This is a genomic window from Photobacterium sp. 53610 (assembly GCF_036409375.1).
Classification (GTDB): domain Bacteria; phylum Pseudomonadota; class Gammaproteobacteria; order Enterobacterales; family Vibrionaceae; genus Photobacterium.
On the sequence record NZ_JAXOFS010000001.1, the window covers coordinates 1379594 to 1436643 of the forward strand.

Consider the following 57050-nt stretch of genomic DNA (forward strand, 5'->3'; position numbering starts at 1 on the left):
GATATAGTCCAATGGCACCAGTCTGTTGGCTTCCGGGTAATACGCAGCTACCGATCCGGCAGCAATTTGATATTCGATGGCAGTCAGCCCCTGATAAACCATCGGTTCACCCTGTGTGATGGTTGCAAGATCGACAGTATCACCATGTGACAGCCCGCGACTGGCCAGATCGTCCGGGTGCATGAAGAGCACATCGCAGCGGCCGAATACCCCACGGTACCGGTCATCCAGCGAGTAAATTGTGGTGTTGTACTGATCATGACTTCGGATGGTGATGAGCCGCAGGACATCGCTTGTTTTGACCTGTTTGTCTTCCAGCAATCCCGCAAAAACATAAAACTCTGCTTTGCCTGACGCTGTGTTCCAGATGCGCTCGGTCGGCGGCAATGGCAGCCTGAAACCGCCCGGTTGACGGATTCGTTCATTGAAGTTCTCAAACCCCGGCACGGTTTGTTCAATGAGATCACGGATCTGGTTATAGTCCGCAGTCAGCGACTGCCACGGGACTTTGCTGTCCGGCAACGTTGCCTGAGCCATCCCCGCAACAATCGCGATTTCAGAGCGAAGCTGTTCCGAGGCTGGCTTCAGCTTGCCCGCAGATGCATGAACCATCGACATCGAATCTTCCACCGTGACAGACTGCGGGCCGCTTTCCTGTTCATCCAGCTCAGTCCGGCCCAGACAGGGAAACAGAAAAGTTTCTTTCCCCACCAGCAAGTGGGTCCGGTTCAGTTTGGTCCCGATATACACACAGAGTTCCATGTTGCCCATGGCGGGAAAACATTGCGCCGGATCCGGTAAGGCAACGATCAGGTTTCCTCCCAGACAAATCAAAGCTTTCGAAGATTGCGCCACGATAGCCTGCATGGCCTGTACTGCGTCATGACCCTGTGCCGTTGGCGGCTTAAATCCAAAGGTGTGTTCAAGGCGTTGTAAGAATTCAGCAGAAGGCTTTTCCGTAATCCCCACCGTCCGGTTCCCCTGCACATTGGAGTGTCCGCGCAGCGGGCAAATCCCAGCGCCCGGTTTGCCAAAATTGCCCCGAAGCATCAGCAGATCACAAATCAGCCGGACATTGGCAGTCCCCGTATTATGTTGTGTCACTCCCATGCCGTAACTGACAATGGTCGCATTGGATTTGGCGTAAGTCGCTGCAACCATTTCTAAATCGTCACGGGCAAGTCCGCTGATCGTTTCTATTTCTGTCCATGCTGTCGTCTTCAGATCCTCAGCCAGCGCATCAAACCCATTGGTGTGCTGCTGAATAAAGTCTTTATCCAGCACATCCCCAGAATCGGCTTCCATCTCCAGCAAGGCTTTCATGATACCTTTCAGCGCAGCCGCATCGCCTCCGGCCCGCACCTGAAAGTAAGACGATGCAATCCGCGTTGAACGGTACGTTGCCATTTCCACCATATTCTGGGGGTCGGCAAAACGCTCCAGCGCCCGTTCTCTGAGCGGGTTGAAAACAATGATCGGTACCCCCCGGCGCGAAGCCTCATGCAGGGTTCCCATCATTCTCGGGTGATTGGTCCCGGGATTATGTCCGATGGCAATAATCAGCTCACAATCATCGAAATCAGCCAGTGACACCGTGCCCTTCCCGATACCGATAGAGCGCGGCAGACCGACACTCGTCGGTTCATGGCACATATTGGAACAGTCCGGGAAATTATTGGTCCCGTATTCCCGGGCAAACAGCTGATAGAGATAAGCTGCCTCATTCGAGGCCCGGCCAGAGGTGTAAAACTCAACTTGCTGTGGCGACAGTTGGCGCAAAATCTCACCGATGCGTTCAAAAGCGGTTTCCCATGCCACCGGCTGATACGTATCCGTCGAGGGATCATAAGCAAGCGGATGGGTCAGCCGTCCCAGATCTTCCAGTTCAAAATCGCTGTAGGTCAGTAAGGTCGACACCGTATGACTGGCGAAATACTCTGGGGTGACCCGTTTGTTGGTGGCTTCCCAGGTCACGGCTTTGGCGCCGTTTTCACAAAACTGAAAGGTGGATTTGTGTTCCTTATCCGGCCATGCGCATCCCGGACAGTCAAAGCCATCCGGCTGATTCGTGCGCAGCAGCGTGATGGGCGCTTTCACGGTATCCATCTGCTGTCTCACTGCTATCGCCGTGGCTTTCAGTGCCCCCCATCCGCCAGCCGGTGCTTTATAGTTTTTCACACCCGGGACTTTCCGTTGTTTGACCATGTCTTCTCCTTAACCCGCCAGCAAATACTTCAAAAAACGACGGGTGAATAAGAAACCGGCTCGCCAGAAGACGAACCTCACGATGAAGATGTTTATTGGGTATAGGTACGGTGCTGCCTGACGTCAAGGCTGTGCGCCCGGCCGGACATACACTCTAACGCAGAAATCAAGCAGACACGGCTGGGCCAGATGGGTGAGTCCGGCATAGGTAAATAAAAAAGGGTGAATAAAAAAGGGTGAATAAAAAAAGGGCGAATGAAAAAAGGGAGAACGAAAAAAATCGGCGCCTGTCAGTTCAGACAAGGCGCCGGGAAAATGATATGCGTATTTTCCAAAAAGTGAGAGAGCGGAAGGTAACTGAGTCAGTTTCTTTTTCAGTGCGATTCGCTGGCCGATGTCCAGCGTGCGGCGGCCTGATGATCACTGTCGCGGGCATCAACCCAGCGATCGCCAGCCGCTGTCGATTCCCGTTTCCAGAAAGGAGCCCGGGTTTTCAGATAATCCATGATGAATTCTGCAGCGGCAAAGGCGTTCCCGCGATGCGCACTGCTTACACCAACCAGGACGATGTTTTCGCCTGCGCCGAGCTTTCCAATGCGATGGGCGATAGTGATACGGTTCAGTGCCCAACGCTGCCGGGCTTGCCCGGCAATCTGCTGCAATGCTTTTTCCGTCATGCCGGGGTAATGTTCCAGCGTCAGCGCACTGACTGAATCGCCCAGATTCAGATGTCGGACTTTGCCAAGGAAAGTGACAACGGCACCATCCTGATCATCAGCGGCCAGCCAGTCATGTTCTGTCCGGATATCAAAAGCTTCCGGACAGACCCGAATTCGGTTTAACATCTCAGCCTCCGGTCACCGGCGGAAATAAAGCCACTTCATCCCCGGATTTCAGCGGATGATCGAACGGTACCATCGTCTGGTTTACTGCCGCCAGCAGCTTGCCTTTCTCCAGCGCCAGCGCCCAGCGGTCGCCCCGTTCAGCAAGCGCAGCCCTCAGTTGTTCGACGCTGTCGTAGTGAGCATCCAACTGCAGCGCATCACATCCGGTCAGTTCCCGGACCTGCGCAAAAAATAAAACGTGAATCATCATCTCTCCAAATCACACAATGGCCTGAAGGGTATCCGTGGTTTCATCATTCCACCGGCTTCAGATGCGGGACAAACTGGCAGGGACGCGTCCGGGCATCCAATTGCGGGGCAATCAGCTCTTCCCATGCCAGACGACAGGCACCGGTTGAGCCCGGCACGGCAAAAATCAGTGTCCCGTTCGCCATGCCAGCCAGCGCGCGGGACTGTAACGTACTGGTACCGATGTCGTCCCAGGACAGGCGACGAAACGCTTCCCCGAACCCCGCAATGTCCCGGTCAAACAATGGTTGCAGCGCTTCCGGCGTCGAATTTTTTGCGTTGAATCCTGTGCCGCCATTCACCAGCACCACCTGCACCGAATTGCCTGCGATCCAACGCGACACGATCTCACGAATCGCATATTTGTTATCCGGGACGATGTGCGATTCAGCCACCTGATGTCCGGCTTCATGACTGGCCTGCCGGAAATAATCGCCGGACGTGTCATTGCGGGCATCCCGGTGATCGGACACCGTCAGTACAGCCACACTGACCGGCATGAATGAAGAATCAGTTTTGCCCATGGTTGCCTCCTGTCAGCCACCGATAAACGATAAGTTCTGCGTGATCCCTGTATTCCCCTGATGTAAAAAGTGCGTTTGTTTTTTCTGTCCGAGACTATCGGCGATACGTGCCTGTAACTCAGGCAACTGATCATCAGACGCCAGTAAATCGCGAAGCGGGACGCCGTGATCGCCAAACAGACACAAGTGCAGCTGACCAACGGCCGAAACCCGAAGACGGTTGCAGTTGGCGCAAAAATTAGTGTCATAAGGCATGATCAGGCCGATCTCTCCGGCATAATCCGGATGTGAGAAAACCTGTGCCGGGCCATCGCTGCGGCCACGCGGCTGCAACTGCCATCCCATCTCGGTGAGCTGGCGGCGAATGACGTCCCCGGAAATATGGTGCCTGCGAAACAGATCGCCGCCATTCCCGGTTTCCATCAGCTCAATAAAACGTAACTGAATCGGACGGGGACGAATCCACTCTAAAAATGTCTTCAGCTGATGGTGATTGATATCCCGCATCAGCACAGTATTCACTTTGACCTTTTCAAACCCGGCCTCAAAGGCTGCATCAATTCCGGCCATGACCTGATGAAATTTGTCCTGTCCGGTGATCGCATAAAACTGGCGTGCGTCGAGACTATCGAGGCTGACGTTGACCGATGTCAGACCCGCTTTTCGCCAGGCCGCAACATCCCGGGCCATCCGGTAACCATTGGTGGTCATCGCCAGTTGCCGGACAGATTCGTTTTCACGGACCGCGGCGATAATGTCGATAAAATCGCGGCGCAACGACGGTTCGCCGCCGGTCAGACGAACTTTATCTGTCCCGGCCATGGCAAACGCCCGGGTCACCCGGCGGATTTCATCCAGTGTCAGAAAGCTTTTATTCTTGACGTGACCGGGCCGGTAACCCTCCGGCAAACAATAAGTGCACCGAAAATTACACACATCCGTCACGGACAAGCGCAGATAATAAAATTGGCGCTGCCATGTATCTTCAAACTGTGCCACCGGCACGATTTGATCCAGTGTCTGAAATAAATGAGGCGCAGTCACGGCCCCCTCCTTTTCCCTTTTCTGTAATGCTGAAAAGAGTGAACAGGCGGAATGGAAGAAATCAAGATATGGATAATATCCTTTCCATCGAAAACACTATCGATATCCTGATTCCGGCGGGTTGCAAATCAGGGCTGAATTCAGCACAGAGTCATCAATGCATTTTCATGCCGGCAGCCATCATGAATATCCGGATCAAACTGGCAATTAAGGCCAGCGCCAGCACACTGCCCGCCCACAGGTAAGCCATCCAGAACCAGCGTTTCCAGCCATGTTCTGTTGAATGGGGGGTATTTTTTATCTCTTCAGAATGTTCGGTATGAACCACTGATAGTTTCATCTCAGTTACTCCTTTCATCAAAAACTGATGAAATATTGATTGAAAACAAGATCAGATATTATCGATTTATTTATCATTTTAGAGACCCGGATTATCGCGTCAAATCACTGTTATAGATGGGTTCATAGACCGCATTGATGAAGCAATGAATATCCCTGAATTCATTTCTGTTTCTTCGGTGAACAGCAGCCATTGCCCAGAAAATTATTTCCAGAGAAATGATTTTGCGCCTCCTCCCCGCTTGCAGGTAATCCTCACCGAAGCTCAAACCCCGAACGCTACACTCCGAGCCCAACGCCCCGAACCCGACTTCCCAAACCAAGCCGCCAGTTTTGCCTGAAATTGATTTTCTGCGCTCAACACCGGGCAGATGAAATCAGTTGCGAAAAAGCCCCCGGAACCCGTAGCCCCTTGAGAAAAAAAGGCTTAAATTATCTGCTCTACACTCAAAAGACGTGCTTGTCTGTGACGCCGCTGAATCATCGGGCAAGCATAGCTTTCGACTCGTACACTGAATTGCTGACACCGCTGCTGTTCAAGGAAAAAACATGACGGAATACCTTATCTATGCCTTTATTTATCTGATTGCTGCCGTCATTGCTGTGCCGCTTGCACAGCGTTTTGGGTTAGGTTCTGTGCTCGGCTATCTGATCGCCGGCATCGTGATTGGCCCCGTGGTTGGTCTTGTCGGCGAAGAAACCACAACCATTCAGCATTTTGCCGAGTTCGGGGTCGTGATCATGCTGTTTCTGGTCGGTCTGGAGCTGGAGCCCAGATCGCTCTGGGCCATGCGCCACCGATTAGTCGGACTCGGCGGATTGCAAATCGGTCTGACTGCCCTCGCCTTTACCAGCTTTGGTATCCTGATTCACCTGCCCTGGACACTGGCGCTGGCGATCGGGCTGATCCTTGCGATGTCATCCACCGCTATCGTCCTGCAAACCTTCAATGAAAAAGGGCTCGGTAAAACGGAAGGCGGTAAAAATGCCTTTTCTGTCCTGCTGTTCCAGGATATTGCCGTCATCCCGCTACTGGCGCTGCTGCCCTTACTGGCATTGCCGGAACTAATTGAACAGGCGCAGGCTGCAACCGCTGCCGCCGCAGAGCATCATGAAGAACTGAGTCTTGTCGCGGGCTTGCCCGGCTGGGCTTATGGTCTGGTGATTACCGCTTCTATCGCCTTTGTGGTGATCGGCGGTCATTATCTCAGCAGACCCTTGTTCCGGTTTGTGGCAAGTTCAGGCTTACGTGAGATTTTCACGGCCACGGCTCTGATGCTGGTTTTAGGTGTCGCAATTTTGATGAGTCTTGTGGGACTCTCTCCGGCACTGGGCACCTTTCTGGCGGGCGTGGTCCTGGCCAACAGTGAATTCCGGCATGAGCTCGAATCCAATATTGACCCGTTCAAAGGTCTGCTGCTGGGTTTGTTTTTCATTACAGTCGGCGCCGGGATCAACTTTGACATCCTGTTCAGTAAATTCTTCACAGTCATTGGACTGACGCTGGGGGTTATCGCTTTAAAAGCCTTTGTGCTGTATATGCTGGCTTTCATCTTCCGCATCCGGAACAGCAACCGCTGGCTGTTTACCCTGAGTCTGGCGCAGGCCGGTGAATTCGGCTTTGTGCTGATCAGTTTTACCGTGCAGAACCATGTACTGCCCCCCGGACTGGCTCAGATTCTGTCGCTGGTAGTCGCCCTGTCAATGATGCTGACACCGGGACTGTTTATTCTGTTCGACAAAGTGATTCTGCCCCGCTTTGAACAGTCCTCGAATGAACGGGAAGCGGACAACATCGATGAACAAGGCACCGTCATCATCGCAGGGATTGGCCGTTTCGGCCAAATTATCAACCGCCTGCTGATTGCCAATGGGGTCAAAACTGTGGTGCTGGATCACCAGTCATCCATTATCGACACCATGCGAAGAATCAATACCAAAGCCTATTTCGGCGATGCCACCCGTCACGACCTGCTTCACACCGCCGGGATCGAGCAGGCCGCCATGGTAGTCATTGCGATGGACAATCCGGAAAGCAGCATCAATCTGGTGAAATACATCAAACACAGTTACCCCAGAGTCAAAGTGCTGGCCCGGGCCTATGACCGGGGACACATGTATCGTCTCCGTCAGGCCGGTGCCGATGTGATTGAAGCCGAAACGTATCATTCCGCACTGGAAATCGGCGGTGCAGCCCTGAGGGAACTGGGTTATCCGCCCCGGCTGGCACAACAACAGAAGCTGGCTTATAAACGGGTAACGGAAGAGCTGTCTGCCAGCCTGTATGAAGCATGGCTGGGCGAATCGGGCGGCGGTGAGCGGTTCGACAATAACTACCTCAAACTCTTCCTGCAATTTGAAGATCGAATCAAAGAAGAGATGGCGTTTGAGCGTTCGAATCATGAATCAAATCATGAGTCTTAATTACACTGATGCTTATTTTGGCCTGAATAATCCATTTTAAAACCAAACTTCTGCATATCCAGTATATGCAGAAGTTACCCTTTCATGTTGAATCAGTCGGCTATGTTTCGGTTTAAAAAACTAGAAATTTCATGTGACCAAGCTGATGGATTTTCAAGCTGAACCGCATGACCACTCTCTACTTCACCGTATTCACAATCTTTAATTCGGCTCACAACATCCTGAACCATATTTGCAGGAATCAGCGTATCGTGAGACATCCCCATCACCAGCGTTCTTGCATGAATATTTTCCAGATAATGACGAATATCAATATTCATTCCCAGTTCAATTCTGAGATTGGTATTCATGGCACTTTCACGATGACATATCTTCTCAATCATCTCTTTCCCCAGTTGGGAAAGAAATGCCGGGCTCAGGACATGGCTCAGCGCAAAAGACATCGACAACCTGGTGTTGGATTCCTCTAACGCCTTCCACGTACCAAAAATCAGCTGATGCCGGGGATCATCTGAATCACACCATGGTGAGCTGAGAATCAGTCGGTTCACATATGCCGGGTGTCGGCCAGCGAGTGCCGCTGCAACCACCGCACCCAGAGAGTGCCCAACGAGATCAACCTGACTGACGCCGTAATCATCTAAAATCGCAACGACCTGATCGACTAACGTTTCTACCGTGATGCCATCACAAGGAAGTGTGGAATCACCACAGCCAGCATAATCCGGAATAATGACTTTCCGGTTCAGACTGAACCGGGGATGAATCTGGCCAAAGCTGGACTCACCATCGCTGTTTGTGCCATGCAAGAAAACCAGCGGGGTCAGCACATCTTTTTTCTTTTCCTCAGGCAAATAGACTGTATACGAAACTCTTGAATGAGATAACTTGACTGTTCTTTTCATGAACCTTCCTGATCATACTTTGTCATTTGCCTGTCTCCACTGGTTCAATATGAGCATTCATTTCAGTCATTCACGCGATTTACCGCATCCAATCAACAGTGGTGATTGAAAAGAAACACATGGATAAGCCATGAATTTCCATTGGATTCAAAATTATCGGCTACATCGCTGAATGGAATAACCTGATTGAATTGGCCAGCACTATAGAAACATTCCTTCTCGCAATCAACCTTTTAAAAACAATAGGTTAAATATCAATAACAGATTTCTTGTTGCACGGAAAACATTCCGCCTGTAAGTGCATCCCCTATTTCAAACCAAGCATTTTTCTGTCCGTTTACCCGGTTCAAATAAACGGGCATAGTCTGACATTCATGCATCATTAATCTGAAAGAAGGGTCCATGACACTACCGCCACGCTCAATCCTGGATTTAGCGCCTGTTGTTGAAGGCGCCGATTTCTCAACAACTTATGCGCGTTCCGTCTCTTTAGCGCAGCATGCCGAAAAGTGGGGTTACAAACGGTTCTGGCTGGCTGAACATCACAACATGCCAGACATCGCCAGTGCTGCAACATCGGTGTTGATCAGCCATATTGGTGCCAAAACTTCGTCAATTCGGCTGGGTTCCGGTGGGATCATGTTGCCCAACCATGCGCCACTGGTGATTGCCGAACAATTCGGCACGCTGGAAGCCCTGTATCCGGGCCGGATTGATCTGGGGCTGGGCCGTGCGCCGGGTACTGACTATCCCACCATGCATGCTCTGAGACGTGACCCGGAACACATGGATCCGAACTTTGATGAACTGTTAGAAGAACTGCAATTTTTCATGGGTCCGGTCTCGCCCAACCAACCGGTGAAAGCCTGTCCCGGCTCCAATGCCGAAGTACCGATCTGGCTGCTGGGCTCCAGCACTTACAGCGCCCGTCTGGCCGGCATCAAAGGGCTGCCATTTGCTTTCGCCTCACACTTTGCGCCGGATGCAATGATGAGCGCGATCCAAATCTATCGCGATCATTTCCAGCCCTCCGAACAGCTGTCGCAACCTTATGTGATGATTGGGGTGAACGTGATTGTGGCAGACACCGATGAGGAAGCACAGTATCTGGGGACCACCGAGAAGAAAAAATTCCTCAATATGATCCGCGGCGTTCAGGGCAAGATCCCGCCGCCGGTCTGGAGCATGGAATCCCTGTGGCTGCCCCATGAAAAACTGCAGATTGAAAACCAGTTGCGGGAGTCGATCCACGGTGATCCCGAAACCGTTCGCAGTCGTCTGATGGATCTGGTCGAGCGCACACAAGCTGATGAGATTATGGCGAATGCCCTGATCTTTGATCAGGAGAAAAAGCTGCGATCGTATGAGTTGCTGGCGGAGCTTTGAATTGTCCCCCCACCTGATCCAGTGCTCCCGCAATCGCGGGAGCACTTGTTGAAAGAAATGAAGACAGAAACGATCGGACTCAGGCCACGCGAGCGGCTTTCCGGAACGTCAGCAGCCTTGGCAGCAGCAGGCCAAGAATCACGACGGCAATCCCGATCAGTTGCAGTGGTGTCACCGGCTGACCCATCAGAAAAGCTGTAAAGACCGCAAAGACAGGCACAAAGTTGAAGAACAGCGCTGCCGTTGGGGAACCCAGGACCCGGACACCATTCAGCCACAACAAATATCCGGCCACTGTACCGAAGACACCAATATAAACGACTTCCGTCATACCTACAGAAGTACTGCTGAAAAACTCTGCAAACGGACGGACTTCCGGGGTCGCCAGACACATCAGCCCAATCACAGTGGCACCACTGATCATGCCGACGAATGTGTAGGGGATGACAGGCATCCAGCGACTGATTCCCTGACTGCAGTAGGTGTAAAAACTCCACGCAAACATGCCGCAGAAAATCATCTTATCGCCCTGATTGAATTGCATATTGAACAGCGCATCCAGATGACCATTGGTGATCACCACCAAGACGCCGGACAAACTCACCACAAGGCTGAGACATTGCAGAAGAGTCGGCAACGTGCGCATCGCCACACAGGCAATGAGTGCCGTCATCAACGGGCTCAGCGCCATAATCAGCGAACCGTTGGTTGCCGCCGTATGTTCAAGACCGGTAAACAGGCCGAGATTCAGCCCCCCCACCCCGACTGCACTCACGGCAATCACCCAGACCCATTGTTTTGCGGTTAATTTAAACCGTTCAGAACCCATGACCAGAATATAAAGCGCCAGACAGGCCGCTGCGATGGTGAATCGCCAGAAAACCAGGGTCAGCGCATGCACTTCATTCAGAGCGTGTTTACCAATCGGAAAGCAGCTGCCCCAAAAAAAGCTGCAGATAATGAGCAGGACAACCGCTTTCATTGTTGAAGATGAGTTCATCGTTTCTCCAGATGACTTGTCAGAAGATAATCGATAGTCTATTAGTTTCAGTATATGGATAAACAGGCAAAATTAAGACAGTAAATCTCAAAAATGAAATCTAACTACTCTCTCGACGATCTGCGCTGTTTTTGTTCAGTTGCCAGACTGGGCAGTTTCAAACTGGCCGCAGAAAACCTCGGCATGCCGTTGTCCACCCTCAGCCGGCGTATCCGTCAGCTGGAGACCGATCTTCAGTTACGGCTGTTGAACCGAGATGCCCACCGTGTCTCACTGACCCACACCGGCCAGCAGTATTTTGAACGCTCAAGCACCTTATTTGATGAGCTGAGTGATATCGGGGAAGATCTGCACCGGGATAAGCATGAACCCAAAGGGAAAATTCGCATCAGTGCTCCCATTAATGCCGGGTCACAGTTTCTGCGCGACATCTTTTTAGAATTTTTACAGCAGTATCCGGAGATCCAGCTTGATCTGCAGTTTTCAAATACCCTGATCGACATTGAAGCGCAGGCCATGGACGTTGTGTTCCGGGTTGGCACCCCAGTGGTCGAAAACTGGATTGCCCGGCCTCTGAAAGATATCCATTTTATTGTCTGTGCGCACCCGAATTATCCGGTACAGGCCATCACGCACCCTGACATGCTCGGCGAACATCCTTCCATTCTCTGCCATCCGATGAACATCTGGCAGTTGGCGCACCTGAAAAACGGGCAGACGTTTGACCACCAGCCTGCCAAAGCCATTCGTATGGAAGTTGATGAAATTCGGATGCTGACCCACGCCATTCAGGCGGGTCTGGGGATTGGCTACATTCCCGATTATTACGCCCTGCCCATGATTGAACAGGGCGAACTCAGTCGTGTACTGCCCGACTGGCGCAGCAAACCCCGGACTTTATTTATGCTGTACCGAGACCGGGATCATCTGCCGATGCGGGTGCGGTTATTTGTCGCTTTTGTGATGGCACGGTTCGGGCAAACGGGCAAGGCGCATCAGCCGGATAAGCAGGCCATACACGAGTGAACCCAATCAGCTCGGATGCATTGTCCTGTGCAACTTCCACCCATTCCGGATTCAGCACAAGACGATGCTTCGTGCATTTTTCCTCCGTATCCCCTTTATGGAGGCAATCACCACGCATGGCCCGTGCCTTTCTGCTGCGTGTCTTTCTGAAGCGTACCTTCCTGCAGAATAGTCGTCAGTCCTTCGCGGAAAGTCGTGACCTGAAACTCAGGAAAACGAGCCTTGAATTTGTCTGAAATAAAGATGTTGTCCTCGCCATAGCGGGGCAAAAGCTCGGCCGCATCCCGCACGGTACGGTTGAACAATCCCGCCAGCCTGAGCTGCCAGTGTTTCACCACGTTGTAACGTCCTTCCACACCCATGATGTCCGCAGCAAGCGCAATGAACTGACGGTAAGTCAGACGGTTGTCGTCACAGGGTAAGTGCCAGGTCTGCTGGAAAGCATCCGGCGTATTGCCGAGCAGCGCCATTGCACGACTGGCATCTGGCGTGTAAATCAGGCTTCGCAGCGTATCGTCGCGCAGGAACACCCGGGCCTTTTGCCCCTGCATCAGCGGACTGAGGATTGTCGAATTGGTAATGCTCTGCGTCTTACCCGGACCGTAAAATTCAGGCGCCCTGCAAATCATGGCTTCCACCCGACCTTGCACAATGGCGTCATTCAGTTCCGTGGCAATTAATGCCCGCACCTGACCTTTCGGGCCATCCGGCTGAAATACGGTCGCTTCTGTTTGCGGTGCACTGCTCTGCGGGTACATATAGGTATTATCAAAAAATACCAGTTTCGCTCCCTGTTGCGCACACGCCTCAATGACGTTCCGCATCAGAACCGGCCATTGCGTGATCCAGCGCTGTGTATCCATTGGCAGCCCGGCAGTCAGATACACAATGTCTGAACCTTCAACCGCCCGTTGTGCAGCTTTCGGATCAAGCAAGTCAGCACTCAGCAACTGATCGGTCTGATTCACCGGTTGCGGGTTCCGGCTGACCAGCCGGATATCCGGGGTAAAATCCTGCTTCAGACTCACTGCCAGTTCTCGGCCGATCTGGCCGTTTGCCCCTAATATCGTTTGCATACCTTCGTACTCCTTCAACTGTCGATGTCTGCAATGAAGGAATCCTAAGGTTAAAGTTAACTTGAATGTCAATGGTTATGCTGAACCCTTTTCGGCGCAGCACACAACCGGATGAAAGACTTGACCTTCAAGTGACCTTTAACCTTAAGCTGCAAATATCCCGATACTCAGCAAGTGATGATGCCTTTCATCAATGTTAACCCGCCAGAACAGGAGCATCAGAGATGGCCCTGCGAATTCTTCACGTGGTCACCAACACCACACACTATGCAGACCCATCAACGCCAACCGGCCTCTGGCTGTCAGAACTCACCCACGCATGGCAGGTTTTTGCAGAATATGGATTCGAACAGGCCATTGTGAGCCCCATGGGCGGGCACGCACCACTGGACCCTCGTTCCCTCAAGTGGCCGAATCTGGACGCGACAGCCAAAGCCTGGCTGGCCGATCATCATCGGATGGCACTGCTTGAAAACACCGCCACACCCGAAGACATCGATCCGGTGCTTTTTGATGCCATCTATTTTACGGGCGGTCATGGCGTCATGTGGGACTTTCCAAATCACGCCGGATTGCAGAAGATCACGCGTGACATTTATGACCATGGCGGTATTGTTGCCTCCGTCTGTCATGGGTACTGCGGGCTGCTCAATACAAAGCTGTCGGACGGTACGCGGTTGGTCGAAGGGCGACGCATCACAGGCTTTTCCTGGCGGGAAGAGATTCTCGCGGGCGTTGCGAAAAAAATGCCCTACAACGCAGAATCTGAAATGAAGCAGCGCGGTGCACGCTTCCGGAAAAACTGGCTGCCATTGACAGCCCGTGTGGAGGTCGATGGCCGGCTGATCACCGGTCAGAATCCGCAATCGGCTCAGGCAACCGCGAAGCAGGTGGCTGTGCTGCTGACGACCGGCGCGCATTTATCAAAGATGGAATCAACAAACTGAAAAAGCGGAGGGTTCTCTGACATTCATGCTGAAAAACAACATGTTTGACAGCGGGTTAGCCTTTATCCTCTTTCGTTACCGGTTCACTCAGACCAAGTTGCGACAATACCCGCCCGGCATTCGTCGCACAATCCATATCATCGGGTTTGGCTTCTATCTCCGCCAACACCTGAACTAAATGCGCTTTGCTTTCTGTCAGTTGTTGCTGCAAGACTTCAATGTCCCGAATTTTTTCACGGAGAGTATTGACCAGCGAGTCGTGGTCCCACCGGGTTAAATCTGATGGCAATAACATGCGCAGCTCATCCAGACTGAATCCTGCTTTCTGAGCCATCAAAATCAGATGGAGTACCTGGACGGCTTCCGGCGGATACGTCCGGTAACCATTTGCCTTGCGCTGCACCACCTTCAGCAAACCAATACTCTCGTAAAAACGAATGCGGGATGGGGCAACACCTGTGCGTTTCGCCAATTCCCCAATTTTCATCGTGTCCGCCTTTTTCATCTGTCTGACCTGAACCTTCAACCAAAGGTTACCACTCTCAAGCCGGGATGACACAGATACCTCGTCATGCCTTTTGTCTCCTTTTCCGGATCAAGTGCACTCAGACGCACAATCAATCCCCAGTCAATGCTTCTGTACAGCAGGCGTAAAAAATCAGGCCGCTCCCCGCCACAATGATTCAGCGGATTGCGACCTGATATGCGGTGCGTCAGAACACGAGATTGACTGCACCGGTTGCTTCATTGGAAGATCTCAGACAGTGCGCTGCTTTTACACCCGCACTTTCGGAATCAATCCCTCCGGTGCCAACCGGTAGCCCTGGGGGCTGCCATAATAACGGCTGGACCGTCTTCTCCGGCCTTTCCGAAACCGACAGCTGCGCTAATGCCTCGGCATCGAAGATCTGTGTCCAGGCACCATCATCCTGCTGTTGCACCCCCGGAGCAGCCTCAGCAAGCTGAAACTGCCGCTCGGGAGACAGCGCACACTGAAGCACCGTCGTCAGACTGACCACACAGTACACCAGGATGCCGAGGAGTGGTTCCTGCCAGTCATTCATCCTATGGCCTCTTGGAGCTCTGATGTGGCTGACGTTTTTGCTTCACCGGACTGTTTCTGCCCCCGCTTCGCCAGCAGGTAATAAAACAGCGGGGTCAGCAAGAGTCCGAACACGGTGACACCAATCATGCCTGAGAAAACCGCAACTCCCATGGCCTGACGCATCTCGGCGCCTGCGCCGGTCGAATACACCAGAGGCGCCACACCCATGATAAAGGCAATGGAAGTCATCAGAATCGGTCGTAACCGCAACCGGCTGGCTTCCAGAATCGCTTCTTTGACCGAGTACCCCTGATCCTGCAACTCTTTCGCAAATTCGACGATCAGGATGGCATTCTTGGTGGCCAGCCCGACCAGCACGATAAAGCCAATTTGCGTCAGGATGTTGTTATCACCGCCGTAGAGCACCACCCCGCTGAGCGCAGAAAGCAGGGTCAGCGGAATAATCAGAATAATCGCCATCGGCAAGCGGACACTTTCATACTGAGCGGCCAGCACCATGAACACCAGCAGGATCACCAGTGGATACACATAGAGGTTGCTGTCTCCGGTGATCATTTGCTGATAGGTCAGTTCCGTCCATTCATAGCTCATGCCTCTGGGCAGGGTTTCAGCCAAAATTTTCTCGATGGCTGCCTGAGCTTCCCCGGAGCTGTAACCCGGTGCCGGGCCGCCATTGATCTCTGCGGTCATAAAGCCGTTGTAATGCATCACGCGGTCCGGTCCGGCGGTATCCTTCACATGGATGAAAGAATCAATCGGCACCATGTCGCCCTGCGCATTCCGGACTTTGATCTGCCCGACCTGCGCCGCATCCTGACGATACGCCTGATCGGCCTGCATATTGACCTGATACGTCCGGCCAAACAGATTCAAATCATTGACATAAGTTGAACTCAGATAGCCCTGAAGCGTCTGGAAAAGCATATCCAGATTCACGCCCTGCTGCATCGCTTTGGTTCTGTCGACTTCAATATCCAGCTGCGGCACGTTGACCTGATACCCGGAGAAAACCCCGGCCAGTTCTGGCGTCGCTGCCGCCTTTTGCATCACCGTCATGGTTGCCTGATGCAACGCCTCAAAACCCAGCCCGTTCCGGTCTTCAATCTGCAGCCGGAATCCGCCAATCGTGCCCAGGCCCATCACCGGCGGTGGCGGGAAGACCGCGACAAAGGCTTCTTCAATCCCGGCATATTGCTGATTCAGCCGGGCAGCAATCGCATAGGCGCTGGCTGCCGGATCCTGACGCTGGTCAAAATCATCCAGCATCACAAATACAATGCCGCTGTTGGAGGCATTGGTGAATCCGTTGATACTCAATCCGGGAAAGCCCAGTGTATTCGTAACCCCTGCCTGCGCCTGCGCCAGATCAGACATCTTTTTCAGCACCGCATCGGTGCGATCCAGCGAGGCTGCATTCGGCAACTGTGCGAAAGCAATCAGATACTGCTTGTCCTGCGCCGGAATATAGCCGGTCGGTGTGGTGGCAAACTGATAGCCCGTCAAACCGAGTAAGGCCACATAAGCCACAGCGGCGATTGCACCGGCACGAATCACTTTACGCACTACCACGCCGTAGCCATCTGACAAGGCGCTGAAGAACCGGTTAAACGGGTTGAACAGCCAGCGGCCAAACAGACGGTCCATGCTGCGGGTCAGCCAGTCTTTCGGCGCATCATGCCCTTTCAGCAACAGCGCTGATAATGCAGGGCTCAGCGTCAGCGAGTTGATCGCGGAAATAAAGGTTGAAATGGTAATCGTCAGCGCAAATTGCTTGTAAAACTGGCCGGTCAGTCCGGTCATAAATGCCGTCGGAATAAACACCGCAGCCAGCACCAGCGTGGTCGCGACAATCGGCCCGGTGACCTCACGCATGGCTTTTACCGTGGCATCAACCGGGGACAAGCCCTCGCTGATATTCCGCTCGACGTTTTCCACCACCACGATGGCATCGTCCACCACGATGCCGATTGCCAGCACCAGACCAAAAAGTGACAGTGCATTGAGGGAGAATCCCATCAGCAGCATAAAGGCGAATGTACCGATCAGCGACACAGGCACCGCCACCAGCGGAATAATCGACGCCCGCCAGGTTTGCAGGAACAACACCACCACAGCAACGACCAGCAGCACCGCTTCCAGCAGCGTCTGAATCACGGCTTCAATCGAGCCCCGCACGAACACCGTCGGGTCATAGGCGATTTCGTAAGACACGCCTTCCGGGAAGTCTTCCGCCAGACGCGCCATCGTCTCGCGAACATCATTGGAGATCTGAATCGCATTCGAACCGGCGGCCTGGAAAATACCGATAGCTGCGGCATCCTGATTGTCCAGCGTAGAGCGCAGCGCGTAGGAATCCGCGCCCAGCTCAATCCGGGCCACATCTTTCAGGCGGCTGATTTCACCGTGCTCACCCACGCGGATAATGATGTTTTCAAACTCTTCAACGGTCGACAACCGCCCTTTCACATTGATCAGTAACTGATAATCCGAGTGGGTTGCCGGTTGCGTGCCCAGGCTGCCCGCCACGGCCTGCTGGTTCTGCTGACGGATCGCTTCCGCGATATCCGCCGGGGTCAGATGCAACGCAGCGACCTGATTCGGATCCAGCCAGACCCGCATACTGAAGTTGCCCGCACCAAACGACCGGACAGAGCCGACACCGCTGACTTTCGCCAGCTCATCTTTCACTTTGAGATTGGCAAAATTGGATAAATACAGCATGTCGTAACGGTCATCCGGCGAGAACAGATGCACCACCATGGTCAGGTTGGGCGATGACTTTTCCGTCACCACACCCAATCGCTGCACTTGCTGCGGTAAGCGCGGCAACGCCCGGTCGACCCGGCTTTGCACCTGAGACACCGCCAGATCCACATCGGTGCCGATGGCAAAGGTCAGGGTCAGCGTCATCATGCCGTCTGCGGTGGACTGCGAAGACATATACAACATGTTCTCCACGCCATTGATTTCCTGCTCCAGCGGCGAGGCCACGGTCTGGGCAATCACGTCGGGATTCGCGCCGGGATATTTTGCGCTCACGACCACGGTCGGCGGCACGACTTCCGGGTATTCAGTGACCGGCAACTGCCAGACCGCAATACTGCCGATAATGACAAACAGCAGTGACAGCACCGAGGCAAAGACAGGTCTGCGAATAAAATATTGTGAAAACATAGAAGCGTCCTGATTACTGTGCGTCGGTCGGTTGGCGGGCGGTCAGCACATGGCTTCCCTCACCACTGCTGTTTTCTGCATAGCTTTCTTCGGTGCCCCATTGCTGAAGACGGTGGATATCCGCCAGTTGTTCTGTGGTCGCCATGTCAACGATTTTCGGTGACACCTGCATACTTGGCCGGATCTTTTGCAGACCGCTGACCACGATTCTGTCGGCTGCTGTTAAACCGGACTGCACCACCCGCAATCCGGCAACTTTCTCACCCAGGGTCACGGGCTGATAAGTCACCACATTGGCGTCATCCAGTTTGAGGACATACTTCCGGTTGAGATCAGTGCCCACCGCTTTTTCATCAATCAGAATGGCGTCATAGGGTTTGCTGGCCACCAGACGTAAACGTGCAAACAGACCGGGCATCAGCACCTGTGCTTCATTCTCAAACGTCGCACGCATCCGGATTGAACCGGTCTGCTGATTCACGGTGTTATTCACAAAATCGATATGACCCTGATATGAAAATCCGGCATCACCAGACAAAGCCATCATCACCGGGCTGGATTCAGTGGTGTCAGACACACGCAACAGGTGATTCCGGACATAATTCAGGTAGGTTTGTTCATCGACGTCAAAATAGGCGTACATCTGCTCGGTCGACACAATGGTCGTCAGTTCACTCTGACCACTGGTGACATAATTTCCCTGCGTCACCTGTGCATGGGACACACGGCCATCGATTGGGGACACCACTTCGGTAAATGAGAGCTGCAGACGGGCATGTTTGAGCGATGCTTTAAGCGCATCCAGCTCTGCTCTGGCCTGCTGTAACCCTGCCTGACGATTATCAAAGACATCGGCGGAAATGGCTTTGGTTGCATTCAGCCGCTTCGCCCGGACGAACTCGCTTTCAGCCAGCTTCAGCTGACTCTGCAGACTGACCTGCTGGGCTTCCAGCCGCTCGACTTCCGCACGGAACAGGCGATCATCAATTCTGAACAGCACATCGCCCTGATGAACCATGTCGCCTTCCCGGTAAGCCACTTCGGTCACATAACCAGACACACGGGGCATAAGGACGACATTCACAGGCGCCTGCAAACGGCCTGTATATTCGTCCCACTCCGTGATTCGCTCGCTGATCACGGGGGCCACACTGATTTGCGGAAGCGGAGGCGATGCCGGAGATTCATTGCCAAATGCTGCCCCGGAGGCGGACAGCAGAATCACAGAAATGCCGCCCCGCAGGCGGTTTCCAAATCGGTTGAAAGTCATCATCAGGCAATCCTCTCTGACGTTGATAGGCTGAATTCGAAAAATGCAATGTCGTGACCGAACCACCTCTCAGGGTTCAGATGTCACCTTGACATTCTATGTCTCATTCAGCTTATTGATATTGTCGAAACCTCGGGAATGATTGCCTATTTCTACAAAGCAGGATTTTCACCCATAGAATCAACACACTTTCGACAGACCGATCAAAGACACTAAACACTGCTCAAACCCCCTGATAACAGGCTTCCTTGCCTGTTCCTACACAATCCTTGCCTATTCCTCCGAACGCTGTCATTCCATAAAACGGTAGCCCCAGGCTTGCCTTATACTCTATAGTCGCATGTGGACAGAAAAAGACGAGTGACGGAATGACGGCGACCCAACAAGAATTAATTAATCTGGTGAATCGGCATATTGATGGGCCGGGACTGACCGAAACGGTGCTGCCAGAATTAAAGCTGATGCACAGCACGGAAAATTCCTCCTGTTCACCGACCATTTACAGCCCGATGCTGTGTTTACTGGTGCAGGGTGAAAAGCGCATTACGGCCGGCGCACGCGAACTGTTACTGAAAGGCGGAGATTTTTTACTGGTACCCGTCATGATGCCTGTGGTCGGCGAAATTCTTCGGGCTTCAGAAGAACAGCCTTACATCGGCATCAGCATTGCGCTGGATCTCAAAGAACTGACCGATTTGCTGATCGCCATGAAAGAGCCGCCCGAAGCCATCACCAAATGTCCTTACTGCATCAGAACCGTGTCTTCTGATGAAGAGATGCTGTCGGTCTTCAAACGCTTCCTGACGTTACTCGACCATCCGGAAGATATTGCCGTCATGCTGCCGCTGCTCAGACGGGAACTCATGTACAGGCTGCTCAAAAGCCCGGCGGGTGTGCAGCTTCGCCAGTTCCTGCTTCGGGACACGCAGGCCAACCGCATCAGCAAAGTGGTTGAGATGATTCAGCAGCGATACCGGGAACCGATCCGGGTTCAGGAACTGGCCGATATGGTCCACATGAGCCAGTCTTCCCTGTTCAATGCCTTCAAAGCCGTGACGTCCATGACGCCGCTGCAGTTTCAGAAACAGCTCCGGCTCAATGAAGCACGCCGGATCATGCTGCAGGACGGTCTTGACGCTTCCGCCGCCAGCTATCGGGTCGGCTATGAAAGCCCGTCCCACTTCAACCGCGAATACAGCCGGCTGTTTGGCATCCCGCCCATGACAGATATCAGCCGCCTGCGAGGCCACAAACCAACGATGGAAGACCGGATATAGTCGTAGCCCCTGAACGGGGCTACACAACAATCTTATTTTTCCAGTGGAAACCATCCCGTCGTCTGTTCAATTACCTGCCAGAGTTTATCCGGAATTGTGAGATCAGGTTTCGCATCCCGCGGCAGCGTTTCCCGCATAAAAGCCGGCACTCTGCCTTGCGCCATCTCGACCCACTCAGGATTGATCACCAGACTGCGGCCAATCGCGACCATGTCCACGCCGAGTTGCAACGCCTGCTCGGCCTGCTCCGGGCGATTGATCTGACCTGCGGCAATGACAGGGACTCGCTGTTTTACATGCGCAGCCACCAGCGAAGCGGTCGGGAGACCATCCTGATCATCGATGGGTTTATCGGTCAGCAAATCCTTGAGCGACACATGAAGATAACTGATCCCCTGCTCTATCAATCGGTTGATCAAAGCGAAGCTATCGCCTATCCGCAGCCCGCCCGATTCCGCTTCTTCCAGAGAAATCCGGTAGCCGACCAGAAACGGGCGTTGCGCGTACTGCTTTACCACGCGCTGAACTTCGTCCACCAACGCAAGCGGGAAACGCATGCGATTTTCCAGGGAACCGCCCCATGCGTCGGTCCGTTGATTGTAATGAGGCGAAAAGAAATTCTGAATCAGGAAACCATGCGCACCATGCAGCTCAATACCATCGAATCCGGCCTCAATAGCCCGACGGGTCGCCTCACCAAAAGCCTGAATCACGTCATGAATCTCTTCATCGGTTAAGGCGCGGCTGGCTTGCTGCCCGGTATTGAATGGACCGGGTGCGGCAGCCAGTTCACTCGCACTGACAATTTCACCCTTGGGTGTCAGTTCAGGCACCGCTTTGTTGCCGGCATGAAACAGCTGAAGCACGGCAGGTGCGCCACCACTTTTGGTCGCAGCTGCCAACCGGGTCAGGCTTGGCAGAAAATAATCATCCCAGGCCGCAAACTCATCGGTAAATCCAATTCCATTGGCCATGACATGAGAACAACCCGTGATGGCCAGACCGACGCCATTCACGCGACGGCGATAATATGCCAGTTCCTGTTCGGAAATCGTGCCATCGACATTCGACGACCAGGTGGTCATCGGGGCTAAGGCGACACGGTTTCTCAGGATGAAATGCTTTTGAAAATCAAACGCAGAAAATAAGGACTTTGTTTGCTCAGACACTTGGGACCTCTCTTGACCTGACATCATGCTTTGAAAACGTAACAAGACATCTGAAGAGCGTACCGAATTGTCTCTGTTAAGATTTGCCGGTTTTGACGTTGATCTTGCCTGATCCGACGAATGCGCCATGCCGAACAACAGACTAGCTGTTATGTCTCAGCCTGCGGATATCCTTCTGAGGAGGAGCGCCAAACAAGCGACTGTATTCCCTGCTGAACTGGGAAGCGCTTTCATAACCGACCATTGCGCTGGCGCGGCTGGCATCCATCTGTTGATTCAGCATCAGTTCCCGGGCCTCCTGCAACCGGAGCTGCTTTTGGTATTGCAGCGGACTGGTGCCGGTCATTGCCCTGAAATGCTGCCGGAATGTGGAAGCACTCATATGCGCCCGGTTCGCCAGCTCATCCATGCTGAATGAATGGACAAAATTTTGTTTCAGCCAGGTCACCGCTCTGGAGATATGCTCACTGGGTGAGCCTTCACTAACCAGATGCCGCAGGTGCAATCCATGTGGCCCGGTGAGCAGCCGAATCACGATCTCTTTCTGAATCAGTGGCGCAAGATGCGGTTGCATCTCGGGTTGCATGGGTAACTGAAGCAAACGAATAAAAGCATCGCAAAGCTGAGCGTCAGCCTGTTCAATCGACACCGACTGAAACATATCCCCTTTATGGGGGCGTGATAAATCCAGCTCAGTATTCACAGCCAGAATCTGAGCAATATCCAGCTGAAGCAAAATGCCCAGATAGGGCTGTTGACGCCGGGCTTCAACCACATGAGAAACCACAGGCAAATCCAGCGTTGTGATCATGCTCTTGCCCGGACCCAGTTCGTGTACCACATCCCCGATTAAAACCTGCTTTCCGCCCTGAATGGTCAGCGCGACACTGAGGGTATAGATACAGTGCAAAGGTTCAGACGGTTGATTCCGGCGATGCAGCGACAATCCGGGCACCGTCGTGACGTGATCTCCTTCTGCCCGGGCAAGGCTACCGACCAGCTCTGCCAGCACGGCAAGCTTGGTAGACAGCGATAAATAGTCCGCGTGATTCTCATTCATCATTCAGTTCATCTGCTTTTTCATCAGGTCTTTTCATCTGTCTTTTCACCAGTCTATGCTGCTCAAACTGCTGCAGCATTTCCTCTGTGGTCAGTTGGCTTCCCATCCGGCCCCGGAACACTGCAACATGCTCAAAAGATTGCGCGCCATTTGCCTTCACCAATGTCTCAAACGCATCAATATAACTTTGCTCAAAATGACTGTTATACGTATTGAACAAGACAATATGCTGGCCGGAAAATTCAGTATTTGCGGCCAACTGCCAGACTGGCGGCGCCGGACTGTACAACCAGATCGGCGCGCCTAAAAACACGGTTTCAAACTCAGACAAATCGATCGATTCCGGCGTGATGACGGCGGTTTGGCTTCGAGCGTCTTTCATCGCATTGACCCACCCCGGTAAGCCGAGCGCATAGGCTTCCGCCTGAATGAAAAGTAACGCGCCTCCTGTCTTCTCGGCAATATGACGGGCCAGTACGGCCGTATTACCGGATCGGGAAAAGACAACAATCGCAACCTTATCAGGGTTGGTCGCATCAGGCTGCGGTTCTTTCAACCGGATCCGGTTTTGCTGAACTTGTTGGTTTTCAATCCAGGTGACCACAAATGGCACCAGAAAAGCAGCCAGCAACAGGACACAGAATATCAACACAAACCATTTCATCATCTGCGTTCACATCTCTCATTGAGCAGAAGCCTGACGCTTCAATCCGCATCAGGCCACCCGAGCTGCACCTCTTCAGAAACTTACAAGTTGTCCCGGAAGAAAGGCACGACCTTTTCCAGTGCAAGAGCAACCGGTTCAGGCTTGTCATATAAATCGTAGTGAGACCAGCCTTCCGCGACAAAAATCTCTTTCTTCTGCGAAGCCGCACGACCGTAAATTTCCCAGCCATCACGATAGGCACCGAAGCCGCCGGGTTTGTCGCCAATCACCACCAGCAGGGGCTGTGTCAGCAGCACTTCTGCATGAAGGAATGCATCCCAGCCCATCGCGGCACTGTTGAACGAGAACAGGCCGCTGGTCGCGCCGTTCGGCTGCTGACCGCGTGCGGTTTTGTAGTATTCCGTGGCTTCAAGCACATCAATATCATTCAGACCCATTTGCTTGCCCGCTTCAACCGAAGGCGGCAAATAATCAATCACATGACGTGCTGCACCCTGAGCTTCGGCAGTCCGCTGCTTGCCCATGGCCTCCATCGCGCCGACCGGATTAAACTCACTGAATGCCTCACGAATCAGTCGGCCGAAATTCACCCCGGTGATCGAAGTCAGTGCCCGAATCCGATGATCGGTCATCGCGGCATGAATGGTATACGCCCCGCCCCCGCACACGCCAATCGCACCAATACGGTTCTCGTCGACATAAGGCAGTGTGACCAGATAATCAATGGCAAAACGAATATCGGAAACCCGAATTGCAGGATCTTCAATCAAGCGCGGTGTTCCGCCACTGGCGCCCTGAAAACTGGCATCAAAGGCCAACACGACATAACCCGCTTCCGCCAGAGCGGCAGCATAAATATTGCCGGAAGTTTGTTCCTTACAGCTTCCAATCGGGTGCGTACTCACGATGGCCGGATACTTGACGGATGCATCGAATGCCGGGGGTAAATACAAGTCTGCGGCAGATTCCCAGCCCAGATTCTGATAAGTCACATGTTTAATATTGTTCATGTTCATCGCTCCGTACAGGCTCGGTACGAAACACCGAGCCTGATTGATTCAATACAGGGGAAATTACAGTTTGGACTGGAAGAAAGGCGCCAGCACCGAGACCGCTTCATCTACATACTGAGGCACGTCATACAAAGACATATGATTCGCACCGTTCACAACGTGGAACTGCTTGTCCTGACTGGCTGCACGCGCATACATATCATCACTCATCCACTTGCTGCCTGCTTCACTGCCCGCAATCACCTGCAGCGGTTGAGTCAGGAATGCTTCGGCTTTGTTGTATGCATCGTAAGTGATGATCTGACTGATACTTCGGGCCGTCATATAACCCGGTGCCGTCGGATACTGACAGCGTGGGGTGTGATAGTATTCCCAGGCTTCTTCCAGCTCTTTGTTCGGCGCATCTTCTTTGCGCATCGGTGCCAGCGGCAGAATCTCTGAATCGGGTTTGCCTGCATCACTGGTTCGCGCCTGAGAACCATGCTGAATGAAAGGAATCGCATCCTCATCTTTCACATTGTTGTCCCAGCCATTTCGGAACATCGAGCCAATGTTTACAGCGCTCACAGAACCCACCGCTTTGATCCGGCGATCATTCATTGCAGCATTTGCGGTATACCCCGCACCAGCACAAATTCCCATCGCACCAATCCGCTCCGGATCCACATAAGGCAGAGTGGTCAGATAATCAATCACTGCACTGACGTCTTCCGTCCGAATGTAAGGGTTTTCCAGCTGGCGGGGTTCGCCGGTGCTCTCCCCCTGATAAGAGGCATCGTAAGCGATGGTCACCAACCCTTGTTCAGCCAGCTTTTTCGCATAGAGCCCGGAGGCCTGCTCCTTCACACCGCCTCCCGGATGAGAGACAACCACAACCGGATATTTCTTGTGCTCATCAAATCCTTCCGGAAAGTTGATCACAGCGGCCATGGTGACACCCTGACCATTCAGATTTTTGAATTTCACCTTTTCCATGACACTCACCTCTTACCCTTGTATTCATCCGTATTGCTTGTCTTTCAGGCCGGGCCTGTTCAAGCGATGGGATGAGTATGGTCAAAAACCCAGGGGAGCGTTTGCCTGTTCAGATGCGATACTTGCCTAAAATGATGACTGAGAACGACGATCTGCTGAAGTCATTAAGAGGAGGGGTAAATTTGTGTTCAGTTGCACAGAAAGAAATGTGGCAGACAAAGCTGCCACATTGAGAATTTATCCGCAGGATTACGGCCGTTGCTTCAGTGCTGCATCAATATCTGCGGCACTGTGGCGTTCGGGGACTGCTTCCCAGGCTTCCCCTGAAGTCTTATTGACAATACGGCCACGCTGAACTGCCGGACGTTCCAGAATCGCTTTGGCCCAGCGCTGAACATGCTGATAGCGCTCTACATCCAGAAACTCCGCCGCATCATAAGCCAGTCCCAGTGTAACATTGCCGTACCAGGGCCAGATGGCAATATCAGCGATACTGTAAGTCTTACCGGCGACATAGGTGTGGTTTGCCAGTTGTTTATCCAGTACATCCAGCTGACGTTTCACTTCCATGGTGTAACGGTTAATCGGGTACTCATACTTTTCCGGAGCATAGGCATAAAAATGACCGAAACCACCGCCCAGAAAAGGCGCAGCACCCTGCAGCCAGAAAAGCCAGTTCAGAACCTGAGTTCGTTCCGCAATCTCTGTCGGCAGAAAATGGCCGAATTTTTCTGCCAGATACACCAGAATTGAACCGGATTCGAAAACATTGATGGATGTCTCTCCCGAGCGATCCACCAGTGCCGGGATCTTGGAATTCGGATTCACACCCACAAAGCCGGAAGAAAACTGATCGCCGTCGCCGATATTGATCAGATGCGCATCATACTCGGCGCCGGACTCACCCAAAGCCAGCAGTTCTTCCAGCATGATGGTGATCTTCTGACCATTCGGCGTTCCCAGCGAATATAACTGAAGGGGATGGTCGCCGACCGGAAGTTCTTTCTCATACCGGGCCCCGGCATCCGGCCGGTTAATGCTTGCCCACTCGCCGCCATTTTCGCAGTCCATGGTCCAGACTTTCGGGGGTACGTATTGGTTTGCCATCCTGTTTTACCTCACTTCGATAGACTCATCTGTTCAATATCGGGGCGGCGCGTGACGAATCAAAGTTTACGGCCGTGATTCATTAGAACGGTTAGTGATAGAAAAGTCACAAAAAATATAACCTGATGAACTTTCGCGAGTTTCCGGCAAGTCATCCGAATGAACTGTCAGTGCCGGTACCCACGCTGCACAATCCCACAACGGACCAAAACTGAAAAGGCAGACAGTGAGCAAAATCTTTGGGTTGATCGGCTGGTCAAAGAAAGTGAGTCATGACGAACAAGCCCCTGAACAAAGGCAGGCCGCGCGTCTTGGAAATTCGGGAAAATCAGGCGGAACGACATGCACTGAGTCGTCCCGCCTGAATGATCAGCCGATTATGGCTGGATATTGAACGAAGACACCGCAGGCAGATACATCGCATTTGCAATGAACTTGTGCGTCGCCGTCGTCGGATGGGTCACGCCCCAGAACACATACTTATCTGAGCCGTGCGATGCACAGTCAGCCGTAAAATCGTGGCTGTACAGGTAATCCGCGGCTGAGTTTCGGTTGATGTCCAGACAGGCATCTTTGGCATTCGCAAAGCCGTATGCCAGTGGCTCCGTCGTGATCTTTTCGAACAGGGCATAAGCGTCAAACAACACCACGTTCACACCTTTGTCCTGATAACTTTTGGCCTCAGTTTTGATGAATTCGTTAAAGGCCAGAAGCTTTGCCCGGACCTTATCAATTTCAGCCTGAGTGGCATACTTAAACTGCGGCGCACGGGTCGCATCCGGCAGAGTCATCAGCAAAATGTTATTGGCGCCGGAAGCGGTCAGACGTTGCATCGCTTCACTGTAATCCGCTTTTGCATCCGCAACCGTCCGGTCATAGTTCATGAAATCGTTCAGGCCAAATTCCAGCGTGAACAGCGTATTCGCCGGATTGTAGTTCTTCGCCAGCTGCATGTATTCCAGATAGGACGTGACCTGCTCTGTCACACCCGTGAGTGCAACATACTGGTTCGAACCCGCCGCACCGCCGACTGCCCAGTTATACAGCGGCAGATTCAGGCTGTCCGACAGATACTCAGTCCAGACAAAACCATTGGAGAAATGGCCCAGGAACCAGGAATTCCGGTTCGGGAAAACCCATTGCGAAGCGTTGAACAGATTGCCGGTATCCGACAGACTGTCGCCGAATGCCACGACCTTATTGATGTCGTTCACCGGCCCCTGATCGTTGGTCCAGACAGTATGGTTATACGACCAGCTGTTGTCCGCCGCATAAAACAGCATGTCCGCCGTATCGTGGGTTACGCCCAGTGTTTCGGCACAACGCTGCTGAATTTCAGACTGCGACGTACTGGTGTAGAACATATTTTTAAACGACCAGCCGGACCACCAGTAACCATTCAGTTTGTAATAATCTCCGTTGGTATCCCGGGCCCACTCCCAGGTGGTTGCCGGATCATCATGTGTCTGTGCCGGGCGATACCAGCAACGCACATAAGTGTAAGTGTTACTACTTTGTACCTCTTGAATTTGCGCAGCCGTCAGCGGTTGGTTTGTGTTCTCAACTTCAGCACTTTGTGCAAGTACAGAAAATGGCAAAAGTGTCAGTAAAAGTGTTTTTTTCATTGTGAGCCATACATTCATTGTCAGTGGTAAGAGGTATGACCTATAGATGATGTTAATGGAATGTGTCAAAAATGCACTGCAACTAGAAGCACAAAAATGGAACCAAGTTCAAAGGGTGACGGCTTTATAAGCGATTTTTTGCGACATCCCGGGAACGGGAGGACATGAGGTTTATGAAGCTTTTATGATGAAAAACAACCGGATATACACATTAAAAATCAGGTCTTTTGACTACTGATATTCTGCTGTTCCGCTTTAAAAATAAACGAAGTGGTGCATTCAAAATCAAATTTAATTCTGAATTTTTTGTTTCATTTTTTTAACATTTAATGCATCAGCTATCCGCCGCTGTTGCACGACTGATATCCAGCTCACTTGAATACATCACCACAGTGAATTTGAAAGGATCAATCATTTATTTGAGATTATAATATCGTTGAACCGGACTTCTGCAGCAAAATAACGCTTCTTATCCTAGATATCTGCCTCGGTTTCACACTGGATATCTCCCATTGCGAAAGCAGGCTGTAATAACAAAGTGAATGATGATGACAGAAAATAACCCGCATGCTGACCATGCATTTGAGCTCGCAAATAAAGCACTTTTTCTAGAATTAGACGGGACTCTTTCTGAAGCCTTACACATGTGGCAGCAAGCTTCCGCATACGCCGATGAACACCTGCCCGATGATGATTTGAATTTCTGGATCAAAAGCGGCTATGGCTCTGTCTTACTTGAACATCAAGACTATGAGCTCGCCATTGCCATCTCCGGCCAGGCTTTAAACTGGTGCCGTGAACAGAAACAACCCCTCCCCTTTCTGACCACAGCCAAAGCCTATCTGAAGCTCGGAGACACCAGCAAAGCTGCACAATTCGCTCATCAGGCACAGCAGATCAGTGGTGACGAGATTTTCGATCAATTTGAGCCCCGGGACCGGGAAATCATCATCACGACACTGAACCATCACTAATTGTTTGCCCCCGTTTGGGTTCAGCAAAGCGCATCCCGGCAGTGAGCTCATACTATTTTCAGCGGACGACAAAGAAGCAACCTCAATGACGCACCACAATCACAACACTCGCATCAATCAGGTCAGTTTTGGTGAACCCAAGGATGTGCTGGTGCTGGAACAACTTCCTTGCACATCGCGGGACCAGAGTCTTGTCAGAGTCCGGATCGAAGCTGCGAATATCAACCCCAGTGATCTGTTATCGATTCATGGTGTTGGTCAGTACCGCCGGAATCATCAGCCGCCGAGAGTGCCGGGGTTTGAAGCGGTGGGTCATGTGATCGCGTCTGATTGTCCCCGTTTTGTTTCAGGACAAAAGGTGCTCGTTGCGGCGCAGGGAACCTGGCAGAAATATGCAGATGTGCATCCGGATAACTTATTTCACCTGCCGCCGGATATCGACAACGGCTATGCGGCCCAGCTCTATATCAATGCCTTCACGGCCTGGATTCTGACCACGGAAGTGGCCCGCCTCACGCCGGAGGATGTCGTCATCATCAATGCAGGCAGCTCTGCAATTGGCAAAATCTTCGCGCAGTTGTCTTCAACCGTAGGATTTACCCTCATTGCCATCACCTCACGGCCTGAATCCTATCCGTATCAGACTGTACCTGTCTTAAACGCCCATGAAAATCTGGCATCACAGCTCAAGCAATATGGCCTCCCGCAACCCAATGTGGCACTGGACGCAATCGGCGGTCCTGCCGGCACCGAATTGATTCAGACGCTTGGCGCTCAGGGACGATATATCACCTACGGTACCTTGTCGCTGGCCGTGTATGAAAAAGGCTTTTTCGAATATCAGCAACGGCAGCAGATTCAGTTCAGTAATTTCTTCTTACGGTACTGGGAAGATCAGGCAGGCAAAGCCGCCCGAAGAGAACAGTTTGACATGATGCTCGAGCATTTTCTGTCCAACAAGATCGCGCTGGATGTAGACCAGTACTTCCCTCTGGAACAGTTTCAGCTGGCTTTGGAGACGATTGAAAAGCATCGTGCGGCTTTAAAGGGCAAGATTATTTTGACGATGTAATGGTATTGCTTCACTGAGCAATGTTTACACCGCCATTCAACCGCCATTGAGGCGGCTGAATGGATATCCGGTTGAACTGAAAAATCAACAGGCCAGCAAAGATTACTCTTCAATTTCAGGGAGTAAAAATCAGGACAGGCACTTTATTCTGAATGACTGATTCACAGGCATCATCCGGGATCGTATTGCTTCTCATCGGATTGAACAGGCGAAAAGTCGATGCCAAGTTCATTATGAATGGCTTTACTTTTTTGATCGTTCAGCCCATTGAACACAACGTCTGCATTCAGGCCGATATGACAGGAACCATAAATACGACCGATTTTTTTCATTGTTGCCGTTAATTCAACTTCACCTGTGTGTGTCGGTAACACTTCTAAATCATAACTATCTAAGATTCGATGACGTTGAATAAACTGAGCCGACTTCGGTTCAAATCTCAGAGTGAAGAGCGACGAAGACGATTCCCTTCTATTCCAGGTAAGTGTCAGCGTATCATCCGCAGTCATGTCATATTGAACTTCACGCCACTTCCAAAAGTTTCGGGTTCGGTAGACCCATTGTGCCTCGTTGACACGCCAGAGAATTTCCCTTTTTCGCAACACAGACCACAGCCCCAGCAACCCAAATGCAGCCTGTAAGGGGCTAGGCGATGTAACAGGCAGAAAGATGGCGAACCCAATCGTCCAAAACCAGCCAAATGGCTTATGCCAGACCTTTAAGTTGCAGATGACACTATCGTTTGTGTGTTCTGTTTGCTTTGTCATTTTCATCTCGCCTGTCATACGACAACATCATTGGTGGTGTTCTGCCGATTTCGTTTCATGTTTCATTTGACTAGGCTTCAGCCTGTATCGCTTCACTTCATAATGAGCGGCATTCATGTCGCTATCGTCCAGCGTTTCATCAGTACGCTTGAATGCTTCATCCAATGGGATGCGAGTAGGATCTAAGCCAAGCGCTGTTTTGATTGCCATATATCTTTCATCGTCCAGATCTGTCAATCCAAAAACGATTTGGACATCCAGATTGCTGGCACGGTAGATCCCGATAATTTGTTTCATCATCTCCGTTAACTCAGGCGCTTTGGCATCTTGATCGAATTTTTTTAATCGATATTGAACTCCAGCTTGATATTCAGATTGACCATCCGGATCAAACCGACTGGCTTCCGGTTCGAACTCAAGTTCAAACCAGCCATAACGCGTCATGATCGTGCCATCTCTTTCTTCCTCAACCGGCTTTTCGTAATACAAAATCAATGCATCGCGGTCTGTCATCTGATGGCTGGTCTGGCGCCACAGAAAAAAACGTCGAACTCGGTAAGACCACTGACGCTCCCTTTTTCGCCAGACCATTTCTTTTTTGCGTAATACGGACCAAAGGCTCAGTAAAGCCGTCAGGTACTGAACCGGAAAATAAGGAAACAGCACGATCAATACAACAGACGCCAGGAAAAATACCCAACCAACAGGCTTGTGCCAGATATTCAAGTTACAGGTGACGATATCGTCTCTCTTCTTTTTTAGCTTAGCCATGCCAACCCCACGATTTAATAACAAATTTCACTTTAGATGTACTGCCGATTTTCCAGCATTTCACTGTGACACTTGGTGCGCAGAATAATGATTTGAAATAATCCACACAAGGTAACCGCTTTCAAGAAGCGCAGTAAATATTGGGGCGACATGATGAGAGTATGGATTTAAATAACATGAAGATATTCCTCTCAGGGAATTTAAACTTTTAAAAAAGACAGTCACCTTACAATACTTATTCTCCTCACTGTTGAATTCGACTTTTTCCAGCATAAAGCGAATGGTCGCCAGAGACAGCGGTTTATCCTGATATTCAACACGGCGTACATCAAGAGAAACGGCTATCAAGCATTCATGCGTAAGCCGTAAATTTCGATTAAGCCAGCCGAACCGTGAACCATTGGATTTGTTGATAAAACAACCAAATCAGCGTACTTGAAATCCCCTCTACAGCATTTTCTTAATCTATTCATTTACAAGCATTTCCTAACATTTCAGTGAACCAAATAAGTTTCAATAGAATATTGCTCCACCTGTTGGCAATACATTCAGCATTGCAATTTAGCCCGAAACGGACATACTGCGCCCTGTTAAACGCTGTAGAAAAATGTGTTGGAGTAGTCGTCTGATGAGACTTTTAGGTAAATTTTGTTTTAGCTTAGTTGTATTGTTTCTGGCCGGTTGTATCGAATCTGGTGTGAATTTTTCGATTCGCTACGATGCTGTGAATGGATTGAAAAACAATGCGCTATTAATGCATGACGACCAAGTCATTGGCAAGGTCAATGAAATTATCTACACCGAACAAGGTCATTTTGAAGTGCATGTGACTGTCGATGAAGCCTTCCAATCGCTGGCAACTGATTCTGCTCTGTTTGTCATCACAGACAATGCCAAGGCCAAAGAGACACAGATGATTAAACTCATTTCGAATGACAAGCCGGGAACATTCATTCAAGACGGGCAAGTGATTCAGGGCAGTACAAAATTCACGGGGATTGCTAAAGAGATGCAAAATCAGCTTGGCAAGAGCCTGCAGTCGTTCGCTTCCAGTATTGACCGTTCCTTCTCGAACTGGGTCGATAATACTGCAGAACCAACAGCGGACCAACTGGACAATGAATTAGATCAACTGATAGAGGAAGCAAAATCATTCGGTCATGATGCCAAAGATCGGATACAAGCCGATGTTGTTGAAACGCTGAAACAGCATATTGAACGACTGAAGCTGCAAATGAATGAACGGAATCAGGACGACTCCATTGACCAGCTTGAAAAGAAGGTGGAAGAACTGGATCACCTGATGCAGGCGTAATTTAAAACCCTAAGTATACGTTTCCTTGACCAAGACAACATCGGATCTGCAAGCAATACAACGTGTCGTAGATCCGATGATTCGCCACCAAGCTTCTTCAGATTTCATAGAACCAGGAGTCATGCTGAAGATCCAGCAGCTCTGCGGTCCCGCTTTCGAGTTGGTAGAGATAGAACTGTTTCAACGGCGGAGAATAGATGTGCAGTGTCACCAAAGGTTCATCCCCGCCTTGCAGGTTGGATATCTGGTGAATATCACTGTCGTGACTCACCGTCACCTCACCGCTTGGATAGTGCGTCGACTGGGTCGCGTAAATGTGACCATTCGCAGCTGGCTGAAACAGAGTTTCTGTCGCCTGCCCCTGCAGCACTTTAACCCCGCAAGCGCTGCCAAGGTGGTCATGAATTTTACTCCGCTGACCATTCAGCCAGCTTAGGATCAACACTTCACAATGATCATTGCCAAACAAGCGGCGCCTTGAGTACGTCTCCTGATCAAACTGCACCAACTGTTTTACCTCGTCACTGTTGAATTCGACTTTTTCCAGCATAAATCGAATGGTGGCCAGAGACAGCGGTTTGTCGGCTAATTCAACATGAGCCAGAAATTCCTGATAGTTAAAACGGTAGTCCGCATCCAGTAACGCAGTAAGAGCGGGGGCCATCTGATGATGTGTCGTTGAAGGTTGCATCGTGTTCTCCTAACCTGTTGTTTTATTCGTTATTGTTATGTCTTATTCCTGTTTAACACGGTCAGTAGACCACTTTCTTTCGCGTCCGGCTTACTGAAGTATTGGATTCGGTGAACACAGTCACGAATTAACATACAATTAACAACTCTGAAGTTTGCATGCTGCCCTTCGAGGAGAACTTCGAGGAAAAACAAAAGGCATTGACTGACAAACTGTTCATTACGGCCTTGCTGCAGGCGGAAGGAAGGCGAAGTAATGAGAAAAATCACTGAAAATAGAAGAGAAGAGAGAAGACTAAAAAATGCAGACAAAGAAAAACGGCTTACAAGCGCTAGCCTGTAAGCCGTTGATTTAGATGGTGCCCCGAGCCGGACTTGAACCGGCACAACGCGAACGTCGAGGGATTTTAAATCCCTTGTGTCTACCAATTCCACCATCAGGGCACGCAATTCTGGATTGCGATGGGTCAGACACCATCTTTGTACCGACATCTGAATCGATACAGACAAAATTTGGAGCGACACACGAGGTTCGAACTCGTGACCTCAACCTTGGCAAGGTTGCGCTCTACCAACTGAGCTAGTGTCGCAAATGGAGGCGCGTCCCGGAGTCGAACCGAGGTCCACGGATTTGCAATCCGCTGCATAGCCACTCTGCCAACGCGCCTTCGACAATCAACCACTTGGGTTGTTGTTTTGGCTTTCACCATGACCGCTTCGTCGTTACCCTCCGTTGCGGTACGGGATGCATTCTACGCAAAGGTGAGATCGAGTCAACAGCAAAATTCATCAATTTGAACTGAGTGATTGTTTTACACCCAAAACAGGTCATTCTTCTCATTTTTTACCCATCAGACAAAGCTAAAAGGCTGACTTTTTATCGGTGTGTGAGGGAGTTAGCGCGTTTCATTCGTTGAACGCGGTCGTGATTTTTGAAAAGAAATTGGGTTTTTCCCCTTCTGGCAGGCCTGCAATTTTGTCTGAGGCTTGTCATTTCCGGGCAAAAAGAACAGAATGGCGACCCAGATCACATTTCAATTTTGTTATGCGCCGTTTCAGTCTTTGTGTCCCAGTCGTGATGTCTTGTTTACTCGCTGCCTGTTCGCCTGCCGAACAAGCTAAGACACATCTTCACATCCGGTTTCTGACACAACTCCCCCCTTCTCCCGGCAAGGCTGATCTGGATGTCATTGCGATGCCCGCACAAGAAGGGATGACCTTTTATTCGGCGCATAATCCCAAGGTGGAACAACAGCCGTTTTCTTACATTACGGCAATCACCCCGGAAACAAAGTCCTACAGTGATTCTGCCAGCCTGCTGCCTCAGGCCAGTTATCCGGTGCTGGCAAGTAATATCGATTTCGGCCTTCGCCAGAACGGGGACGAAGTTTACAGCTACAACAGCTATAAAGGCCGGGCAGACGCTTTCATTCGCTGGTATGGCAATAATCAGGTTGCTTTTCTGGCGCTGATTAACCCTTACCCGGGCAGTGAAGAACTGCACGAGCGGGATCTGACGCTGCTCAGAAACAGTGTTGACCGGCTTCAGGTGAAAGGGATCCGAAATATCGTGCTGCTGAGTCAGTATCCGACACGCTTTTCCCCGGAGCTGTTAAAAAACGTGCAGGGCGTGGATGTGGTGATCAGTGCCGGTCAGGAGTCACAAACTACAGTGACAGGCAAACGCTGCATCGCAGCATTCAGCCAGGCGAAACCTGATAAGTTATCGCTGATGTTTGATCCGAAAGGACAAATCAAAATGTGCAGTTTTCCGGATGAAAAAAGCCGCTTCAACACGGAAGCGGCCATTACACCCAAAGGGCTCTGACAGCGTCAGTCGCGAACCAGCGCGACCGCTTCACGTACCAGACGACCGATTTCTTCCCAGTCGCCGTTATCAATCAGCTGCGGGGCGACCATCCAGGTGCCGCCACAGCACAGCACGCGATCCACGGCTAGATAGTCACGAATATTGGCTTTACTGATGCCGCCGGTTGGCATCAGGCTGACATCCACATAAGGCGCCAGCAGTGATTTCACCATATTCAAACCGCCGGAGGCTTCCGCCGGGAAGAATTTCAGAAAGTTCAGACCCAGTTCCAGCGCCTGTTCAATCTGGCTTGGGTTGTTCACGCCCGGAACCACCACAATCCCCTTCTCCTGACAGTAACGCACTGTATTCAGGTTCAGACCCGGCGCCACAATAAACTCGGCACCGGCTGCCTGCGCGCGATCCACCTGCGCCGCATTCAGCACAGTACCCGCGCCGATACACAGCGTTGGATAAGCTTCCCGCATCAGGCGGATGGCTTCTGCTGCCGCGTCAGTCCGGAAGGTGACTTCTGCCACGGGCAGGCCGTTCTCTACCAGGGTTTTCGCCAGCGGAACTGCCTGTTCCACCCGGTTGATTTGAATCACCGGGATAACTTTCAATTGTTTTAACTTTTCAATCAGGGATTGAGACATGAACTTCTAACTCCTTTACATCATCTCTGTCATAGCCTCGGGCGGAATAATCGCGCCCGGGTGTTGAATCACAATCGCAGCCAACTGGTGACCCAGTTCTGCCGATGCCGTGGCTGTTTCTCCGCTCAGCCGGCCTGCCAGATAACCGGCTGCAAATGAATCGCCTGCCGCGCAGGTATCAATCACCGTCTGAACCGGGTTGGCAGCCACTTCACTGATCCCCGGATGGTCAGACTTTAAATCCGTCGCCACCAGACACGGCTGGCTGCCGCGCTTAATCACAACTTCAGCGCAGCCAAAATCGCGGCAACGTTCCGTCACATCGCCCTCGCCCCACACTTTCTGGTCATCATATTCGGTGATCAGGGCGATATCCACAAAAGGCAGCACCTGCTTATACCAGTATTGAGCCTGTTTGGCTGTCCACAGTTGCGGCCGGAAGTTGTTATCGAACACAACTTTACCGCCGGTCGCTTTGTGTTTTTCCAACAGTGTAATCAGAATGGCTTTGGCATCTTCCGCCAGAATCGCCAGACTGATGCCGCTGATATACAACACATCAAACTCATTGTTATCAATGGCCCGTTCCAGCGGGGTAACTCCGGTCGCGAAATAAAACTTCGCGGCACTGTCATTGCGCCAGTAGTGAAAATGGCGCTCGCCGCTGGGCTCGGTTTCCACCAGATAGAGTCCGGGTAATTTCTCGTCCAGCCGACGCACCAGACGCGTATCAATATATTCTTCCTGCCAGGCAGACAGCATATCCTGGCTGATATTGTCTTTTCCCAGTGCCGTTGCGTAACTGACATCCAACCGGCGAGAACGTCCGAGCCGGGCCAGATAGAGTGCCGTATTTAAGGTATCACCACCAAAGGTGCGACGTAACGGCTGGCCGCTCAGCTCGACCATACATTCACCAAAAAATGCAATTTTCACAGCGGTCCCTTTCTTTCTTGGACTGTTTCTACAAGCCTAATTCATGATGCAGGCCTTGGTTCATCACAAAGACCTGCATTTTCACAAGTTTTAGCGATTTATTTCGCGCAGGCAGCCTCTGTACTGATGTCCTTCTGAACAGTGTTTTCCATCGCTTCACGCTCGGCATCCAGGATGGCTTTGGCCTGTGCCGGGCTCACCTGATTGGCAGGTGTCAGCAAGCTGACGGTTGCACCAGCCACCAGCGCAGTCAGCACCGACGGGATGCAGGGATTTCCCCAGTAGGCATTCCAGTCCGCATTCAGAATCACCGAGAAAGATGCCGCTGAAGCCCCGGCCAGCGTTGCCAGTGCTCCCTGCCAGTTATACCGGGACCAGAACCGCCCCAGCATGCCGCAGACGAACATGCCTGACATCACGGTGGAAATCATCTTGGTGATATAGCTGATAATGTCATTCGAAGTCAGCGCGAACAGAAGGGCCATGCCAATGACAATCACCAGCGACAGACGGGAGTAAAACACCATTTTGTCTTTTGAGGGTACTTTGCCCGTAAAGAGGATAAAAATGTCACGCAGCATGATCGACACCCCGGCAATCGCATCCGAACTGGCGCTCGACATGGTGGCAGACAGACCCGCAATCAGCACAATCATTCCCACGGCGACCGGCAGCACGGTTGCGGCGACATAAGGAAACGCATAGTTCGCGTTGTTCAGTTCCGGGTTAATGGCGTGGGCAGACATCCCGATGACTGCCGGAATAATTGAGAAAAACAGGTAAAGTACACCGGACATGACGAAAGAGCGGCGAATCGTGGACACATCCTTACCCGAGTAAATACGCTGGCGGAAAGACGGCGTAGCCAGAATTCCGACACCGACCACCATCGCCAGCGACAGCGCAGGCAGTGCGCCCAGCTTTTCAATGCCGAGCAGGCTCACCGCTGCCGGATCCATGGCTTGATAGAGGTTTTCCAGCCCGCCGATCTGCTGAACGGAAAGTACCGCCATCAGAATAAAGCCGAAGAACAGAACAATCGCCTGAATCGTATCGGTCCAGACCACCGCGGTATAACCGCCAATGACGACATAAATGGTGAAGGCCGCAGCAATGACGATCTTGGCAGTATTCAGATCGATATCCGCGATCCACGCCAAATACAGGCCGCCGCCGAGAATATGGGCGCCCAGCCAGCCGATACAGGCCACGAAGATCAGCACACCCACAACGTTTTTCACCACCTTGTTGGCGCCAACATAGTAGGCCAGTTCTTCACTCATGGTCATGAAGTTCAGCTTACGGACCGGGGCAAACCACCAGGCCAGCAGTAAGATCCCCAGGGCACCCCCGATTCCGTATAACGCACCGGCCCAGCCGTTCAGGTATCCGAAACCGACTGCGCCCATACTGGAGCCGGTACCCACCATGGTTGCCACGGTCGTCCCCAGTACGAGGAACAATGGCAGGCCACGTCCGCCCAGCAGAAAATCTTCCCCTGATTTCTGCGAGCGGGACACAAGCCAGCCCAGCCAGATCATAAACACCACATATGCACCGAATCCGGTGAGAAAGAGTGTACTGTTCATTCCTTACCTCTTATAATCCGTCATTGCTTTTATTTGCTTGGGGATAAACACATTCGGTTATCCCGTGTATGACTGAAATTGACTTTGAATTTCAGTCATTTGCTTTTTACGGGCTGGTACTTTGCCAGCCCTTTTTCTTTGCTTCTGCCTGAGATTTCAGCACAGAAAAATTCTTGCAACAGATCCTGCAGGCTCAAGAGACAGCTGGTCCGTTCAGCGTATGACTGACCGAATCCAAGTCCGAGTTGTGGGCCGGATTAACGGCGATCCTCTCGGTAACAGGTCACATCCACTTCCACTTTGACGTCCACCACCAGATCACACACCATGCAGATCCGGGCTGGCGGATGTTCACCAAAAAACTCCTGAAAGACCTTGTTGAACGACTGGAAATAACGGGCATCGGTCAGCACCACTTTCACATGGACCACATCGGCCAGGCCGTATCCGGCTTCTTCCATAATATTGAGACAGTTCTGAATCGCCAGGCGTGACTGATCGACGATACCGCCTTCAACCACCTCGCCGTCTGTCATCGGTGTCTGGCCTGAAACATACAGGAATCCACCGGCCTGCGTCGCACGTGCAAATGGCAGATGCTGCCCGCCGGTGCCTGTCCCGCCTTCCACGCCGTAACGAATAATCGTCATGATTGTTTTCTCCAATTGAGGGCTGATTAGCCTTGTGACTTTGAATAATTCTGTGTGTGCTTCATCATTGATGCCGGGCCAGAAAGCGGCCATGACGTTCCGGGCTGACACTGCCCTGCTGATAGCTGATCCGGCCATTCACCATGACCAGTGCAATACCCTTTGCGGCAGTAATCGGGTGCTCGAAACTGGCAGCGTCCTCAATCGTGGCCGGGTCAAAAAGCACCAAATCCGCAAAAGCGCCTTCGGCGATGATCCCCCGGTCTTTCAGCCCGAAACGTCGGGCCGACATCCCGGTCATCTTGTGAACGGCCTGCTCCAGCGAGAACAACTTGCGTTCGCGGGTGTAGTAGCCCAGCACCCGGGGAAATGCCCCCCACAGACGCGGGTGCGGATGCGGGTCATTCGGCAGGCCATCAGAGCCCACCATGGTGAGACGGTATTTCAGTACCCGCTCGACATCGGCTTCATCCATGCAGTGATACACCGCCCCGGCCGGTTGCAGCGCTCTAGCGGCGTCCATCAGCGGCAGGTCCATCTCCGCCGCAATCTCTTTCAGCATCTTGCCTGCCAGTTCCGGGAACGCTTCTGACCAGGTAATGAAGATATCGATATCTTCTGTGACCTGATTAAGATCCAGCGTCGAGGAACTGGCAGAATACGGGTAACAGTCGCAGGCCACATCCTGACACTGCGCGGCAGATTCCATCCGGTCCAGCACTTCCACCGTCCGGCCCCAGTTGCCTGCGCCTGCACATTTGAGATGTGAAATCACCACCGGGACTCTGGCGTGCTTGCCAGTTTGGAATGCTTCGTCCATTGCATCCAGAATCTGTTCGAATTCAGTGCGCATATGGGTGGTATAGATACCGTTGAAAGCCGCCAGTGCTTCCGCCAGCGCCATCACTTCCTCAGCCGGTGCCTGTTTGGCGGAGGCATAAGCCAGCCCGGAGCTCAGGCCAAGCGCACCTTGCTGCATGGCCTGTTTCAGCAGGGCCTTCATGGCAACAATTTCCTGCGGCGTCGCGGCGCGACAGAGATCATCCATCACCTGATTGCGCAAGGTGGTATGACCCACCAGCGCCGCCACATTGACTGCGGGCTGCGCCTGACGTACTGCTTCGGCGTAGTCTGCAAAAGCCGGGTACCGGAAATCTTCCCGCTTGCCCAGCAGGTTCATGGGATCGGGCGGATCAGCAGCCAGCACTGCCGGAGACGCGCTGATACCGCAGTTACCGACAATCACCGTGGTAACGCCCTGGCTGATTTTTGGCAGACACTCAGGAAAACGGATCACATGGGTGTCGTCGTGGGTGTGCACATCAATGAAGCCCGGCGCCAGTACCTGATGACGGCCGTCAATCACCTGATGCGCGGCACAACCGGCAAGGTCACCAATCTGAACGATGCGACCATTCTGAATGGCAACATCGGCGCGGTAGGCATCCGCGCCGGTGCCATCAATGATGCTGACCTGGCGGAATACGGTCTCAAACTGCATACGTTTTCCTTTTCGTTCGTTTCTCGCATCCGCCACCTTCTTTCAGAATTGGCGGGCTAATCCCCCAGCGGCTGTCGATCTTCACCACCGCGGTGGCTGTCCAGCGCCAGTTTCAGCCGACGCAGGCGATCACGGGAACGGCGTTTCTGGCGCAGGGCCAGTTCTGTCGACAGCACATCAATCAGCGCCATCATGGCGTAGCGTGAGGCTGAGGGTTTATAAATAAAATCTGTTTCATCGGTCACCAGCGGCAGCACCACATCACTGACTTTTGCCAGCGGCGAGTCCGGCGCGGTAATCGCAATCACCTTAAGCCCGTACTGTTTGGCAATGGATGCCGGTTCGACCACTTCTGCGGTGTAGCCCGTCACTGACAGCGCTACCATCACGTCTTTACTGTCTGCGGTCGAGGCCACCATCCTGGCCAGCAAGCCGTCGTTATAGGCACTGACGGCAAATCCAATCCGAAACAGCCTGAACTGCAATTCCTGCGACATGATGGTTGAGCCACCGCCCATGCCGACCGACAGAACCTGCCGCGCGTTGAGCAGCATTTCTACCGCCCGGGCGACATCCGCTTCATTCACGATTTTCCGGTTGAGGTTGATGACGTTCTTAATCGACTCATACACCCCCTGAATGCCCGTTTCATCCGGGCTTTCATGAATGAACCGCTGTCCGACCGCCAGTGACTGCGCCAGCTTCATTTTCAGATCACGCACATTTTTACAGCCGACCGCCTTCGCAAAGCGGGTGATGGTGGCTTCACTTACCCCGGCTTCTTCTGCCAGTTCCGTGATGCTGGCCGTCGCTGCACTGCTCAGATCGTCCACCACCAGGCGGGCCACTTTTTTTTCTGCTTCTCTTAACTGTGGGAAGCACTCAGTAATTCGGGAAACGATGTCCACTTCAATGGTCACGGTGACCTTTCCTCTCTGGGTTGAATCTTAGTGAGACGGTGGGAATCAAACAGTGAGAAATCGCACAATTCACCACAAGATGTTTGATAGTTTCTAACATCAAGAATACTATCATCTCGCCACAAGCCTTATACATAAAGGGATAATGGCTATGTTAGGAGAATAACCAATGCCTCAAGCAAACAAAAAGCATGTTAGTAAATACCAAGAATTCGATCACAAAAACTTTCCGATTGGGACCAAGGGTGTCTGGGTCCATGAGAAAAGTGAGGGTCGGTACAGCCTGATTGACGAAGAAATCTGCCTGCCGGCAGCGGTCCTTCGCGAATCGGCGATTCACAATAACCTGAACTGGATGCAACAGTTCGCCAACCACCATCAGGTCAAACTGTCACCCCACGGCAAAACCACCATGACGCCGTCGCTCTTTACCGAGCAACTGCAGGCCGGTGCCTGGGGGATCACCGTTGCAACCCCCGCACAGGCTGAAACCGCAGCCGTTGCCGGGGCCCAAAACATTCTGATGGCCAACCAGCTGGTCGGAAAAGCCAATATGGCCCTGATCGCCCGGCTGATCCGTCAGCATGACGTCCGGTTCTATTGCTGCGTCGACTCCTGTGACAATGCCGCTCAGCTCAGCCGATACTTCTCAGCTGAAGGGCTGACCCTGAACGTCCTGATCGAATATGGCGTACCGGGAGGCCGCTGCGGCTGCAGAAACCACGAAGAAGCAGAAACTCTGGCCGGGTTTATTCAGGCGGCGGAAGGCTTATCTCTGCATGGCATTGAAGTGTATGAGGGCGTCATTCACGGCGCTGATGCAGAAGATCACATCCGTTTATTCCTGCGCGATGCCGTGTTGCTGGCAGAACAGCTGACCGAGAAAAAGCTGATCACGGTTGACCACCCCATCGTGACCGGCGCAGGCTCTGCCTGGTATGACATTGTGGCTGAAGAGTTTGCGGGTCATCCCCATCTGAATGCCGTCATCCGGCCCGGCTGTTATCTGATCCATGACACCGGGATTTACCAGGATGCCCAGCATCAGGTCATCGCTCGTGCGAAAGCCAATCAGGGATACGCCTGCGAACTGGGCGGGGATCTGGAATCAGCACTGGAACTCTGGACCTACGTTCTCTCCGTGCCGGAGCCCTGTAAAGCGGTGATCGGGATGGGGAAACGGGACGTTGCGTTCGATGCCGGGCTGCCAATCGTTGAACGCGGATTCCGGGACGGTCAGCCAATCACGGTCAGTGGTCTGGAAGCGACCGCCATCATGGATCAGCATACCTTTGTGAACGTCCCGGCCGGGACCGATCTGCGGGTGGGAGACATGCTGGTGTTTTCAACCTCTCATCCGTGCCTGACGTTCGATAAGTGGCGCTATCTCTGTATTGCCGACGACACGGACACCGTCGGCCGATTCGTGGATACCCGCTTCTGATCCACAAACAGCCATCCTACAGGATGGCTGTTTACCAGTTCGCCGTAGCGCCCAGCCTTCAGATCAGACGAGATTCACGACTTCCCTAACTTGCCCACAATGTAGTCCGCAAACAAACTCACTTTGGCCGGAATATGGCGCGTCGCCGGATATAACATCCATAAATCACCGGTGTAGGCTGTTTCAAATTCCCACTCGGGTAAGACCTGAATAATCTTGCCTTCCGCAATAGCTCCTTCAGCAACAAAGACCGGCAAGCTGGCAATCCCGATCCCCTGCTCTGCCGCTTCCAGCCGCACCCGCGAATGATTAGCCCTGTACCGTCCGGTGACCGGCACCGTGATTTTGCTGTCTCCTTTTCGGAACCGCCATTTCGAATCCGTTTCATTCTCTCCCAGAGAAATACAGCTGTGGCCGGTTAATTCTTTCGGATGAACGGGCATCCCCCTGCGCTCCAGATACTCCGGAGATGCGCAGAGCACGTGCACAATCGGCATCATACTGCGTCCGATCAGCCCCTGCGGCGGCTGACGGGTGATCCGGAACAAAATATCAATTTCCTGTTCAATCAGATCCAGAGCCTGATCGTCCAGCACCAGGTGCACATCGATATCCGGATACAGCCGCAGAAATTCAGCAACGTAGGGATGAATAAGAGAATGCGCCACTGCTTTCGGAGCTGCAACCTTCACGACACCCCGGGCAGAGCTGTCCTGACTTTCACAGAGCGACACCACTTCTCTGGCTGCCTCGTCCAGTTGAAGACAGCGTTCATACACCGTTCTGCCCGTTTCACTCAGCCGCAGTTTCCGGGTCGTACGCTGTAACAGGCAAACGCCAAGCTGCTGCTCCAGCTGTTTGATGGTCCGGCTGACGGCAGAAGGTGAGACGCCCAGCAATCTTGCCGATTCTGAAAAGCTGCCGGTTTTCACCACAGAGACAAAAATTGCCATATCCTGCATCAGACCAATGTGCTTGTTGCTGCTCATGCTGCCTCTGATTCGTGCGTTATACGCAAAAGTTATTTGAATTGATGATGGATTATCATGCACAGTCCGGATGATTACAATGCTGCCTATCACAACAATTCCAGCAATTCACGGAAAGCGTTCATGGCATCTTCGATGGCAACACAAGCGTTATATCTCAGCACCAATCAGCTCTACTGTGAGGCCGAGCTTCTTGCCTGTTTTCAGGAAGATGGGCAATGGATCGCCGTGTTGGACAAAACCGTCTTTCATCCGCAAGATGAAGGGCAGCCCGGAGATACCGGCCGGATCATCACGCATTGCGGTGAACGGGCACAGGTTCTGCACACCCGCAAAGTGGGCAACGAGATTCAGCATATCCTTGATCATGCCCTGCCTACCGGCATGACGACCATGGCTCTGGATAAGGAAGCCCGGCAGTTACACAGTTGCCTGCACAGCCTGGGACATCTGATCGGTAACATTGGCCTGCAAAATGGCTGGCAACCGGTCCGAGCGAATCACTGGCCCGAGACCTGCCATGTTGAGTTCGCGCCACAGACACATGTCGTGGAGCTGGATGAACAGACCATTGCGCAGCACCTGGGCCGATTGATCGCTGCCGGACTTCCGGTTCAGATCAGTACGGATCAGACGGGAACACGCCGGGTCGGATTCGGCGGACTGAGCACTTTGCCCTGCCTAGGCACACATATCAGCAATACCAGTGAATTGCCTGCTGATATCCGGATTTCCACCCAGTTCCAGCAAGGGAACCTCCAGGTGCGCTACCACATTCCAGTGGCGGCCTGATTCAATAAGGATGTGAATAATGATCAATGAATACTGGCCGGAATTTCTTTCTCTGGCCCTGATCCATTTTATGGCCGTCGTGGCACCGGGACCTGATTTCGTGGTCACAGTCAGACAGAGCCTGAAATTTGGCCGCAGCCATGGTGTGATGACCGCACTGGGCATCGGCTGCGGGCTGGGCATTCATGTCCTGTATACCCTGCTGGGCGTGAGCGCACTCATGCACACCTCCGAGTGGCTGCTCATCGCTGCCAAAGTGCTCGGGGCAATCTATCTGGTTTATCTGGGTGTTCAGCTCTGCCGCAGCAAACCGGCCAAAGACAACGGACCGGCAACAGATGCAGCGAACAATCCGGATACCCCGGCGGAGACACAGTCGCTGAAACGGGCTTTCAGCATCGGTTTTCTCACCAATGCCACCAACCCGAAAGCCACCCTGTTTTTCCTGGCGGTCATGACCAATGTGGTCAGCATCGATACCCCCATCGCCGTACAGATGTTCTATGGCGCCTGGATGTGTTCCGTCAATGCGATCTGGTTCATGGGGGTCAGCGTGGTGTTTTCCGCTGAAAAAGCCCGGTTCTGGTTCCAACGGCAAATGCATCTGATTGAACGGTCTCTGGGTGTGGTCCTGATCGCTTTTGCGGCAAGGCTGGCCTTTGCCTGACCCCATTCGCCCGTCATTTTTGATTACACCTCCGGGATTACAGCGCCCGCCAATCGGTGTATGATTCGCCCCGCATTCGAGACGTGCAGGTCTGTCCATTCCCCCGGACAGACCCATTCACCAATAAGCACGCAACAAGCAAATTGATTGGGTAAGTCCAAAAGAGGATTGATATGGAATTGATGGATTTTGTTTCGGCTATCCTGTTCAGCCTGGGCGTATTAGCCGTAGCGCTGGCCGGTGGCTGCATTTTCAGTATGCTGACTGTCAGAAAAGAAGACGTTGAATGCGTCGTTGAAAAGCGCATTGAATTTGGCGTGTTCGGTGGTGCCTGCCTGGCGATCGCCGGTCTGATTGGCTATGCGCTGACCTGAGTCAGCTTCACAAACATCACAGAATCAACGGGCCGTCATTCGGCCCGTTTTGTTTTTCAGGCTTTCCCGTTCAGGCGGAAATGCCAGTTTTCCAGCTCACCTGTTTCCAGACGCTTGGCGATAGTGCTCTGCCAGCTCTTCGACAGGGCTTCACACGTCTGCAGCAGACGTAACTTATCCGGATTCATCGGATCGTTGAAATACCAATCCAGCACCCGCTTGACGGTAAAGCGCTCATCCCCGGCCTGAATCAGGACCAAAGGTGCTGTCGCACTGATAAAACCGGGCTGAATCACACGATACAGCCAGCCACAACGGCCAGTGGTCTGCATGGTTTCTGAAAAGCCCTGTAAATCCCAGCGACAGTTCAGTTTAAAACAAGGCGAACGCGGCTGACTGATTTCGATGATGGCTTCACCCCAGCGATACCGGTCGCCGATGCGGACATTGTCTTCCGTCATCCCCAGCGTACTGATATTTTCGCCCATCCCCGACGACACCCATTCGCGCTCAGGATACTTCTGCTGCCAGAAAGCATAATGCTCGAGCGGATACTGATGCAGCGCCCTTTCCGTACCACCGTGAAATTTCGGCTCGGCGCATTCATCACCTTCCAGTCCGGTCTCCGACAAATACATCCGGCCGGTCACCGGCTGCTTGGCCATCGCTGTGGTGATACCGTAATTCTGTGTCACTGTTCCTGTATACAGGCCGGTGAGCGATATGCTTGTCTCTGCTTTGATCAATGCTCGAACTCCTTTCCATGCAATCGAACAGTCACATTCAGGCTGTTCGCAATAAAACAATTCGCGTGCGCTTTCTGATGCATTTTGTCCAGGACTTCAGGGGAGACGTCAATCCCTTCCGCGAAGGTGATCTGCGGGTTCAGATCAATCACAGCCACTTTGGTTTTACCGGCGTCGTTTTGCCCCAATTCTGCGGTCACGCTGTCCTGATAGCTGGCAACCGGCAGACGTTTGAGATGCGCGATCGCCAGAAACGTCAGCATATGACAGGAAGACAGCGACGACATCAGGCTTTCTTCCGGATTGATTTTATCGGCACTGCCCTGATATTCCGGCGCAGACGATCCCTGAACCTGCTGGCCGCTGCCAAAGTGAATCTGATGATCCCGGCTGAATGCTTCTCCGGGCTGACTGTTGCCTTGCCAGATAACTTTTACATGAAAGCTCATCTCATCCGTCTCCTTACTGAAAAAACATCAATAAAGAAAAAGGCCCCCGACGGGAGCCTTTTTCATCACAATTCGAAATCACTGAGCGCGTCGTGATCAACCTGTCGCTCCAGAAACGCGACCAGATCATCATGCCCCCCGATATACCTGCCATCCAGGATGATTTGCGGCACGGTCCGCACGGTGGTGTTTGCCACCTGCTCAATAAAAGCAACCATCTCGGTCTTTTCCAGATCCTGACCCAGCACCAGTGTCGTGTAGTCTGTTCCACGTCCGTCAAGGATCGCTTTCGCTCTCACACAGTAAGGGCAGTTCGGCTGAGTGATCACCAGATTCTGAAACTGATGCAATGCTTCAATAGTCATGCGGGACATTCTCTGTTCGGCTTTACGGAAAGCGGTAAGATAATGCAAAGCCGCACCGGAGTAAAACCCAATTGACGAGCTTGTTGCTTTTATCACCATCAGGCACTGATCCGGATGGGAATCCGCCTGCGCCCGAAGCTTTCACCGAGCGTCGTAAACCGTCCGGCAAGCTGATAGCCGCAGTGCTGACAGCAACCTTTGTCGGTCAGTTCATAATCGCCCAGCGCATACCAGTTTCGCGCAACCACCTTCGCACCGCAGCCGGGACAGTAGGTACTGTCCCCTGCCTCATCAAAAATATTACCTACGTAGACGTATTTCAGTCCGGCATCCAGAGCAATCTGTCTTGCCCGTTTGACGGTTGACGGTGGGGTCGGCGGTTTGTCCATCATTTTAAAATCAGGATGAAATGCACTGAAATGCAACGGAACTTCCGGGCCGAGATTCTCCATGATCCACCGTGACATCGCCTCGATTTCAACCGGACTGTCATTTTCATCCGGGATCAGCAAGGTGGTGATTTCGAACCACACCCGGGTTTCATGACGCAGGTAGAGCAACGTATCCAGTACAGGTGCCAGATGCCCGCTGCATATTTTGTGATAAAACCGCTCCGTGAAGGCTTTCAGGTCGATATTGGCCGCATCCATTTTCTGATAAAAGTCTTGCCGCGGCACATCGCAGATATAACCGGCACTCACCGCCACACTGTGGATCCCGTGGGCATGGCAGGCGTCTGCACAGTCCATGGCGTATTCCATGAAAATGACCGGGTCATTATAGGTAAACGCAATGGAATCGCAGCCGTACTGCTGCGCTGCCCGGGCGATTTGCTCTGGCATTGCGGTTGACCCTAAGGTATCGATTTCCCGCGACTTGCTGATGCTCCAGTTCTGGCAGAATTTACAGCCCAGATTACATCCGGCGGTTCCGAACGATAAAACTGAGCTGCCCGGGTAAAAATGGTTCAGCGGTTTTTTCTCAATCGGGTCGATGCAGAACCCGCTGGAGCGGCCGTAGCTCGTCAGCACAATCTGACCATGTTCAGCCATCCGCACAAAACAGGCACCCCGCTTGCCGTCACGGAGCTGGCAATGCCTTGGACAGACATCGCAAACCACACGACCGTCATCTAACTGATGCCAGTGTGTGGTTGGCCAGCTCGCCGGAGGGCTTCCGGAAAGCGGGTCTGTTTGCATCCGGTGAGAATGCGCCATGGAGATGCTCCGCGAAATTAATCCTTTCTATACTTAAATATAGTTGGTCTCCGCCAGATCCCGCCTGATGTATCAGGCAGAGCCTGTGGCGTGAACCAATCACATCCTTCAGAACCAGTTCGGAGATAGAGGACCAGACGATGACCATTCGAGTCCCTGCTGTCGCCGGTCGGTTTTATCAGGCTTCGCCGCTGGAACTGAGCAAGCAGCTGAATCATTGGCTGATTGCCCCGGACGAAGTGACATCATTCCCCAGAGCACTGATCGTGCCGCATGCGGGGTATATGTTCTCTGGTAAAGTCGCTGCCAGGGCCTACCGGTGGCTGAAAAGAAACGGAAATGTGTATCAAAAAGTAATTCTGGTTGGCCCCAGTCATTACTATGCCTTTGATGGCTGCGCCCTGCCCGGTGATCAGTATTTCGCCACACCGTTAGGTGAAGTCCAGATTGACACGCCGTCTGTTGAAAAATTGTCACGATTCGATGATATTGCTATCTCAGATCATATACATGAGCTGGAGCATTGTCTGGAAGTGCAGTTACCCTTCCTGCAGCATTGCCTGCCGGCGTTTACCCTGCTGCCGATACTCACCGGAGATATTTCCCCGGCGCGTCTGGCGGAGATCATTGATCCCCTATGGCAGGACAACACATTGCTGGTCATCAGCAGTGATCTGAGCCATTACCACCCCTATGCAGATGCACAGGATATCGATCACCGGACTCTGAAAGTGATTGAAAAGTTCGATCCCAGCCTTTCCCCGCAACAGGCTTGCGGCTCAACCGGGATCAACACCTTGTTATTACTGGCGAAGCAAAGAGGCTATTACTTAACACAAATTGAATACAAAAACTCCGGCGACATGGAGGCCGGAGATAAGGAGAGAGTCGTTGGATATGTCAGTTACCTCGTGTCTTCCCCCAGAGAAACCGGCCCTGAATAAGGGAGAAATGACGCAGTTGCTGGATATTGCCCGGGAGGCGATCCGCAGCCATTTTTCCGATGATCTGCCGATGCCGCCGCAACTGGATCTCTACCACCGCAAGCTGCGGGCTAACGGTGCCTGTTTTGTCACGCTTGAAGTCGATGGTCAGCTCCAGGGCTGTCTGGGCACCGTCACGGCCAATGAGCCGCTGGTAATAGAAGTCCATAACAAAGCCAGAGACAGTGCCTATCAGGACAGACGATTCATGCCGCTCACCGAGGAGCAGCTGGATTCCCTGACCATTGAAGTCTCCGTACTCTCTGAACCCAAGCTCCTTTCAGTAGCTTCTGAAGAAGAACTGCTAGCCTATCTGGAGCAGCACAAGGTGGGTGTCATCCTGACAGAGCATTATTCTCAGGCCGTGTTTCTGCCGCAGGTCTGGGAAAAACTGCCAAAGCCTTCAGCTTTCATCAAAGCCCTGAAACAAAAAGCAGGCTGGCCGATGAATCACTGGTCTCCCAATGTCCGGGTGAAAACCTTTACGATCACTCAGATGAAAGGTAAATATTTCACGCCACTGGCGTAATGCCCGTCTGACTCGCTCTCCCGATCAAAAATGCTGGCCGAAGCCAGCATTTTTCGTTTCTCCGCGAAGACTACTGCCCGAACTGGTAAGTCAGGGTCAGAGAAGTCTGACTGATATCGTTGATGTCAATAAAGTAACGGTTGAACTTCACGCCCGCCAGCCAGGCCGGATGCAGACGATAATCGATCCCGACCGTCAGATAGGGATCAATCCCCCAGTCTGACGACTTGATCGTCTCCCCCTGATAGGTACTGCTGTAATCCACTTCCCAGCGGTACACACCACCACCGAGCAACAGCCGGAAGTCATTATCCGCCAGAACAGGATACCGGACATCCAGTGCGACCCCGGACGTCAGTGCCGGAGTCGCCTTAGACACTTGCTGATGATAATCACTGTCTGTCATACCATCGGGCGTCAGTGTCGCTTCCCCTTCTCCCTGATCCAGATAGCGTGCAGTGAACAGCCACTGACTGCGGGTTTCATAGCCGATCCCCAAGGACCAGGCCATATCGCTGTCATCCTGAGACACCGTGGTGTCGGCTGGCTGAGTATTGCGCTCACTGGCCTGACTGACCCCGATTTCCGCATCGACATACCAGGCGGCCTGGCTGTTGAAGGTCAGTAAGCTCAGAACCAGTGCGAGCACACGCCCGCCCCATCGACGCATCAGGCCAAAGCCGCCCAGCAGCAGTAACATCATTGCCGAGAATGTACCGGCACCCCGGTTTTTCACCACCATGCCCTCCTTGAGCGTTGTTGTCACCCGCGCCTGAGCGCTGGCTTCCAGTCCGGTTGCATCCTGAATCCGGTAGGTAATGATGCTGTCACCGGCATAACCCGGCTCCGGTGTGAAGGTTAAGGTCTGATCACCATTCACAGAGACTGTTCCCCGGTCAGCTACTGCCGCAATCACAGACAAGCTGTCACCATCCGCATCGCTGTCGTTCCCAAGGACCGCAATTACCACCGCCGTTTGATCGTCGGTCTGAACCGCATCGTTGACGGCAACCGGGTAATCACTGTTCAGCACCGTGACTTTCGCCTCGGCATTGGCCGTGCCGCCAATGCCGTCCGAAATGCTGTAACTGATGGTCGCCACCCCATAGAAACCGTTCGGGGCGAAATAGTGCACCTGATTCGACACCAGCGTGGCAGTCCCGAAATCGACCGAGGACGCCATCAACGTCAGCGGATCATGATCGGCATCCGTGTCATTAGCCAGCACATCAATGGTGATTTCACCATTCCGGTTCAGCAACAGACTATCGTCCTGCGCTTGCGGCAGCTGGTTTGCACTCACCGGAACACCAACACCACCCGGATCCATCACACTGCCATTCACCTGACCGTCATCATCATTCGGACCGCCATCCTGAATGGTCAGCTGCACACACCAATCCCCTTCGTGCAGACCAGCCTGCCACTCAACATCCCCCGGAGGAGGGCAGTAACCGGCTTCACCCGACGCGGAAGAGACAAAGTTCTGAGCATCGATAATGTAATTCACCCAACCCTGCGATTCCGTGTATTTCCGGTAAACCGCATTGGCCGGAATTGGCAGACGCTGCGGCAAAACCACCTGGTAACTTTGTCCTGCCACCGGCAATCCATGGGCAACAAAGTCAAAGACACCGCCGATATTCTGAGCGCCACTGTCTGACGGAATTTCATCGGTCTGCAGCTGCGCACCACCCAGTTTATTTCCGGCGACGGTCATCCCTTTGCGCAGACAAACGCCCGGATCCCCTTCGACCAGATAACGGTCAGAGACCACCGCCTGTTCCTGAACAACGTTACAGTCGGTGATCACATCCAGATAATCCGGGATACCGTCCGAGTCCCCATCGGAGTAACCTTCCTGATCATCCGGCAACAGGTCCCCGTCGCTGTCTCCGCTGCCCAGCTGGGCAAGCTGCGCAACAACTTCCAGATAAATATCCTGTTTCACCGACAGATTCGGGGAACCGTTATCCGTCACGGTCAGTGTCAGGGTGTACATACCCTGCGTTAAAGCGCCCGGTGCAAAAATGAACTGATGATCTTCAGTACTCAGGTTCGCCATGGCGCTGTCGCTGGCTTCCCACAGATAGCTGTGACTGTCAGCCGCGTTCGGATCCGTCACGCTGGCCGTCACGGTCACTGATCCTCCGGAAGCATCAATGACATGCCGGGATTCGGTGTCCTGCACAACCTCCGTCGATACTGACGGCGCAACATTTTCCTCCAGAATGCTGAGGAAATAGTGCGATTTACTGCCAAGGTTCACCGACGAAGACAGGCTGATTTCCAGCGTTTCTGTCCCTTCCGGTAACGCGTCACTCAGAACGTCGAATTCAATGATCCCTTCGGTGCCGCTCTGAATCACGACTTCACCATCGGTCAGCGTATGATCACTGCTGTCGCTGGTACCAGATACGGTGTAAGGCACAGTCACTGGGTACGCAGGTGCAGGACCGTTGAGATAGACTCGGACCTTTTGCGTCGTGCCTTCTGTGGCCTTCCCATCTTTGGCAATCGAAACCTGAGGATGCACAACAACCTGCTGGCTGGCCTGCGACTCACGACCGCTGGCATCCACGGCACGCCAGTACACGGTGTGTTTGCCCGGTTTAAAGAACGGTTTCCGATCGACCACAGACACCGCCAGTGCTTTGCCCTGACTGTCCGTGGCATTCGCAACGCCCAGGTTGACCCGGGTAAACAGGCCTGTCGCATTCACCTCAACATCCGCTGGTGCCTGAATCACCGGCGGCTGACTGTCGGCCGATTCAATCACCACGGTGACCAGACCGACCTGCTGATCGGCTTCTCCGTCACTGGCAGCATATTTCAGAGACAAGGTCCCCTGCTGAGTCGTAGTCAGAATTACCTGGCCGTTCTCAATGGAGGTAGTGCCCTTCTCGGTTGTCGCCCAGAGCAGAGACAACGGATCCTGATCAATATCACTGTCATTGCTCAGCACATCCAGCACATACCGGCCCTGCGCATTGGCTTTGAACTGATAGCTGTCCGAGAGAATGACAGGCACGTCATTCACAGGCGTCACCGAAATCGCCACCGTGTAAGTCGCAGAGACCAGCTCACCATCCGTTACCTGATAACTGAAAGTATCGGACCCGTTATAGTCAGCCTGCGGCGTATACAGCCAGCCGCCACTTTGTGCCGTCAGGCCGCTCTGTGCCGTCAGGCTGCCGTGCTGCGGCGATGCAGTGACCAGCAGGCTCAGCGAGCTGCTGTCCACATCGGTCATTGAAGGCACAATCGACAGCGTCTGATCTTCTGCCAGCGAAACGGTCAGGTTTTCCCCTTCCGGCGGATCATTGACGTTCACCACCGTGATATTGAAGGCTGGCAGAGACGCCGTTTCCGGTCCGTCACTGACACTGATGACAATCCCGCTGGTGGTTCCGACATGACTGTTATCCGGCGTACCGGACAGCTGCCCGGTCTGGAGATCAAAACTGGCCCATTCCGGTTTGTTCTGAATGCTGAAGGTCAGCGCATCCTGATCGATATCCGTCGCTTGCGGGATAAAACTGTACGCGCTGTCTTCAGAGACCTGATCCTGCGGCTGGCCGCTGATTTCAGGCGCATCATTGACGTTATTCACCGTAATCGTAAATGCCGGTAACGCTGTGGTTTTATCACCGTCACTCACACTGATGATCACATTGGTGTATTGGCCCACAGCATCATTATCCGGCACGCCAGACAACCGTCCGGTCTGAGGATCAAAACTGGCCCAGGCCGGCATATTGGTAATGCTGAAAGTTAACCCGTCATTTTCGATATCCGATGCTGTTGGCTGGAATTCATAGCTCTGGTCCTGATCCACACTCAGCGAAGGTGTCCCACTGATGGTTGGCGCATCATTGACCGTTTCCACCGTCACAGACACCGTGGCCGTATTCGATGCACTGCCTTCGTTATCATCAATCGTATACGTAAAGCTGTCATCTCCGGACTGATTGGCATCCGGGGTGTAACGCAGGCTGCCGTTGCCCAGATCCAGCAACTGGCCAAACTGAGGCGGCGTCAGAATCTGAATCGAATTCAGATCCAGTGAACCATCCAGATCGCTGTCGTTGGCAATCACCGAAATATCAACCGCCGTGTCTTCCTGCGTCGTCGACTGGTCATCATTGGCGACCGGCGCATCATTCACCGCCTGAACCGTCATGGTCACAGTGGCTATATTCGATACCGCGCCCTGATCATCGCTTACCTGATAAGTAAACTGATCTTCACCGCTGAAATTCAGCGCCGGGGTATACACGACGGCCCCGTTGCTGCCCACACTCACACTGCCCTGCGCTGGTTGAGTGACAATCACTAAGGAATTTGCCTGAATCGTGCCGTCGATATCCTGATCATTCCCGAGGACATTTACCGTATGCGGCGTGTCTTCCAGCAACGTTGCCGTGTCATCTGCCACAATCGGCGCATCATTCACACTGGCCACAGTGACCGTCACCGTCGCTGGCAATGACGTCGCACCCAGGTCATCCTGGACCACATAAGTGAAGCTATCATTGCCGAAGTAATTGGCATTTGGTGTATAGGTCACCTTGCCATCGGTGGCGACACTGACCTGCCCTTTTTGCGGCTGAGTAATCACCTGGACAGTGTCTTGCGCCAGTGAACCGTCAATATCACTGTCGTTCGCCAGCACATCCACAACACCGCTTTCATCTTCATCGACTGCCAGCGTATCGGCCACGGTCTGAGGCGCATCATTGACACCTGCGACGTTAATGGTCACCAAAGCGGCGTTAGAAACCAGCCCGGTGCTGTCCTCCACGGTATAAGTCAGTGTATCGGTACCCGCATAATTCGCTTCGGGCTGATACTGAATCTTCCCGTTATCAACACTGGCAGAACCATGCGCAGGCTGCGTAACGATCGTCAGCGTAGACGCCTGCAGGGTATCCCCGGCATCCACATCACTGTCGTTCGCCAGTACATCAAGCTCGACCAGCGTATCTTCATCCGTACTGCCGACATCCGCCGTCGCCACAGGCGTATCGGCAACCGGTGTGACCGTCACCGTCACCGTCGCAGCCGACGAAACCGCCCCGTAAATATCTTCAACCTGATAGGTAAAGGTTTCCGTACCCGCAAAGTTTTCATCCGGTGTATAGGTGATCGTCCCGGTGCCGGTGTTGATGCTGGTGCTGCCGTGCTGAGGCGCGGTCACCACAGTCACACTGGCCGGATTGAGCAGGCTGTCGGTATCGCTGTCATTCGACAGCACATCAATCGCAATCAGGTTATCTTCCGCCACAGATGCAGTGTCGTCAGTCGCAACTGGCTGCGCATTCGCGATTGTAAAGTTGAAGAAGGTTTCACTGCTGAATCCGGCAAATGCATTTCCGGCGACATCCGATAATGCATCATTCGTCATGGTGACATAATACGTGTGTGTCGGCACAAAGGACTGCGATGGCGATACCGTCAGCTGGTCACCCGAAAGATTCACTTCACTGTCCGTCATCGCGTAAGTAGCCAGCGTGGCAGACGTCGTTGCATCGACAAGACTCAGACTGCCCGCACCGGCCTGGATCGTTTCACTGAATGTAATCACCAGATGACTGTTATAACTGACATCCGTCGCATCATCTGCAGGGCTCAACGTGCTGATATACGGTGCAGTGCCGTCATAGGTCAGCACCAACTGTGTCGCGGCCAGGTTTGCGTTGCCATTCGGATCAGTGAACCGTCCGCTGGCGATATCCAGGGTGATATTCCCGTCTGTGCCTGGTGTCAGTGTCGCGGTATATGAGGCACCAGAGCCGGTAAAGTTACTGAGTGTACCGCCGGAGACTGTCACATCCCCGACCGAGAAGTCGCTGCTGCTTTCGCTCAGGGTAAAGGTCAGTGCCGCGGTTTCACCCTGTTTCAGGGCCGACTTATCGCTGGTGATGGTGATCATCGGCTGCAGCGTATCGACGCTGATAGAAAGCTGAGACGCGGCGGTGTTGCCGTTCCCCGCTGCATCCGTAAACACACTGGCCGCCACGTCCACCGTGGCACCGGAGGTACTGTCCGTATCCGGCGTGAAGGTCGCGCTGTAACTGGTGCCGCTGCCGGTAAAGTTCGACAGCGTACCGCCGGAGACAATGACATCCCCGGCCGCGAAATCGCTGCTGCTTTCGCTCAGGGTGAAGGTCAGTGCCGCGGTTTCACCCTGCTTCAGGGCCGCTTTGTCGCTGGTGAGGGTGACCATCGGCTGCAGCGTATCGACGCTGATGGCGAGCTGGGACGCGGCGGTGTTGCCGTTCCCCGCGGCATCCGTAAACACACTGGCGGCCACATCCACCGTCGCCCCTGCGGTACTGTTCGTATCCGGCGTGAAAGTGGCGCTGTAGCTGGTGCCGCTGCCGGTAAAGCTCGACAGCGTACCGCCGGAGACAATGACATCCCCGGCCG

General features: G+C 52.7%; 50 protein-coding genes and 3 tRNA genes (1 of these 53 cut by a window edge). 15 read left to right on the forward strand and 38 right to left on the reverse strand.

From position 1 onward, the window contains the following. The 6 genes from SPK40_RS06240 to SPK40_RS06265 form a co-directional block, all read right to left on the reverse strand. Window positions 1-2205: the 5' portion of an FdhF/YdeP family oxidoreductase gene (locus SPK40_RS06240; protein WP_330959789.1), read on the reverse strand. Its footprint begins 111 nt before the window's first position; 2205 of the gene's 2316 nt are visible here — the first part of the coding sequence; it begins with the start codon at window positions 2203-2205; the stop codon falls past the left edge of the window. 374 nt (window positions 2206-2579) lie between these two features. Further along, window positions 2580-3050, reverse strand: a complete 471-nt coding sequence (gene moaE / locus SPK40_RS06245; RefSeq protein WP_330959790.1) for a molybdopterin synthase catalytic subunit MoaE — start codon at window positions 3048-3050, stop codon at window positions 2580-2582. 1 nt (window position 3051) lies between these two features. Next, the gene (gene moaD / locus SPK40_RS06250) at window positions 3052-3297 is read right to left on the reverse strand and encodes a molybdopterin synthase sulfur carrier subunit (protein ID WP_248141602.1); all 246 of its coding nucleotides are present in this window, start codon (window positions 3295-3297) and stop codon (window positions 3052-3054) included. A gap of 46 nt (window positions 3298-3343) precedes the next feature. Continuing rightward, on the reverse strand, window positions 3344-3862 hold the full coding sequence (gene moaB / locus SPK40_RS06255) for a molybdenum cofactor biosynthesis protein B (RefSeq protein ID WP_330959791.1): 519 nt from the start codon (window positions 3860-3862) through the stop codon (window positions 3344-3346). Window positions 3863-3874: 12 nt separating this feature from the next. After that, window positions 3875-4879 (reverse strand): GTP 3',8-cyclase MoaA, encoded by a 1005-nt coding sequence (moaA, locus tag SPK40_RS06260; RefSeq protein ID WP_442957556.1) that lies wholly within the window; start codon window positions 4877-4879, stop codon window positions 3875-3877. 181 nt (window positions 4880-5060) lie between these two features. Beyond that, complete coding sequence (locus SPK40_RS06265) at window positions 5061-5246, reverse strand: DUF2474 domain-containing protein (RefSeq protein ID WP_248139503.1); 186 nt, start codon at window positions 5244-5246, stop codon at window positions 5061-5063. 548 nt (window positions 5247-5794) lie between these two features. Here SPK40_RS06265 and SPK40_RS06270 point away from each other — a divergent pair. Further along, on the forward strand, window positions 5795-7669 hold the full coding sequence (locus tag SPK40_RS06270; RefSeq protein ID WP_248139502.1) for a monovalent cation:proton antiporter-2 (CPA2) family protein: 1875 nt from the start codon (window positions 5795-5797) through the stop codon (window positions 7667-7669). Window positions 7670-7761: 92 nt separating this feature from the next. Here the strand turns inward: SPK40_RS06270 and SPK40_RS06275 are convergent, their stop codons facing one another. Continuing rightward, window positions 7762-8574, reverse strand: a complete 813-nt coding sequence (locus SPK40_RS06275) for an alpha/beta fold hydrolase (RefSeq protein WP_330959792.1) — start codon at window positions 8572-8574, stop codon at window positions 7762-7764. A 402-nt stretch (window positions 8575-8976) separates the two neighbouring features. Between SPK40_RS06275 and SPK40_RS06280 the strand changes: the two genes are divergently transcribed. Beyond that, a complete protein-coding gene (locus SPK40_RS06280) occupies window positions 8977-9960 on the forward strand; it encodes an LLM class flavin-dependent oxidoreductase (protein WP_330959793.1) in 984 nt (327 codons plus the stop codon). 79 nt (window positions 9961-10039) lie between these two features. Here the strand turns inward: SPK40_RS06280 and SPK40_RS06285 are convergent, their stop codons facing one another. Continuing rightward, entirely contained in the window at window positions 10040-10960 is a 921-nt protein-coding gene (locus tag SPK40_RS06285) for a DMT family transporter (RefSeq protein WP_248139496.1), read from the reverse strand. Between the two features lie 93 nt (window positions 10961-11053). Here SPK40_RS06285 and SPK40_RS06290 point away from each other — a divergent pair, with 93 nt between their 5' ends. Beyond that, window positions 11054-11986 (forward strand): LysR family transcriptional regulator, encoded by a 933-nt coding sequence (locus SPK40_RS06290; protein ID WP_330959794.1) that lies wholly within the window; start codon window positions 11054-11056, stop codon window positions 11984-11986. A gap of 107 nt (window positions 11987-12093) precedes the next feature. On the opposite strand, the gene SPK40_RS06295 is transcribed toward SPK40_RS06290, so the two are convergent. Further along, window positions 12094-13062 (reverse strand): NAD-dependent epimerase/dehydratase family protein, encoded by a 969-nt coding sequence (locus SPK40_RS06295; protein ID WP_330959795.1) that lies wholly within the window; start codon window positions 13060-13062, stop codon window positions 12094-12096. A 224-nt stretch (window positions 13063-13286) separates the two neighbouring features. Here SPK40_RS06295 and SPK40_RS06300 point away from each other — a divergent pair, with 224 nt between their 5' ends. Continuing rightward, complete coding sequence (locus tag SPK40_RS06300) at window positions 13287-14009, forward strand: type 1 glutamine amidotransferase domain-containing protein (RefSeq protein WP_330959796.1); 723 nt, start codon at window positions 13287-13289, stop codon at window positions 14007-14009. A gap of 55 nt (window positions 14010-14064) precedes the next feature. Here the strand turns inward: SPK40_RS06300 and SPK40_RS06305 are convergent, their stop codons facing one another. The 4 genes from SPK40_RS06305 to SPK40_RS06320 all read right to left on the reverse strand — a co-directional run bounded on the left by SPK40_RS06305 (window position 14065) and on the right by SPK40_RS06320 (window position 19522). Further along, window positions 14065-14496: a MerR family transcriptional regulator gene (locus tag SPK40_RS06305; protein ID WP_330959797.1), complete on the reverse strand. Its 432-nt coding sequence runs from the start codon at window positions 14494-14496 to the stop codon at window positions 14065-14067. A 226-nt stretch (window positions 14497-14722) separates the two neighbouring features. Then, the gene (locus tag SPK40_RS06310) at window positions 14723-15073 is read right to left on the reverse strand and encodes a hypothetical protein (protein ID WP_330959798.1); all 351 of its coding nucleotides are present in this window, start codon (window positions 15071-15073) and stop codon (window positions 14723-14725) included. Next, the gene (locus SPK40_RS06315) at window positions 15070-18249 is read right to left on the reverse strand and encodes an efflux RND transporter permease subunit (protein ID WP_330959799.1); all 3180 of its coding nucleotides are present in this window, start codon (window positions 18247-18249) and stop codon (window positions 15070-15072) included. Before SPK40_RS06315 ends, SPK40_RS06310 begins: the two co-directional genes overlap by 4 nt. 13 nt (window positions 18250-18262) lie before the next feature. Then, window positions 18263-19522, reverse strand: coding sequence for an efflux RND transporter periplasmic adaptor subunit (locus SPK40_RS06320; protein WP_330959800.1), 1260 nt, complete (start codon window positions 19520-19522; stop codon window positions 18263-18265). Between the two features lie 365 nt (window positions 19523-19887). Here SPK40_RS06320 and SPK40_RS06325 point away from each other — a divergent pair, with 365 nt between their 5' ends. Then, a complete protein-coding gene (locus SPK40_RS06325; RefSeq protein WP_248139483.1) occupies window positions 19888-20796 on the forward strand; it encodes an AraC family transcriptional regulator in 909 nt (302 codons plus the stop codon). Window positions 20797-20828: 32 nt separating this feature from the next. Here the strand turns inward: SPK40_RS06325 and SPK40_RS06330 are convergent, their stop codons facing one another. The 7 genes from SPK40_RS06330 to SPK40_RS06360 all read right to left on the reverse strand — a co-directional run bounded on the left by SPK40_RS06330 (window position 20829) and on the right by SPK40_RS06360 (window position 28412). Next, window positions 20829-21965, reverse strand: coding sequence for an NADH-dependent flavin oxidoreductase (locus SPK40_RS06330; protein WP_330959801.1), 1137 nt, complete (start codon window positions 21963-21965; stop codon window positions 20829-20831). A gap of 142 nt (window positions 21966-22107) precedes the next feature. Then, window positions 22108-23028, reverse strand: coding sequence for an AraC family transcriptional regulator (locus SPK40_RS06335; RefSeq protein ID WP_330959802.1), 921 nt, complete (start codon window positions 23026-23028; stop codon window positions 22108-22110). Continuing rightward, window positions 23018-23692 (reverse strand): flavodoxin family protein, encoded by a 675-nt coding sequence (locus SPK40_RS06340; protein ID WP_330959803.1) that lies wholly within the window; start codon window positions 23690-23692, stop codon window positions 23018-23020. The genes SPK40_RS06335 and SPK40_RS06340 overlap by 11 nt, the downstream gene beginning before the upstream one ends. A gap of 80 nt (window positions 23693-23772) precedes the next feature. Beyond that, window positions 23773-24702 carry an alpha/beta hydrolase gene (locus SPK40_RS06345; RefSeq protein WP_442957548.1) on the reverse strand — a complete coding sequence of 310 codons (930 nt, stop codon included), beginning with the start codon at window positions 24700-24702 and terminating at the stop codon, window positions 23773-23775. A gap of 63 nt (window positions 24703-24765) precedes the next feature. After that, the gene (locus SPK40_RS06350) at window positions 24766-25680 is read right to left on the reverse strand and encodes an alpha/beta hydrolase (RefSeq protein ID WP_330959804.1); all 915 of its coding nucleotides are present in this window, start codon (window positions 25678-25680) and stop codon (window positions 24766-24768) included. A 249-nt stretch (window positions 25681-25929) separates the two neighbouring features. Continuing rightward, on the reverse strand, window positions 25930-26787 hold the full coding sequence (yghU, locus tag SPK40_RS06355; RefSeq protein ID WP_330959805.1) for a glutathione-dependent disulfide-bond oxidoreductase: 858 nt from the start codon (window positions 26785-26787) through the stop codon (window positions 25930-25932). A 377-nt stretch (window positions 26788-27164) separates the two neighbouring features. Then, window positions 27165-28412 carry an SGNH/GDSL hydrolase family protein gene (locus SPK40_RS06360; RefSeq protein WP_330959806.1) on the reverse strand — a complete coding sequence of 416 codons (1248 nt, stop codon included), beginning with the start codon at window positions 28410-28412 and terminating at the stop codon, window positions 27165-27167. Window positions 28413-29056: 644 nt separating this feature from the next. Between SPK40_RS06360 and SPK40_RS06365 the strand changes: the two genes are divergently transcribed. Both SPK40_RS06365 and SPK40_RS06370 read left to right on the forward strand, forming a co-directional pair. Further along, complete coding sequence (locus SPK40_RS06365; protein ID WP_330959807.1) at window positions 29057-29386, forward strand: hypothetical protein; 330 nt, start codon at window positions 29057-29059, stop codon at window positions 29384-29386. A gap of 85 nt (window positions 29387-29471) precedes the next feature. Next, complete coding sequence (locus SPK40_RS06370; RefSeq protein WP_330959808.1) at window positions 29472-30458, forward strand: zinc-dependent alcohol dehydrogenase family protein; 987 nt, start codon at window positions 29472-29474, stop codon at window positions 30456-30458. A gap of 170 nt (window positions 30459-30628) precedes the next feature. Here the strand turns inward: SPK40_RS06370 and SPK40_RS06375 are convergent, their stop codons facing one another. Together SPK40_RS06375 and SPK40_RS06380 are read right to left on the reverse strand one after the other, a co-directional pair. Further along, window positions 30629-31243, reverse strand: a complete 615-nt coding sequence (locus tag SPK40_RS06375; protein WP_330959809.1) for a hypothetical protein — start codon at window positions 31241-31243, stop codon at window positions 30629-30631. Between the two features lie 9 nt (window positions 31244-31252). After that, entirely contained in the window at window positions 31253-31996 is a 744-nt protein-coding gene (locus SPK40_RS06380; RefSeq protein ID WP_330959810.1) for a hypothetical protein, read from the reverse strand. Between the two features lie 628 nt (window positions 31997-32624). On the opposite strand from SPK40_RS06380, the gene SPK40_RS06385 reads away from it, so the two are divergent. After that, on the forward strand, window positions 32625-33311 hold the full coding sequence (locus SPK40_RS06385) for a hypothetical protein (RefSeq protein WP_330959811.1): 687 nt from the start codon (window positions 32625-32627) through the stop codon (window positions 33309-33311). 97 nt (window positions 33312-33408) lie between these two features. Here the strand turns inward: SPK40_RS06385 and SPK40_RS06390 are convergent, their stop codons facing one another. The 4 genes from SPK40_RS06390 to SPK40_RS06405 all read right to left on the reverse strand — a co-directional run bounded on the left by SPK40_RS06390 (window position 33409) and on the right by SPK40_RS06405 (window position 34668). Continuing rightward, window positions 33409-34002, reverse strand: a complete 594-nt coding sequence (locus tag SPK40_RS06390; protein ID WP_330959812.1) for a cysteine dioxygenase — start codon at window positions 34000-34002, stop codon at window positions 33409-33411. Window positions 34003-34358: 356 nt separating this feature from the next. Next, window positions 34359-34445 (reverse strand) — tRNA-Leu (locus tag SPK40_RS06395). 70 nt (window positions 34446-34515) lie between these two features. Continuing rightward, window positions 34516-34591, reverse strand: a tRNA-Gly gene (locus SPK40_RS06400). Window positions 34592-34594: 3 nt separating this feature from the next. After that, window positions 34595-34668, reverse strand: a tRNA-Cys gene (locus SPK40_RS06405). A gap of 411 nt (window positions 34669-35079) precedes the next feature. On the opposite strand from SPK40_RS06405, the gene SPK40_RS06410 reads away from it, so the two are divergent. Continuing rightward, on the forward strand, window positions 35080-35829 hold the full coding sequence (locus SPK40_RS06410) for a hypothetical protein (RefSeq protein ID WP_330959813.1): 750 nt from the start codon (window positions 35080-35082) through the stop codon (window positions 35827-35829). Between the two features lie 5 nt (window positions 35830-35834). Here SPK40_RS06410 and SPK40_RS06415 read toward each other — a convergent pair whose 3' ends face one another. The 6 genes from SPK40_RS06415 to SPK40_RS06440 form a co-directional block, all read right to left on the reverse strand. Beyond that, window positions 35835-36467 carry a bifunctional 4-hydroxy-2-oxoglutarate aldolase/2-dehydro-3-deoxy-phosphogluconate aldolase gene (locus SPK40_RS06415; protein WP_330959814.1) on the reverse strand — a complete coding sequence of 211 codons (633 nt, stop codon included), beginning with the start codon at window positions 36465-36467 and terminating at the stop codon, window positions 35835-35837. Window positions 36468-36482: 15 nt separating this feature from the next. Beyond that, on the reverse strand, window positions 36483-37403 hold the full coding sequence (locus SPK40_RS06420; RefSeq protein ID WP_330959815.1) for a sugar kinase: 921 nt from the start codon (window positions 37401-37403) through the stop codon (window positions 36483-36485). A gap of 98 nt (window positions 37404-37501) precedes the next feature. Further along, window positions 37502-38992, reverse strand: coding sequence for a sodium:solute symporter family protein (locus SPK40_RS06425; protein WP_330959816.1), 1491 nt, complete (start codon window positions 38990-38992; stop codon window positions 37502-37504). A gap of 257 nt (window positions 38993-39249) precedes the next feature. Continuing rightward, a complete protein-coding gene (locus tag SPK40_RS06430) occupies window positions 39250-39642 on the reverse strand; it encodes a RidA family protein (protein WP_248139456.1) in 393 nt (130 codons plus the stop codon). Between the two features lie 64 nt (window positions 39643-39706). Next, on the reverse strand, window positions 39707-41143 hold the full coding sequence (locus SPK40_RS06435; protein WP_330959817.1) for an N-acyl-D-amino-acid deacylase family protein: 1437 nt from the start codon (window positions 41141-41143) through the stop codon (window positions 39707-39709). A 56-nt stretch (window positions 41144-41199) separates the two neighbouring features. Further along, on the reverse strand, window positions 41200-42063 hold the full coding sequence (locus SPK40_RS06440) for a MurR/RpiR family transcriptional regulator (RefSeq protein ID WP_248139452.1): 864 nt from the start codon (window positions 42061-42063) through the stop codon (window positions 41200-41202). A gap of 169 nt (window positions 42064-42232) precedes the next feature. Between SPK40_RS06440 and SPK40_RS06445 the strand changes: the two genes are divergently transcribed. Then, entirely contained in the window at window positions 42233-43507 is a 1275-nt protein-coding gene (locus tag SPK40_RS06445) for an amino acid deaminase (protein WP_330959818.1), read from the forward strand. A gap of 74 nt (window positions 43508-43581) precedes the next feature. On the opposite strand, the gene SPK40_RS06450 is transcribed toward SPK40_RS06445, so the two are convergent. Continuing rightward, a complete protein-coding gene (locus SPK40_RS06450; RefSeq protein WP_248139448.1) occupies window positions 43582-44496 on the reverse strand; it encodes a LysR family transcriptional regulator in 915 nt (304 codons plus the stop codon). 123 nt (window positions 44497-44619) lie between these two features. Here SPK40_RS06450 and SPK40_RS06455 point away from each other — a divergent pair, with 123 nt between their 5' ends. The 3 genes from SPK40_RS06455 (at window position 44620) to SPK40_RS06465 (ending at window position 46329) form a co-directional block, all read left to right on the forward strand. After that, window positions 44620-45288, forward strand: coding sequence for a hypothetical protein (locus SPK40_RS06455; RefSeq protein ID WP_330959819.1), 669 nt, complete (start codon window positions 44620-44622; stop codon window positions 45286-45288). A 19-nt stretch (window positions 45289-45307) separates the two neighbouring features. Continuing rightward, window positions 45308-45955, forward strand: coding sequence for a LysE family translocator (locus SPK40_RS06460; RefSeq protein ID WP_330959820.1), 648 nt, complete (start codon window positions 45308-45310; stop codon window positions 45953-45955). 173 nt (window positions 45956-46128) lie between these two features. Next, window positions 46129-46329, forward strand: coding sequence for a hypothetical protein (locus tag SPK40_RS06465; protein ID WP_248139443.1), 201 nt, complete (start codon window positions 46129-46131; stop codon window positions 46327-46329). 56 nt (window positions 46330-46385) lie between these two features. On the opposite strand, the gene SPK40_RS06470 is transcribed toward SPK40_RS06465, so the two are convergent. The 4 genes from SPK40_RS06470 to amrS form a co-directional block, all read right to left on the reverse strand. Continuing rightward, window positions 46386-47024 (reverse strand): MOSC domain-containing protein, encoded by a 639-nt coding sequence (locus SPK40_RS06470; protein WP_442957549.1) that lies wholly within the window; start codon window positions 47022-47024, stop codon window positions 46386-46388. Between the two features lie 47 nt (window positions 47025-47071). Next, window positions 47072-47524, reverse strand: a complete 453-nt coding sequence (locus SPK40_RS06475) for an OsmC family protein (protein ID WP_330959821.1) — start codon at window positions 47522-47524, stop codon at window positions 47072-47074. A 65-nt stretch (window positions 47525-47589) separates the two neighbouring features. After that, window positions 47590-47898, reverse strand: a complete 309-nt coding sequence (locus SPK40_RS06480) for a glutaredoxin domain-containing protein (RefSeq protein WP_248139440.1) — start codon at window positions 47896-47898, stop codon at window positions 47590-47592. A gap of 89 nt (window positions 47899-47987) precedes the next feature. After that, window positions 47988-49106 carry an AmmeMemoRadiSam system radical SAM enzyme gene (gene amrS, locus SPK40_RS06485; RefSeq protein ID WP_330959822.1) on the reverse strand — a complete coding sequence of 373 codons (1119 nt, stop codon included), beginning with the start codon at window positions 49104-49106 and terminating at the stop codon, window positions 47988-47990. Window positions 49107-49246: 140 nt separating this feature from the next. Here amrS and amrB point away from each other — a divergent pair, with 140 nt between their 5' ends. Together amrB and amrA are read left to right on the forward strand one after the other, a co-directional pair. Next, window positions 49247-50050 (forward strand): AmmeMemoRadiSam system protein B, encoded by an 804-nt coding sequence (amrB, locus tag SPK40_RS06490; protein WP_330959823.1) that lies wholly within the window; start codon window positions 49247-49249, stop codon window positions 50048-50050. A gap of 7 nt (window positions 50051-50057) precedes the next feature. Further along, complete coding sequence (amrA, locus tag SPK40_RS06495; protein ID WP_330959824.1) at window positions 50058-50618, forward strand: AmmeMemoRadiSam system protein A; 561 nt, start codon at window positions 50058-50060, stop codon at window positions 50616-50618. 70 nt (window positions 50619-50688) lie between these two features. Here the strand turns inward: amrA and SPK40_RS06500 are convergent. Beyond that, a partial coding sequence (locus SPK40_RS06500) for a tandem-95 repeat protein (protein WP_330959825.1) occupies window positions 50689-57050 on the reverse strand: 6362 nt, incomplete at its 5' end.

What these genes read in the sequence shown, in the direction of transcription:
- moaE (WP_330959790.1), bottom strand. Translation starts at nt 3,050, where the DNA reads ATGTTAAACCGAATTCGGGTCTGTCCGGAAGCTTTTGATATCCGGACA.
- moaD (WP_248141602.1), bottom strand. Translation starts at nt 3,297, where the DNA reads ATGATTCACGTTTTATTTTTTGCGCAGGTCCGGGAACTGACCGGATGT.
- moaB (WP_330959791.1), bottom strand. Translation starts at nt 3,862, where the DNA reads ATGGGCAAAACTGATTCTTCATTCATGCCGGTCAGTGTGGCTGTACTG.
- SPK40_RS06265 (WP_248139503.1), bottom strand. Translation starts at nt 5,246, where the DNA reads ATGAAACTATCAGTGGTTCATACCGAACATTCTGAAGAGATAAAAAAT.
- SPK40_RS06270 (WP_248139502.1), top strand. Translation starts at nt 5,795, where the DNA reads ATGACGGAATACCTTATCTATGCCTTTATTTATCTGATTGCTGCCGTC.
- SPK40_RS06275 (WP_330959792.1), bottom strand. Translation starts at nt 8,574, where the DNA reads ATGAAAAGAACAGTCAAGTTATCTCATTCAAGAGTTTCGTATACAGTC.
- SPK40_RS06280 (WP_330959793.1), top strand. Translation starts at nt 8,977, where the DNA reads ATGACACTACCGCCACGCTCAATCCTGGATTTAGCGCCTGTTGTTGAA.
- SPK40_RS06285 (WP_248139496.1), bottom strand. Translation starts at nt 10,960, where the DNA reads ATGAACTCATCTTCAACAATGAAAGCGGTTGTCCTGCTCATTATCTGC.
- SPK40_RS06290 (WP_330959794.1), top strand. Translation starts at nt 11,054, where the DNA reads ATGAAATCTAACTACTCTCTCGACGATCTGCGCTGTTTTTGTTCAGTT.
- SPK40_RS06295 (WP_330959795.1), bottom strand. Translation starts at nt 13,062, where the DNA reads ATGCAAACGATATTAGGGGCAAACGGCCAGATCGGCCGAGAACTGGCA.
- SPK40_RS06300 (WP_330959796.1), top strand. Translation starts at nt 13,287, where the DNA reads ATGGCCCTGCGAATTCTTCACGTGGTCACCAACACCACACACTATGCA.
- SPK40_RS06305 (WP_330959797.1), bottom strand. Translation starts at nt 14,496, where the DNA reads ATGAAAATTGGGGAATTGGCGAAACGCACAGGTGTTGCCCCATCCCGC.
- SPK40_RS06310 (WP_330959798.1), bottom strand. Translation starts at nt 15,073, where the DNA reads ATGAATGACTGGCAGGAACCACTCCTCGGCATCCTGGTGTACTGTGTG.
- SPK40_RS06315 (WP_330959799.1), bottom strand. Translation starts at nt 18,249, where the DNA reads ATGTTTTCACAATATTTTATTCGCAGACCTGTCTTTGCCTCGGTGCTG.
- SPK40_RS06320 (WP_330959800.1), bottom strand. Translation starts at nt 19,522, where the DNA reads ATGATGACTTTCAACCGATTTGGAAACCGCCTGCGGGGCGGCATTTCT.
- SPK40_RS06325 (WP_248139483.1), top strand. Translation starts at nt 19,888, where the DNA reads ATGACGGCGACCCAACAAGAATTAATTAATCTGGTGAATCGGCATATT.
- SPK40_RS06335 (WP_330959802.1), bottom strand. Translation starts at nt 23,028, where the DNA reads ATGATGAATGAGAATCACGCGGACTATTTATCGCTGTCTACCAAGCTT.
- SPK40_RS06340 (WP_330959803.1), bottom strand. Translation starts at nt 23,692, where the DNA reads ATGATGAAATGGTTTGTGTTGATATTCTGTGTCCTGTTGCTGGCTGCT.
- SPK40_RS06345 (WP_442957548.1), bottom strand. Translation starts at nt 24,702, where the DNA reads ATGAACAATATTAAACATGTGACTTATCAGAATCTGGGCTGGGAATCT.
- SPK40_RS06350 (WP_330959804.1), bottom strand. Translation starts at nt 25,680, where the DNA reads ATGGAAAAGGTGAAATTCAAAAATCTGAATGGTCAGGGTGTCACCATG.
- yghU (WP_330959805.1), bottom strand. Translation starts at nt 26,787, where the DNA reads ATGGCAAACCAATACGTACCCCCGAAAGTCTGGACCATGGACTGCGAA.
- SPK40_RS06360 (WP_330959806.1), bottom strand. Translation starts at nt 28,412, where the DNA reads ATGAAAAAAACACTTTTACTGACACTTTTGCCATTTTCTGTACTTGCA.
- SPK40_RS06365 (WP_330959807.1), top strand. Translation starts at nt 29,057, where the DNA reads ATGTGGCAGCAAGCTTCCGCATACGCCGATGAACACCTGCCCGATGAT.
- SPK40_RS06370 (WP_330959808.1), top strand. Translation starts at nt 29,472, where the DNA reads ATGACGCACCACAATCACAACACTCGCATCAATCAGGTCAGTTTTGGT.
- SPK40_RS06375 (WP_330959809.1), bottom strand. Translation starts at nt 31,243, where the DNA reads ATGACAGGCGAGATGAAAATGACAAAGCAAACAGAACACACAAACGAT.
- SPK40_RS06380 (WP_330959810.1), bottom strand. Translation starts at nt 31,996, where the DNA reads ATGGCTAAGCTAAAAAAGAAGAGAGACGATATCGTCACCTGTAACTTG.
- SPK40_RS06385 (WP_330959811.1), top strand. Translation starts at nt 32,625, where the DNA reads ATGAGACTTTTAGGTAAATTTTGTTTTAGCTTAGTTGTATTGTTTCTG.
- SPK40_RS06390 (WP_330959812.1), bottom strand. Translation starts at nt 34,002, where the DNA reads ATGCAACCTTCAACGACACATCATCAGATGGCCCCCGCTCTTACTGCG.
- SPK40_RS06410 (WP_330959813.1), top strand. Translation starts at nt 35,080, where the DNA reads ATGTCTTGTTTACTCGCTGCCTGTTCGCCTGCCGAACAAGCTAAGACA.
- SPK40_RS06415 (WP_330959814.1), bottom strand. Translation starts at nt 36,467, where the DNA reads ATGTCTCAATCCCTGATTGAAAAGTTAAAACAATTGAAAGTTATCCCG.
- SPK40_RS06425 (WP_330959816.1), bottom strand. Translation starts at nt 38,992, where the DNA reads ATGAACAGTACACTCTTTCTCACCGGATTCGGTGCATATGTGGTGTTT.
- SPK40_RS06430 (WP_248139456.1), bottom strand. Translation starts at nt 39,642, where the DNA reads ATGACGATTATTCGTTACGGCGTGGAAGGCGGGACAGGCACCGGCGGG.
- SPK40_RS06435 (WP_330959817.1), bottom strand. Translation starts at nt 41,143, where the DNA reads ATGCAGTTTGAGACCGTATTCCGCCAGGTCAGCATCATTGATGGCACC.
- SPK40_RS06445 (WP_330959818.1), top strand. Translation starts at nt 42,233, where the DNA reads ATGCCTCAAGCAAACAAAAAGCATGTTAGTAAATACCAAGAATTCGAT.
- SPK40_RS06450 (WP_248139448.1), bottom strand. Translation starts at nt 44,496, where the DNA reads ATGAGCAGCAACAAGCACATTGGTCTGATGCAGGATATGGCAATTTTT.
- SPK40_RS06455 (WP_330959819.1), top strand. Translation starts at nt 44,620, where the DNA reads ATGGCATCTTCGATGGCAACACAAGCGTTATATCTCAGCACCAATCAG.
- SPK40_RS06460 (WP_330959820.1), top strand. Translation starts at nt 45,308, where the DNA reads ATGATCAATGAATACTGGCCGGAATTTCTTTCTCTGGCCCTGATCCAT.
- SPK40_RS06465 (WP_248139443.1), top strand. Translation starts at nt 46,129, where the DNA reads ATGGAATTGATGGATTTTGTTTCGGCTATCCTGTTCAGCCTGGGCGTA.
- SPK40_RS06475 (WP_330959821.1), bottom strand. Translation starts at nt 47,524, where the DNA reads ATGAGCTTTCATGTAAAAGTTATCTGGCAAGGCAACAGTCAGCCCGGA.
- SPK40_RS06480 (WP_248139440.1), bottom strand. Translation starts at nt 47,898, where the DNA reads ATGTCCCGCATGACTATTGAAGCATTGCATCAGTTTCAGAATCTGGTG.
- amrS (WP_330959822.1), bottom strand. Translation starts at nt 49,106, where the DNA reads ATGGCGCATTCTCACCGGATGCAAACAGACCCGCTTTCCGGAAGCCCT.
- amrB (WP_330959823.1), top strand. Translation starts at nt 49,247, where the DNA reads ATGACCATTCGAGTCCCTGCTGTCGCCGGTCGGTTTTATCAGGCTTCG.
- amrA (WP_330959824.1), top strand. Translation starts at nt 50,058, where the DNA reads ATGACGCAGTTGCTGGATATTGCCCGGGAGGCGATCCGCAGCCATTTT.